46 protein-coding genes and 3 pseudogenes (1 of these 49 cut by a window edge) are annotated in these 53,093 nt (G+C 58.4%); 31 read left to right on the forward strand and 18 right to left on the reverse strand.

What is annotated here, in order from left to right:
- Both D8779_RS14105 and D8779_RS14110 read right to left on the reverse strand, forming a co-directional pair.
- A protein-coding gene (locus D8779_RS14105; RefSeq protein WP_136665098.1) for a DUF6901 family protein crosses the window boundary here: on the reverse strand, nucleotides 1-169 show its beginning. Its footprint begins 518 nt before the window's first position; 169 of the gene's 687 nt are visible here — the first part of the coding sequence; the start codon lies at nucleotides 167-169; its stop codon lies beyond the left edge, outside the window.
- A 103-nt stretch (nucleotides 170-272) separates the two neighbouring features.
- Nucleotides 273-2,183, reverse strand: coding sequence for an ATP-binding cassette domain-containing protein (locus D8779_RS14110; RefSeq protein ID WP_136665099.1), 1,911 nt, complete (start codon nucleotides 2,181-2,183; stop codon nucleotides 273-275).
- A gap of 378 nt (nucleotides 2,184-2,561) precedes the next feature.
- On the opposite strand from D8779_RS14110, the gene D8779_RS14115 reads away from it, so the two are divergent.
- A complete protein-coding gene (locus D8779_RS14115; RefSeq protein ID WP_136665100.1) occupies nucleotides 2,562-4,487 on the forward strand; it encodes a transglycosylase SLT domain-containing protein in 1,926 nt (641 codons plus the stop codon).
- Between the two features lie 50 nt (nucleotides 4,488-4,537).
- On the opposite strand, the gene D8779_RS14120 is transcribed toward D8779_RS14115, so the two are convergent.
- The gene (locus D8779_RS14120) at nucleotides 4,538-5,344 is read right to left on the reverse strand and encodes an MOSC domain-containing protein (RefSeq protein WP_136665101.1); all 807 of its coding nucleotides are present in this window, start codon (nucleotides 5,342-5,344) and stop codon (nucleotides 4,538-4,540) included.
- Here D8779_RS14120 and D8779_RS14125 point away from each other — a divergent pair.
- A complete protein-coding gene (locus tag D8779_RS14125; protein ID WP_136665102.1) occupies nucleotides 5,343-5,822 on the forward strand; it encodes a DUF1499 domain-containing protein in 480 nt (159 codons plus the stop codon). The genes D8779_RS14120 and D8779_RS14125 overlap by 2 nt on opposite strands.
- Nucleotides 5,823-5,858: 36 nt before the next feature.
- Here the strand turns inward: D8779_RS14125 and D8779_RS14130 are convergent, their stop codons facing one another.
- On the reverse strand, nucleotides 5,859-6,794 hold the full coding sequence (locus tag D8779_RS14130) for a chemotaxis protein CheV (protein WP_136665103.1): 936 nt from the start codon (nucleotides 6,792-6,794) through the stop codon (nucleotides 5,859-5,861).
- A gap of 126 nt (nucleotides 6,795-6,920) precedes the next feature.
- On the reverse strand, nucleotides 6,921-7,844 hold the full coding sequence (gene yegS / locus D8779_RS14135) for a lipid kinase YegS (protein WP_136665174.1): 924 nt from the start codon (nucleotides 7,842-7,844) through the stop codon (nucleotides 6,921-6,923).
- A 230-nt stretch (nucleotides 7,845-8,074) separates the two neighbouring features.
- Between yegS and D8779_RS14140 the strand changes: the two genes are divergently transcribed.
- From D8779_RS14140 to D8779_RS14190, 12 genes and pseudogenes are all read left to right on the forward strand, one after another.
- Nucleotides 8,075-8,773, forward strand: a complete 699-nt coding sequence (locus D8779_RS14140) for a pirin family protein (RefSeq protein WP_136665104.1) — start codon at nucleotides 8,075-8,077, stop codon at nucleotides 8,771-8,773.
- 740 nt (nucleotides 8,774-9,513) lie between these two features.
- On the forward strand, nucleotides 9,514-10,236 hold the full coding sequence (locus D8779_RS14145) for a methyl-accepting chemotaxis protein (RefSeq protein ID WP_420875609.1): 723 nt from the start codon (nucleotides 9,514-9,516) through the stop codon (nucleotides 10,234-10,236).
- A gap of 21 nt (nucleotides 10,237-10,257) precedes the next feature.
- Entirely contained in the window at nucleotides 10,258-10,626 is a 369-nt protein-coding gene (locus D8779_RS14150) for a response regulator (RefSeq protein ID WP_136665106.1), read from the forward strand.
- A gap of 1 nt (nucleotide 10,627) precedes the next feature.
- On the forward strand, nucleotides 10,628-10,951 hold the full coding sequence (locus D8779_RS14155) for an STAS domain-containing protein (RefSeq protein ID WP_136665107.1): 324 nt from the start codon (nucleotides 10,628-10,630) through the stop codon (nucleotides 10,949-10,951).
- A gap of 11 nt (nucleotides 10,952-10,962) precedes the next feature.
- Nucleotides 10,963-13,197 (forward strand): chemotaxis protein CheA, encoded by a 2,235-nt coding sequence (locus D8779_RS14160; RefSeq protein WP_136665108.1) that lies wholly within the window; start codon nucleotides 10,963-10,965, stop codon nucleotides 13,195-13,197.
- A gap of 14 nt (nucleotides 13,198-13,211) precedes the next feature.
- Nucleotides 13,212-13,682 (forward strand): annotated as a pseudogene (locus tag D8779_RS21130) (MCP four helix bundle domain-containing protein); the annotation flags it as partial.
- 132 nt (nucleotides 13,683-13,814) lie between these two features.
- Nucleotides 13,815-14,840, forward strand: a pseudogene (locus D8779_RS21135) (methyl-accepting chemotaxis protein); the annotation flags it as partial.
- Nucleotides 14,841-14,851: 11 nt separating this feature from the next.
- Complete coding sequence (locus D8779_RS14170) at nucleotides 14,852-15,364, forward strand: chemotaxis protein CheW (RefSeq protein ID WP_136665110.1); 513 nt, start codon at nucleotides 14,852-14,854, stop codon at nucleotides 15,362-15,364.
- Nucleotide 15,365: 1 nt separating this feature from the next.
- Nucleotides 15,366-16,175, forward strand: a complete 810-nt coding sequence (locus tag D8779_RS14175) for a CheR family methyltransferase (RefSeq protein ID WP_240789736.1) — start codon at nucleotides 15,366-15,368, stop codon at nucleotides 16,173-16,175.
- Nucleotides 16,172-16,651, forward strand: coding sequence for a chemotaxis protein CheD (locus D8779_RS14180; RefSeq protein WP_136665112.1), 480 nt, complete (start codon nucleotides 16,172-16,174; stop codon nucleotides 16,649-16,651). Before D8779_RS14175 ends, D8779_RS14180 begins: the two co-directional genes overlap by 4 nt.
- Complete coding sequence (locus D8779_RS14185; protein ID WP_136665113.1) at nucleotides 16,648-17,715, forward strand: protein-glutamate methylesterase/protein-glutamine glutaminase; 1,068 nt, start codon at nucleotides 16,648-16,650, stop codon at nucleotides 17,713-17,715. The genes D8779_RS14180 and D8779_RS14185 overlap by 4 nt, the downstream gene beginning before the upstream one ends.
- A 260-nt stretch (nucleotides 17,716-17,975) precedes the next feature.
- Entirely contained in the window at nucleotides 17,976-18,614 is a 639-nt protein-coding gene (locus tag D8779_RS14190) for a response regulator (protein ID WP_136665114.1), read from the forward strand.
- Between the two features lie 12 nt (nucleotides 18,615-18,626).
- On the opposite strand, the gene D8779_RS14195 is transcribed toward D8779_RS14190, so the two are convergent.
- From D8779_RS14195 to D8779_RS14205, 3 genes are read right to left on the reverse strand one after another with little or no spacing between them, the layout of a single operon-like run.
- A complete protein-coding gene (locus D8779_RS14195) occupies nucleotides 18,627-20,186 on the reverse strand; it encodes an FGGY-family carbohydrate kinase (protein WP_136665175.1) in 1,560 nt (519 codons plus the stop codon).
- Nucleotides 20,187-20,206: 20 nt separating this feature from the next.
- A complete protein-coding gene (locus D8779_RS14200; protein ID WP_136665115.1) occupies nucleotides 20,207-21,790 on the reverse strand; it encodes a glycerol-3-phosphate dehydrogenase/oxidase in 1,584 nt (527 codons plus the stop codon).
- Between the two features lie 2 nt (nucleotides 21,791-21,792).
- Nucleotides 21,793-23,388 (reverse strand): FAD-binding oxidoreductase, encoded by a 1,596-nt coding sequence (locus tag D8779_RS14205; protein ID WP_136665116.1) that lies wholly within the window; start codon nucleotides 23,386-23,388, stop codon nucleotides 21,793-21,795.
- Nucleotides 23,389-23,508: 120 nt separating this feature from the next.
- Between D8779_RS14205 and gliR the strand changes: the two genes are divergently transcribed.
- Nucleotides 23,509-24,534, forward strand: coding sequence for an AraC family transcriptional regulator GliR (gene gliR / locus D8779_RS14210; RefSeq protein WP_136665117.1), 1,026 nt, complete (start codon nucleotides 23,509-23,511; stop codon nucleotides 24,532-24,534).
- Nucleotides 24,535-24,941: 407 nt separating this feature from the next.
- Here gliR and D8779_RS14215 read toward each other — a convergent pair whose 3' ends face one another.
- Both D8779_RS14215 and moaB read right to left on the reverse strand, forming a co-directional pair.
- Nucleotides 24,942-26,156 carry a molybdopterin molybdotransferase MoeA gene (locus D8779_RS14215; RefSeq protein WP_136665118.1) on the reverse strand — a complete coding sequence of 405 codons (1,215 nt, stop codon included), beginning with the start codon at nucleotides 26,154-26,156 and terminating at the stop codon, nucleotides 24,942-24,944.
- Complete coding sequence (moaB, locus tag D8779_RS14220; RefSeq protein ID WP_136665119.1) at nucleotides 26,153-26,692, reverse strand: molybdenum cofactor biosynthesis protein B; 540 nt, start codon at nucleotides 26,690-26,692, stop codon at nucleotides 26,153-26,155. Before moaB ends, D8779_RS14215 begins: the two co-directional genes overlap by 4 nt.
- Nucleotides 26,693-26,759: 67 nt before the next feature.
- On the opposite strand from moaB, the gene mobA reads away from it, so the two are divergent.
- Both mobA and D8779_RS14230 read left to right on the forward strand, forming a co-directional pair.
- Nucleotides 26,760-27,338 carry a molybdenum cofactor guanylyltransferase MobA gene (gene mobA / locus D8779_RS14225; protein ID WP_136665120.1) on the forward strand — a complete coding sequence of 193 codons (579 nt, stop codon included), beginning with the start codon at nucleotides 26,760-26,762 and terminating at the stop codon, nucleotides 27,336-27,338.
- A gap of 77 nt (nucleotides 27,339-27,415) precedes the next feature.
- A complete protein-coding gene (locus tag D8779_RS14230) occupies nucleotides 27,416-27,637 on the forward strand; it encodes a YgdI/YgdR family lipoprotein (RefSeq protein ID WP_136665121.1) in 222 nt (73 codons plus the stop codon).
- A 259-nt stretch (nucleotides 27,638-27,896) separates the two neighbouring features.
- Here the strand turns inward: D8779_RS14230 and D8779_RS14235 are convergent, their stop codons facing one another.
- From D8779_RS14235 to D8779_RS14245, 3 genes are read right to left on the reverse strand one after another with little or no spacing between them, the layout of a single operon-like run.
- Entirely contained in the window at nucleotides 27,897-28,781 is an 885-nt protein-coding gene (locus tag D8779_RS14235; protein WP_136665122.1) for a chemotaxis protein CheV, read from the reverse strand.
- A 49-nt stretch (nucleotides 28,782-28,830) separates the two neighbouring features.
- Entirely contained in the window at nucleotides 28,831-29,073 is a 243-nt protein-coding gene (locus D8779_RS14240) for a glutaredoxin family protein (RefSeq protein ID WP_136665123.1), read from the reverse strand.
- A gap of 50 nt (nucleotides 29,074-29,123) precedes the next feature.
- Nucleotides 29,124-30,278: a DUF5610 domain-containing protein gene (locus D8779_RS14245; protein WP_136665124.1), complete on the reverse strand. Its 1,155-nt coding sequence runs from the start codon at nucleotides 30,276-30,278 to the stop codon at nucleotides 29,124-29,126.
- A 259-nt stretch (nucleotides 30,279-30,537) separates the two neighbouring features.
- On the opposite strand from D8779_RS14245, the gene D8779_RS14250 reads away from it, so the two are divergent.
- Nucleotides 30,538-31,785, forward strand: a complete 1,248-nt coding sequence (locus tag D8779_RS14250) for an OprD family porin (protein WP_136665125.1) — start codon at nucleotides 30,538-30,540, stop codon at nucleotides 31,783-31,785.
- Between the two features lie 72 nt (nucleotides 31,786-31,857).
- Here D8779_RS14250 and D8779_RS14255 read toward each other — a convergent pair whose 3' ends face one another.
- Nucleotides 31,858-33,066 carry an ammonium transporter gene (locus D8779_RS14255; RefSeq protein ID WP_136665126.1) on the reverse strand — a complete coding sequence of 403 codons (1,209 nt, stop codon included), beginning with the start codon at nucleotides 33,064-33,066 and terminating at the stop codon, nucleotides 31,858-31,860.
- Between the two features lie 377 nt (nucleotides 33,067-33,443).
- Between D8779_RS14255 and D8779_RS14260 the strand changes: the two genes are divergently transcribed.
- The 7 genes from D8779_RS14260 to D8779_RS14290 all read left to right on the forward strand — a co-directional run bounded on the left by D8779_RS14260 (nucleotide 33,444) and on the right by D8779_RS14290 (nucleotide 41,466).
- Nucleotides 33,444-33,761 (forward strand): ElaB/YgaM/YqjD family protein, encoded by a 318-nt coding sequence (locus tag D8779_RS14260; protein WP_136665127.1) that lies wholly within the window; start codon nucleotides 33,444-33,446, stop codon nucleotides 33,759-33,761.
- A gap of 152 nt (nucleotides 33,762-33,913) precedes the next feature.
- Entirely contained in the window at nucleotides 33,914-34,297 is a 384-nt protein-coding gene (locus tag D8779_RS14265) for a phage holin family protein (protein WP_136665128.1), read from the forward strand.
- Nucleotides 34,294-34,650 (forward strand): hypothetical protein, encoded by a 357-nt coding sequence (locus tag D8779_RS14270; protein WP_136665129.1) that lies wholly within the window; start codon nucleotides 34,294-34,296, stop codon nucleotides 34,648-34,650. Before D8779_RS14265 ends, D8779_RS14270 begins: the two co-directional genes overlap by 4 nt.
- 74 nt (nucleotides 34,651-34,724) lie before the next feature.
- Nucleotides 34,725-35,888, forward strand: coding sequence for an EAL domain-containing protein (locus tag D8779_RS14275; RefSeq protein ID WP_136665130.1), 1,164 nt, complete (start codon nucleotides 34,725-34,727; stop codon nucleotides 35,886-35,888).
- A 94-nt stretch (nucleotides 35,889-35,982) separates the two neighbouring features.
- A complete protein-coding gene (locus D8779_RS14280) occupies nucleotides 35,983-37,314 on the forward strand; it encodes a deoxyguanosinetriphosphate triphosphohydrolase (RefSeq protein ID WP_136665131.1) in 1,332 nt (443 codons plus the stop codon).
- 3 nt (nucleotides 37,315-37,317) lie between these two features.
- The gene (locus tag D8779_RS14285; RefSeq protein ID WP_136665132.1) at nucleotides 37,318-38,394 is read left to right on the forward strand and encodes an FUSC family protein; all 1,077 of its coding nucleotides are present in this window, start codon (nucleotides 37,318-37,320) and stop codon (nucleotides 38,392-38,394) included.
- A 114-nt stretch (nucleotides 38,395-38,508) separates the two neighbouring features.
- Complete coding sequence (locus D8779_RS14290) at nucleotides 38,509-41,466, forward strand: HD domain-containing phosphohydrolase (RefSeq protein ID WP_136665133.1); 2,958 nt, start codon at nucleotides 38,509-38,511, stop codon at nucleotides 41,464-41,466.
- 202 nt (nucleotides 41,467-41,668) lie between these two features.
- Here the strand turns inward: D8779_RS14290 and D8779_RS14295 are convergent, their stop codons facing one another.
- Nucleotides 41,669-42,010 carry a YggL family protein gene (locus D8779_RS14295; protein WP_136665134.1) on the reverse strand — a complete coding sequence of 114 codons (342 nt, stop codon included), beginning with the start codon at nucleotides 42,008-42,010 and terminating at the stop codon, nucleotides 41,669-41,671.
- Between the two features lie 233 nt (nucleotides 42,011-42,243).
- Here D8779_RS14295 and dacB point away from each other — a divergent pair, with 233 nt between their 5' ends.
- Complete coding sequence (dacB, locus tag D8779_RS14300) at nucleotides 42,244-43,692, forward strand: D-alanyl-D-alanine carboxypeptidase/D-alanyl-D-alanine endopeptidase (RefSeq protein WP_136665135.1); 1,449 nt, start codon at nucleotides 42,244-42,246, stop codon at nucleotides 43,690-43,692.
- A gap of 41 nt (nucleotides 43,693-43,733) precedes the next feature.
- Here the strand turns inward: dacB and D8779_RS14305 are convergent, their stop codons facing one another.
- Nucleotides 43,734-44,207, reverse strand: a complete 474-nt coding sequence (locus tag D8779_RS14305) for a MarR family winged helix-turn-helix transcriptional regulator (protein WP_136665176.1) — start codon at nucleotides 44,205-44,207, stop codon at nucleotides 43,734-43,736.
- A gap of 112 nt (nucleotides 44,208-44,319) precedes the next feature.
- Here D8779_RS14305 and D8779_RS14310 point away from each other — a divergent pair, with 112 nt between their 5' ends.
- From D8779_RS14310 to D8779_RS14330, 5 genes and pseudogenes are all read left to right on the forward strand, one after another.
- Nucleotides 44,320-46,089 (forward strand): N-acetylglutaminylglutamine amidotransferase, encoded by a 1,770-nt coding sequence (locus D8779_RS14310; protein ID WP_136665136.1) that lies wholly within the window; start codon nucleotides 44,320-44,322, stop codon nucleotides 46,087-46,089.
- Nucleotides 46,090-46,209: 120 nt separating this feature from the next.
- Nucleotides 46,210-47,968, forward strand: a pseudogene (gene ngg, locus D8779_RS14315) (N-acetylglutaminylglutamine synthetase).
- Between the two features lie 207 nt (nucleotides 47,969-48,175).
- Nucleotides 48,176-49,366 carry an osmoprotectant NAGGN system M42 family peptidase gene (locus D8779_RS14320; RefSeq protein WP_136665138.1) on the forward strand — a complete coding sequence of 397 codons (1,191 nt, stop codon included), beginning with the start codon at nucleotides 48,176-48,178 and terminating at the stop codon, nucleotides 49,364-49,366.
- Nucleotides 49,367-49,448: 82 nt separating this feature from the next.
- Nucleotides 49,449-52,202, forward strand: coding sequence for a hybrid sensor histidine kinase/response regulator (locus D8779_RS14325; protein WP_136665139.1), 2,754 nt, complete (start codon nucleotides 49,449-49,451; stop codon nucleotides 52,200-52,202).
- 69 nt (nucleotides 52,203-52,271) lie between these two features.
- Nucleotides 52,272-52,520 (forward strand): YheU family protein, encoded by a 249-nt coding sequence (locus D8779_RS14330; RefSeq protein ID WP_136665140.1) that lies wholly within the window; start codon nucleotides 52,272-52,274, stop codon nucleotides 52,518-52,520.
- A gap of 8 nt (nucleotides 52,521-52,528) precedes the next feature.
- On the opposite strand, the gene D8779_RS14335 is transcribed toward D8779_RS14330, so the two are convergent.
- Complete coding sequence (locus D8779_RS14335; protein ID WP_136665177.1) at nucleotides 52,529-52,957, reverse strand: hypothetical protein; 429 nt, start codon at nucleotides 52,955-52,957, stop codon at nucleotides 52,529-52,531.
- Between the two features lie 28 nt (nucleotides 52,958-52,985).
- The coding region (locus D8779_RS14340) for an IS3 family transposase (RefSeq protein WP_136665141.1) at nucleotides 52,986-53,093 on the reverse strand (108 nt) is incomplete at its 5' end.

Consider the following 53,093-nt stretch of genomic DNA (forward strand, 5'->3'; position numbering starts at 1 on the left):
AATGACTGAAATTGTCCTTGCTTAGTGGGCAGTTACTGCACTGCTGGTATTCAAGCCGGGTCCAGGCCGGCGCGCGTTGCGCCGCCTCGGCCTCATACACTCGGTCCAGCTCGATCCTGTAGCTGAACTGATGATTGTCGTCGAGAGTAATGCGGTACTCGATGGCCATGAATGTCTCCGCCTGAAGTCTCAAAAATCCTGTTTGAGCGTATTACCTGCTTAGCACGCCTGGCTAAACACCGATTTACGAGTTGCTGCGTTTAAACACGCTGTTACTCTTCCAGCTCAGCCCAACGTTCAACCAGCTGTTCCAACTCATGCTGCACCACCTGCAATTTAGCCAGCACTTCAGCCGTCTTTTCCGCAGACTGCTGATAAAAACTCGGCGCACCAATCTGCTCTTGCAAACTGGCAACCTGCGTCTCCAGCACATCGATCTGCCCAGGAATCGCTTCCAGCTCGCGCTGCAGCTTGTAACTGAGCTTTTTCTTGCTTGCAGCCGCTACCGGCTCTGCTGCAATCGGCGTAGGAACCACTGCTGAGGCTAGTTCAGGCTTTCCAGCTTTGCTTTCGCCCACACCAAGCAAACGTGGCGAACCACCCTGGCGCAACCAATCCTGATAGCCGCCAACATACTCACGCACCTTACCCTCGCCCTCAAAGACCAGCGTGCTCGTCACGACGTTGTCGAGGAAGGCTCGGTCGTGGCTAACCATCAGCACGGTGCCAGGGAAGGTCAGCAGCACTTCTTCCAGAAGCTCCAGGGTTTCTACATCGAGATCGTTGGTCGGTTCGTCCAGCACCAGCAAGTTAGCTGGCTTACTGAACAACTTAGCGAGCAAGAGACGTGCCCGCTCACCGCCGGACAGCGCTTTGACTGGTGTACGTGCACGTTGCGGACTGAACAAGAAGTCGCCCAGGTAGCTAAGTACGTGGCGGTTCTGCCCGTCGATCTCGATAAAGTCGCGGCCTTCGGCAACGTTGTCGATAACGGTTTTTTCCAAATCCAGCTGGTGACGTAATTGGTCAAAATACGCCACATCAATGCGTGTGCCTTCAGCCACTTCACCGCTGGTGGGCTGCAAACCACCTAGCATCAACTTGAGCAAGGTGGTCTTGCCGGTGCCGTTTGCACCGAGCAGGCCGATGCGATCGCCGCGCTGCAGCACCATGGAAAAATCTTTAATCAGGAACGGCCCGCCTGGATGGGCGAAGCTGACGTTATCCAAAACCATTACCTGCTTGCCGGATTTCTCCGCAGTATCCAGCAGGATGTTGGCTTTACCCGTACGTTCACGGCGTTCGCTGCGCTCGACGCGCAGAGCTTTAAGAGCGCGTACACGGCCTTCGTTACGGGTGCGGCGCGCCTTAATACCCTGACGAATCCACACTTCTTCCTGGGCCAGTTTTTTGTCAAATAAAGCGTTGGCGGTTTCTTCAGCCGCCAACGTGGCCTCTTTGTGCACCAAGAAGCTTGCGTAGTCGCCATTCCAGTCGATCAAGCCGCCACGATCCAACTCGAGGATGCGCGTGGCCAGATTCTGCAGAAAGGAACGGTCGTGGGTGATAAACAACACCGCGCCCTGAAAATCGGTCAACGCTTCTTCCAGCCAGGCAATCGCACCGATATCCAAGTGGTTGGTCGGCTCATCGAGCAGCAGCAGGTCCGGCTCAGAGACCAGCGCTTGCGCCAGCAGCACACGGCGACGCCAGCCACCAGAGAGTTCGGCCAGGGTTTTGTCGGCCGGCAACTGCAAACGGCTCAGGGTGCTGTCGACCAGCTGCTGTAAGCGCCAGCCGTCACGGGCCTCAAGGTCCTGCTGCACGTGCATCAGTTTATTAAGGTCATCTTCAGTGACGCAGTTTTGCGCCAAATGGTGATATTGCGCGAGCAGCTCACCGACACCGTCCAGCCCTTGGGCAACCACATCGAACACTGTGCGGTCGTCTGCCAGTGGCAACTCCTGCGGTAACTCACCGATCTTTAATCCCGGCGCGCGCCAGACGGCACCGTCATCGGCTTTCTGGTCGCCCTTAACCAGCTTCATCATGCTCGACTTGCCGGTGCCGTTACGGCCGATGATGCACACCCGCTCGCCACGGGCGATTTGCCAAGACACCTTGTCCAACAGCGGCATTGCGCCGTAGGCCAGGGAAATATCGGTGAACTTGAGCAGTGTCATGGCGCGCCTCAACAAAAAACGACGGGTATGTTTGGGTTAACCGGGGTTTGCCAACGCACCTCGTTGCCTCAAACGCACAGCGGTAACCCCACACACCCAAAAAATCATCTGCAGCTGCCCAGAGGCACCCGCAAAACAGGGCGCGCATTCTAACCGAGAAGCGCGCTGGCATCGCGGCCAATTTTTTCCGCAGGCGCAGTAAATCCTGACGTATCCAACACCTATTGAGATAGCAAGCGCTCTAGCGCGGCGGCCAACGCACAACCAAGCGCGCTAATGATGAATACCGTCAATTACCCTCTGAAACGCATTGAGCCTTCACCCTACATAGGCAAACGACTAAGCTAGGGCCATACGCACTATTTGCCTGGAAGTGTCATGCGCGGTCCCCTGTTCAGCCTGTTGTCCTGCCTATTGGTTTCCACCCTGGGTTTCTCTGCGGCACAAGCCGCCACCCTGACGCAACAACGTCATTATTATGATCAAGCCAAAGCAGCATTGGCCAAAGGGGACAAAGGTCCTTACCAGCTTCATGCCAATGCACTGCGCGATTACCCACTGGAACCGTACCTGGCCTATGACGAGCTGACCGCGCGGCTGAAGTGGGCGAGCAACGACGAAATCGAGAAATTCCTCGCCGAACATGGCGACCTGCCGCAAATCAGCTGGATGAAGCTGCGCTGGCTACGCTGGCTGGCAGAACGCGGTGAATGGCAGACCTTTATCAACTATTACGACCCGGCACTGAACTTCACCGAGCTCGACTGCCTGTATGGTCAATATCAGCTGAGCCACGGCATGCGTGCCGAAGGGTATGCCACCGCCGAAAAGCTCTGGCTTGTGGGTAAATCGCAACCTAATGCGTGCGATCCGCTGTTTGAGCGCTGGGCTGCAGAAGGCCAACTCACTGAACAAAAACGCTGGCAGCGTGCCAAGTTAGCGGCCGAAGCCCGCAACTATGGTCTGCTCACCCACTTGATTAAAAACCTGCCAACTCTAAGCAGCCAAGGTCAGGCCTTGCTTCAGATCGCGCAGAAGCCAGAACTGCTCAAACAAACCTCACGCTTCAGTCAAACCGACCCCGCCATGGCGGATGCCGTAGGCCTTGGTCTGCGCCGCCTGGCCCGCCAGGACCCCGAAGTGGCCCTGAAACTGCTCGACAGTTATGCACCGCGCATGAAGTTCTCCAGCGATGAAAAAGTCGCCATCGCCCGTGAAATCGGTTTGACCTTGGCCAAGCGCTTCGACCCTCGCGCCTTGCCAGTCATGGCCAAGTACGACCCGCAGCTGCGTGACAATACCGTCAGCGAATGGCGCGCCCGCCTACTGCTGCGCTTGGGCCGCTGGGAAGAGGTCAACCAGTTGACCCGCAAGATGCCCGCCGATCTGGGCAACACCAACCGCTGGCGTTACTGGCAAGCGCGCAGCATGCAACTGGCACAACCCAACAGCCAGGAACCAAAAGCGCTTTACCAGAGCTTGGCCAAAGAACGCGACTTCTACGGTTTTATGGCCGCCGATCAGGTGCAAGCGCCTTATCAGCTAAACAACAAACCACTGGCCCTGAGCCCACAAACCATCAAAAAAGTACGGGACTCGGCAGCTATTCGTCGTGCATTAGAGTTCCATGCCCGTGGCCAGATCGCCGACGGGCGGCGCGAGTGGTACAACGTCACCCGCCTGTTCAGCCGCGATGAAATGGTCGCCCAAGCCCGCCTGGCTTATGACATGGGTTGGTACTTCCCGGCCATTCGCACCATCAGCCAGGCTCAGTACTGGGATGACCTGGATGTACGCTTCCCCATGGCTCACCGCGATCAGCTGGTGCGCGAGGCGCGTAACCGCGACATCCATTCGAGCTGGGTGTTTGCCATCACCCGCCAGGAGAGCGGGTTTATGACCGATGCCAAGTCCGGGGTTGGGGCTATGGGCCTGATGCAGCTGATGCCGGCCACCGCCAAGGAAACAGCCAAGCGCTTCGGCATTCCGCTGTCATCGCCGCAACTGGCGTATAAGCCGGACATCAACATCCAGCTGGGGACGGCTTACCTGAGTCAAATTTACGGTCAATTCAACGGCAACCGCGTCCTGGCGTCTGCCGCCTACAATGCCGGACCAGGTCGTGTCCGCCAGTGGCTGCGTGGCGCGGATCACCTGTCGTACGACGTGTGGATCGAGAATATTCCGTTTGATGAAACCCGCCAGTACGTGCAAAACGTGCTGTCCTACTCGGTGATCTACGGCGATAAACTCAACGCTCCGCAACCTCTTGTAGCCTGGCATGAACGCTACTTCGATCAATAAAGGCTAACTCTGCACGCTCAACAGCCACTGTTGAGCGTGAATTACCCGCCCTACTCCAGCACCTGCACCGGCATGTCCAGACGCAAGTACCCCTCGCCGCAGGCAATCAGGTTCTGCCCGAAATACACCTCGCCCTCACGCTCACGATAGGTTTTCAAGGTCGTCAGCGGCTCACGATCCGGGCTGCGCTCGCCGGTTTGCGGGTCAAGAGTGGTCATGATGCAACGCGAGCAGCCCTTGACCACGCGAAACTCCAGCTCACCAATGCGAATACGTTTCCAACTGTCTTCAGCATAGGGTTCGGCCCCCCTGACCACCAGATTCGGACGGAAGCGTAACATCGGCAACGGCCGGCCGACCCGAGCCGAGAGGTCATCCAGCGACGCCTGACCAATCAGCAACAAAGGAAAACCATCGGCAAACGCCACCTTGTCACCGATCTCGGCATACGCCGTATCGACCTGCCGCGCGTAAGGTGACGACACCTGTACCAGGCGGCACGCACGGCCAAGCCACTGGCTCAGCCACTGCGCCGCCTCATCGCCGGCATCCGGCACCTGCAGGCTGTCGCGCCAGATCGTTACAGCACGCAACGGCGCGTGTTCATCGGGCACCGCCACCTGTAAATCGGCCATGCCCGGTGCACTCAACTGCAGGTGCGTACTACCCAACCAACGCGCCTGCAACTGGGTCAACTGCGCCAACAAACGCTGAGTCAGGAAGCGTCCTGTTTGCGCATCGACTACCATCCAGCGACGATCGCCTTGCACACCCAAGGCGTCCAGCGCTGTTTCGCGCAAGGCTTCACCCGCCGCTGACTTCAGTGGATAACGATACAACTCAGAGAGATGCAACATGAGCCCAGCTTTCCTTTGGCAAAACGCACTTATACGAGCAACCCGCCTCACTCACAAGCCCGCCTTAACCCTACCCATATTGCTACTGCTCAGCGCCTGCAGCGGCAGCCCGCCAGACAACCTGGGCATTCAAGACGGGCATTTGACTGCCTGCCCGGACTCACCGAACTGCGTGAACAGCCAGGCCAGCGATACCAGACACGCCATCGAGGCTCTGCCGCTCAAGGGTTCTGCCGAACAAACCCAGGCGCGCCTCAAGGCGCTGCTCAGCGAAGAACCACGGGTAATTGTGGTTGAGGACACGCCAGGTTATTTACGTGCAGAGTTCAGCAGCTCGCTGATGCGCTTTGTCGATGATGTGGAATTTATGATCGGCACAACTGCCGTGGATGTGCGGTCCGCATCACGCTTGGGTTATGCCGACTTCGACGTCAACCGCGAGCGCATTGAGCAAATACGCAAGCGTCTGAACGAATAACCCAACGGTGCCAGCCAGCCTGACTTTCCGTCAGGCCTATTCGCTCGAATGCAGCATCGCCAGACGCTCACGCACTACATCCACCAGCTTGTCCGGCTGAAATTTGGAGAGGAAGTTGTCACACCCCACCTTCTTCACCATGGCTTCGTTGAAGCTGCCGGACAGCGAAGTATGCAGCACCACGTACAGGTCTTTGAGACGCGGGTCATTGCGAATTTCGGTGGTCAAACGATAGCCGTCCATCTCCGGCATTTCCGCATCGGTAATCACCATCAGCAGCTTCTCATGCACATCGGTGCCGGCATCGGCCCAGCTTTTCAGCAGGTTGAGTGCGCGCAGGCCATCGCTGGCGCAGTGACAACGGATATCCAGCTGCGCCATGGTGCCCTTGAGTTGGCTCATGGCCACATTAGAGTCGTCCACCAGCAACACCTCACGTCCCTTGGCGAACTCCAACATCGGGTCGGCCAGTTTTTCAGGCGAGACCTTAGTGCTCATCGGGGTAATTTCCGCCAGCACCTTTTCCACGTCGATCACTTCGACAATATGGTCTTCGACCTTGGTGATCGCGGTCAGGTAATGCTGACGCCCCGCGCCCCCTGGCGGCGGCAGGATGGATTCCCAATTGAGGTTGAGGATGCGTTCGACACCGCCGACCAGGAATGCCTGCACCGAGCGGTTGTATTCGGTCACGATAATGGTGCTGCGCTCATCCGGCACAATCGGCCGCATGCCGATGGCTTGGGACAAGTCGATCACGGGCAAGGTCTGCCCGCGCAGATTGACCACGCCGCAGACAAATCGATGGCGCTGCGGCATCAGGGTCAATTTGGGCATCTGCAGGACTTCCTGCACTTTGAACACGTTGATCGCAAACAACTGCCGACCCGCCAGACGGAACATCAAAATTTCCAGGCGGTTCTCACCCACCAGCTGGGTGCGTTGGTTCACTGAGTCGAGAATGCCGGCCATCATGCGCTCCTGTTCACTTATCGATCTAGCCTAGCTCAAATAGCCATGACCTGGTGTATCGGCCATGTGCCACGCATCTGAAGGCAGATGGCGCGGCGCCATCATGCGACAAGCGCACCGCCGAGGCTAGCCGGATGGCAGCAGCCGTACCAGTTCTTCGGCCAGAAGCGGCGAATATTCCGGCAAATGCACGCGCAAAGCTGCCGGCATTGCAGCAAAACGCAAATGACGACTTTCCATGGGTTCTCCGTCCAGATTGAGATCCAAGCCTTGCGGTGCCTCGACCTCCAACCAGGGCAAGCGCGCACTCAGCGCCACGCTCTGCAAGCCATTGATGCCGCCAGACAATAGCGTGCCCAGCGTGCCGACCACGTCGGGCGCGGCAGGCACAATGCAAATATCCAACAAACCATCGTTGACGCGCGCCTCGGGGCACAGCACATGCCCTCCGCCTGCCTGACGGCCATTGCCGATACCCAGGGCCAGAAACTCGCCCTCCCACTGAAAATCCGGCCCAGTGAAACGGCCAAACGATGACTGCACCTCGGCAAACCGAGACAACCCCGTTAGAAAGTAAGCCGCCCCGCCGAGCACACGCTTGAGCTCTTCCGACGTATTAGCCGTAACGCTGCAACCAAAACCGCCGGTGGCCATGTTAAGAAACACCTGACCGTCGGCTTCACCCAGATCAATCGGCTGCGCCGGCGTATCCAACAAAGCCAATGCAGCCAAAGGTTCGAGCGGCACACCGGCGGCACGGGCAAAATCATTGGCGGTACCTAGGGGTAACAGCGCGAGGCTGGCCTGGGTTTTAGCCAATGCCATGGCCTCGCTGACATCACGCAAAGTGCCATCGCCCCCGCCAGCAATCAGCGTCGGGTAGCCCGCCTGTAACGCCTCACTCACCAGCCGTTGCGCATCGCCGGCCTCCCAGGTCAGACGCACGTCGATCTGCCAGCCCTCTTGACGACGCGTCTCTACAGCAGCGCGCACCTCGGCGTTAAGCGCTTGTTTGCCGTGCAGAATCAACAGTGCTTTGCGCTCGTGGATTTCTAACATCCTTTTCCCCAACACCAGATGGACCAAACACATGAGAACTAGAGACCACAGCAGCAGTATTTTGGTTGCTCGGCGAACAGGCGCCTAACAAACATCTAATTATTAGATTACTTAGCTCAATAAATGCGCATTTTTAATCGCAATGCATTGTTAGATCATCCTCACATCGATAACCAAGCGCTCCAGCTAACCGGCAGGCGTTGCTTAATGAGGACAAGCAGATGATCGAAGTACGCCCTTTCGTCGAACTCGGCGGCGCTAATCATGGCTGGCTGAACGCCCGCCATCACTTTTCCTTTGCCGAATACTATGATCCGGCGCGGATGAACTGGGGCCCGTTGCGGGTGTGGAACGACGATGAAATCGCACCGCACACCGGCTTTCCAACCCACCCACACCGCGACATGGAAATCATCACCTATGTACGCCAGGGCGCTATTACCCACAAGGACAACTTGGGTAATCAGGGCCGTACCGAAGCCGGTGATGTGCAGGTCATGAGCGCCGGCACGGGTATCGCCCACAGTGAATACAACCTGGAAGACAGCACGACCAAGATTTTCCAGATATGGATTCAACCTAACCAAGTGGGTTTACCACCATCCTGGGGAGCCAAGCCGTTTCCCAAAGGCGAACGCGTCGGTACATTCGTCACCTTGGCCAGCGGCTTTGCCGAAGACCAAGATGCCTTGTCGATCCGCGCCCCTGCACGGATGGCTGCTGCCACCCTACAAGCCGGACAAAGCACTGAGTACCCGATCGGCGCGACGCGCAAGGCCTATCTGGTCGCTGCCAGCGGCAGCATCGAGGTCAACGGCGTTCGCGCACAGACCCGCGATGGCGTGGCGGTCAGCAATATTGAGGTGATCACGGTTACGGCTATCGAGGACAGTGAAGTCATTCTGGTGGATGTAGCCTGAATCCTGATGAGGTGGGTAACAGTCAGCCCCTTATTTGCTGATGACATCGGCTAAGAGCGAGCTGGCGACAACCCACCTCTGCCCCATCTAGGGGCCTCTCGCTGCCAATTGCGCGTTATCCAAGGCCCTTAAACCGAGCCAACCACACACTGTCTTGGCATCCACGGCAGCTCATACCGGGCAGTGGGTGCTATGCACTGGCCCCGCCTAAGCGCCCAGCCCCTCGGTTACGCCACCCCACAGGGGCCAGCCCTGCATTAACCCCGCGCTAGCAAGGCACTAAGGTGCACCTTAGCTGTGCCTAGGGGAAACCCTGAGTTCGCAGTTGGCAATTGCGCCCTACCATTTACAGATGACCTTCACTGCCCGTGACCGGAGCCAACATGGTTTTCGCCTACTGCGCCCTCTGGATAGCCATCACCACCACCTTTGCCGGCCTTGCCTTGGGACAAACCTGGCTTGCCGTTTGCGGCACGGCTCTGGGCGCAATAACGGCTTTTTTTCTGCGTCCCCAATCAGCAGCGCCCATCCCGACTGAGCAACCCATCGAAGAGGACACACCTGCACCAGCAGTAGAACCGCTATTGCTTGAGGTTCTGCCGATGTGGAAGCAGAACATCGGTCAAGTCCGTGACGTGGTTCAGGACAACATCCGTCAGCTGTTCAATAGCTTTGACAGCCTCAGCCAACGTTTAGGCCAGACGCTGGCCAAATCCGAACACGTGATTGGCGGCGACGGCATGGGCACTAGCCTGCGTCAGGCTCAGGAGCGCCTGAATGAAGTGGTTCAGGCCTTCCACGAAGCCAGCGGCCACAAAACCCAATTGCTCGCCACTATCGAACATCTCAATGACTATGCCAGTGAGCTGCAGGCCATGGCCAAGCGCGTGCAAGATATTGCCAGCCAAACCAATCTACTGGCCCTAAACGCTGCGATTGAGGCCGCCCGCGCAGGTGAACATGGCCGCGGCTTCTCGGTAGTCGCTGACGAAGTGCGCAAGCTCTCTACCCTGTCTGCCGAAACCGGCCAGCGCATGGGCGACAAGGTCGGGGAAATAAACCAAGCGATTCACTCGACCGTCAGCGCCGCCCAGCAAATGGCGGGCAACGAGCAGAGCAACCTTGAGTACCTCGACCAGATTGCCGGCAAGGTCATGCAAAGCCTCAACCTGAACCTCACCGAGCTGTCCGATACCTCTGCATTGCTGCAACAAGACGCCCGGACCACACAAACCGACATTGAGCAAATCGTGGTCGGCCTGCAGTTTCAGGATCGCACCGACCAGATGCTTGACCATTTGCAAAATGACCTGCAGCGCCTGTGTCAGGCAGTCCAAAACCAGGACCCCTGCATTGCCGATCCGCAGCGCTGGCTCACTGAGCTGCGTCAACATTTCACCACCGACGAAGAACGTCATGGCCAACGCATCAAGGCTGTTGTCAGTGACGTCACCTTTTTCTAAGCGTTCGCCAGGAGTCCCTTAATGAGCGGCAAAACCATACTTATCGTCGATGACTCGCAGTCCATGCGCCAGCTGATAAAGATGACCCTTACCGGCGCCGGCCACCAAGTAATTGAGGCCGTAGATGGTCGCGATGCCTTAAGCAAACTCAACGGCCAGAAGATCAACTTGATCATCAGCGACGTGAACATGCCCAATTTGGATGGCATCGGTCTGGTTAAAGAGGTCAAGACCCGCAGCGAATACCGCTTCACCCCCATTGTCATGCTCACCACCGAAAGCGAGCAGGGCAAGAAAGCTGAAGGCCAAGCGGCCGGCGCTAAAGCCTGGATCGTCAAGCCATTCCAGCCGCGGCAGCTGCTTGCAGCCGTTGACAAGTTGGTCGGCTGATATGTTCCAGCTGAGCCACGACCCCAGCTGCCAGCCTGCTCAAATGCGCCTTGGTGGCAGCCTGACCATCTACGAAGTCGCAGCGGCCCATGCCGAGCTGCTGCAACTGCTGGGTGAGCATCCTGACCACTCCTGGCAACTTGACCTAGCTGAGTTGGAAGAGCTGGACACCGCAGGTGCTCAGCTGCTGCTTGCCGTGCTGCATCACCTAGAGCAGGCCGCGGCCACGCTGCAAGTGTGCAACGCGAGTGGTGCGGTCCTCGAGCTGCTGGAACTATTGCGCCTGCAGGCGCTGTATCCGGCGGTGATGCCGGCTAACCGCTGAGGACCCTCGCAATGCTCAATGGCGATCAATGGACACAGCTACTGCAAAGCTTCATAGATGAAGCCCGAGACCTTACTCAGCAGGCTGAACAATACCTGCTGCTGCTCGACCAAACGCCGGACGATGAGGATGCGATCAACGCTCTGTTCCGGGTCATGCACACCATCAAGGGCTCGGCCGGCCTGTTCTCGCTAACGCCACTGGTGAATTTCACCCACCACCTAGAAAACCTGCTAATGGCCGTGCGTGATGGTGAAGCCAAGCTGTCCTCAGCGCTGATCTCACTGATGCTGCGCTGCCTTGATGAAATCGGTTCGATGGTTGAACTGATCGATGTCGACAGTGGCGCTCTGCAGGTTGATGTCGCCCATCAGAATGAACTGGTGAGCGCACTGGCCAAGCATGGGGTTCATGCCGCGCCCATAGAAAGCCAGGGCCTTCAGGCCTCAGAAAGTTTGCCACGTGGCCAGTTAGAAAAAGTTAGTCGCAGCAGTGGCGACGGTACGTGGCATATCTCCCTGCGCTTCCATGCTGAACTGCTGCGCAACGGTTTTGACCCAGCCGCGTTCCTGCGCTACCTGGCACGCCTAGGTGATATCAACCAGTTGCAGGTGGTCGACGAGGCGCTGCCTAGCCTGGTGGAAATGGACCCGGAACGCTGCTACCTGGGCTTAGAGATTGATCTGTACAGCGCCGCCAGCAAAACCGAAATCGAAGACGTATTTGAGTTTATTCACGACTTTTGCACCCTGCGTATTCTGCCGCCGGACAGCGTTGTAAACGACTACATCCAGCTGATCCATGAGCTCCCAGAAAACGAAGAGCGCATCGGCCAAATCCTGGTTGCCAGTGGCCTGCTAACGGAACTGGAACTGGCCACCGGCCTGGCGTTACAGCAGACGCAAACAACCGAGCCCAAGCCGCCCATCGGCACCTTGCTGATAGATGAAGGCATAGTACCGCCGCAGGCGGTCAATGCTGCGCTGAACAAACAGCAGGCTGCGCGCGACAAGCGCAGCCATGAAAGCAGCCAGATTCGGGTAGCGGCACACAAGCTTGATGAACTGATCAACCTTGTCGGCGAACTGGTGATCAGCGCTGCCGGTGCTCAGTTGCGTGCTCGCTCCCACGGCGATGAGGGTTGCATTGAGTCGACTCAGACCGTCAACCAGCATGTCGAGCAAATTCGTGAGGCCGCCCTCAAGCTGCGCATGATCGAAATTGGTGACACTTTCAGTCGCTTCCACCGCGTGGTGCGCGATGTCAGCCAGCAGCTCGGCAAAGAGATCCGCCTGGAAATCCGTGGCGCAGAGACTGAACTGGACAAGTCGGTGATCGACAAGTTAGCCGATCCCCTCACCCACCTGGTGCGCAATGCCATCGACCATGGCATTGAATCCGGCGAAGAGCGCCAGTTGGCCGGTAAAAGCCGCGAAGGCCTGTTACGCCTCAATGCTTATCACGAGTCGGGGATGATCGTCATCGAAGTCGGCGATGACGGTGCAGGCCTGAATACCGCCAAAATCCGTGAGAAAGCCATAGCCCGTGGCCTTATCGATGCCCAGGCCAATCTCGACGAAGCTGATATTCACGCGCTGATTTTCGCCGCCGGCTTCTCCACCGCCGACAGCGTGTCCGACCTGTCCGGCCGCGGTGTCGGCATGGATGTGGTACGCAGCACCATCGATGCGCTGCGCGGCAATATCGAAATCGAGTCACGCCTAGGACATGGCAGTACCTTTCGTGTTCGCCTGCCGCTAACACTGGCCATCATCGACGGCTTTCTGGTCAGCCTGGGCGATGAGAACTTCGTCATTCCGCTTGATATGGTCACCGAGTGCATTGAGCAGGACGATGCCCAGCTCGATGGAACCTACGGCTACTTAAACCTGCGCGGCAAGCCATTGCCGTGCCTGTCTCTGGCCGCGCATTTTTGCCTGCCGCCCAGCTCCAGCAAGCGCCGCAACATAGTGGTCGTTAACCATGGTCGCCAGCAGATTGGCTTAATCGTCGACCACCTCCACGGCGAACTGCAAACCGTTATCAAGCCCCTCGCTCCCCTGTTCCAGCACCTACAAGGAATCGGTGGCTCCACCATTCTGGGCACCGGGCAAGTTGCCCTGATCCTGGATATCCCAAGCCTGTTCCGTGATCTGCAAAACCACGTCGAAGCGAGTGCAGCCGAATCCCGTATGGGCCAGCAACGCCAGGACACCAGCGGTAAACATGGAGAAATCTCAGTATGAACTTCTTTAGCAATATGAAAATTGGTGTGCGTCTTGGCATTGGTTTTGGCCTGCTTACGGTCCTGCTGGGCCTGATAGGCGTGCTTGGCATCCGCGAGACCTCAGCCATCAACAACTCGATTAACGAGGTGGTCGGTACCCGTTGGCCACGCGCCGAAATCGGCTTCAAAATGATCGGTGACTTGCACAGCATTGCCCGTCGCGCCTACACCACAGTAGCAATTACTGACCCAGTTAGTGCCGCCGAAGACACCAAAATCGCCTACGAGCACGCGGCAGACCTCGACGAAAAACTGCAGCAGATCCTTGCCATGCAGCTCAATGAGCAAGGCAAGGCGATCATGTCAGAATTCACCGTGAACCGAGATGCCATGCTCGTGGCGCTGAAAAAGACCATTGATCTGAACAGTAGCGACCGCGAAGAAGCCGTGCAGTTTATGGTTTCTGACCTGCGTCCCTCGATTAATCGCGCCCAGCTCTCTTTGCAGAAATACATCGACCTGCAGAGCGGCATGATGAATGCCGCTGGCAAAGAAACCGATGATATTTATCAGAACGCCTTCAACTCGATCATGGCCATCAGCCTGGCTGCTTTGGTGATGTCGGCTCTGATCGCCTTTTTTGTCACCCGCAGCATCACCCGTCCACTCAACCGCGCGGTCAGCGTGGCCGACAGCTTGGCCGCAGGTGACCTTGGCATCGAGGTACTGGTCGATCGTAAAGACGAAACCGGTAAGTTGCTCGCATCCATGAAGCATATGACCGAACGCCTACGCTCGATCATGGGTGATGTGCGTAGCGCCGCCGATTCGCTGTCCTCGGCGTCTGAAGAAGTCAGCGCTACTTCGCAATCGCTGAGCCAGGCGGCCAGCGAGCAAGCCGCCAGCGTCGAGGAAACCAGCGCTTCGGTTGAGCAGATGTCCGCCTCGATTACCCAGAATACCGAGAGCGCTAAAGTCACCGACGGTATCGCCGGTAAGGCCGCAGGGGACGCGGTCGAAGGGGGGCGCGCCGTACAAGAAATGGTCTTGGCCATGAAGCAGATCGCTGACAAGATCGGCATCATCGACGACATTGCCTACCAAACCAACCTGCTGGCCCTGAACGCCGCCATCGAAGCCGCCCGCGCTGGCGATCACGGCAAAGGATTTGCCGTGGTGGCTGCAGAGGTGCGCAAACTGGCCGAACGCAGCCAAGTAGCCGCTCAAGAAATCGGCGGCGTAGCCGGCAACAGCGTGCACTTGGCCGAACAGGCCGGCAAGTTGCTCGATGCCATCGTGCCAAATATTCAGAAAACCTCTGACCTGGTACAGGAAATCACGGCAGCCTCGCAAGAGCAGAGCACAGGCGCCACGCAGATCAACATTGCCATGGGTCAGATGAATCAGATCACCCAGCAGAACGCCTCTGCCTCTGAAGAGCTGGCCGCCACCTCTGAGGAAATGAACGCCCAGGCTTCGCAGCTGCTGGAGTTGATCAGCTACTTCCGCCTCGATGAAAAAGCCAAGGCCAAGGCCAATCACGCGAGCAAAAGTTCGCACGAAACTACGCACAATATGCCACAGCGCCAAAACCGCATAATTCGTGGGGACTCGTCCGGCAGTGGCATGGTCGATGACAGCCAGTTCGTTAATTTCCACTGAGGAGTTCGTCCATGAACCTGCCTCAAGTTATAAATAGCGAGAGCACGCCTACCAACGTGCAGCATCTCTCCTTTCGGGTGCGTAAAGCTCGCTATGCGCTGCCGATCGAACTGGTCAGAGAGATTATTGAATACGGCCAGATCACCACAGTGCCGATGATGCCCGCCTGCATCCATGGGGTTATCAACCTGCGCGGCAATGTTGTGCCGGTGTTGGACCTGGCTGCGCGCCTGGGTGCAGAACTGACACAACCCAGCAAACGGACCTGCATCATCATCATTGAACTGGAACTCAATGAGCAGCAGCAACGCATCGGCCTGGTGGTCGATGCGGTGGATGCGGTGCTGGACATAGAAGCAGCGGACGTCGAAACCGCGCCGACCTTCGGCGCGGGCATTCGCACCGACTTTATTGCCGGCATGGCCCGCGACGAGCGCGGTTTCACCATCATGCTCGATGTACGACGGGTGCTCTCACTGGAAGACATCCTCGAACTCAACCGTGCTGTGGCGCGGGCAAACTGAAGTGACCGTAGCCAGCCTACCTATTCTCGGCGACCGCGAGTTTCAGCAATTGCAGCAACTCATGGTCGAGGCCTCCGGCATTCACATGACCGAGCACAAGCGACCATTAATGGCCGGGCGCTTGTTGCGCCGCCTGCGCGTACTGGGCCTGTCCAGTTACAGCGAGTACATGGCGCTGCTCAACAACAAGCAGCACGTTGAAGAACGTCGACTGGTCATCGACCTACTCACTACTAACGAGACATTCTTTTTCCGCGAACCGCAACATTTCGCCTTCTTATTGCGCTGGCTGGCCACACGTCAGGGCCAAGTGCGCCTATGGAGTGCAGCCTGCTCATCTGGAGAAGAAGCCTACAGCCTGGCCATGGTGATGGCCGAACATGCACGCACTAAAGACTGGTCGATTCTGGCCAGCGACCTCAGCCAGCGCATGCTGGAAAAGGCGCGCGAGGCGATTTATCCCATGGATGAAGCCAAGACATTTACCCCCGGCTGGCTTAAGCGCTATTGCCGCCGTGGTGTCGGTGACTATGAAGGGCAATTTCGCGTTGAGCCTGAATTGCGCAACCGGGTAACAACCCGGGAGGTCAATCTGATGCGTCCATTACCGGCGGATATCGGCCAGTATGATGTGATTTTCCTGCGCAACGTCCTCATCTATTTTTCGCCTGAGGATAAACGCAGCATTGTCGCCCGCATACTTGAGCAGCTGCGTCCGGAGGGCATGCTGTTCATCGGTCATGCCGAAAGTCTGCATGGCCTTGATTTACCCATTCGTACCTTGGCCCCTTCGGTGTATCAAACCCGATGAGTAATCAGCAATTTCTTATGCCGGGCGATTACTTTTTTGGTCAATACGATGGCAATTTGCTGACCCTGCTGGGCTCCTGCGTGGCCGTCACACTCTGGCACCCGCGCTTGCAGTTGGCGGCGTTGACCCACTTTTTACTGCCACGCGGGCAACGCTTCGATCCTCAGGACACCCACTACGGCGAGGCTGTCTTTAACCAGTTACAAGCCGACATGGCACGTTTGGGCACCCAACCCAGCGAGTACCTCAAGGGGTTATTCGGGGGGGGGACACAAATGGAATCCAAGCGTGGAAGCGACCTTAATGTTGCCGCCAAGAATGTAAGTTTTTCCTGCGAGCAGTTTGAGTTGCTGGGCTGGCGCATTGACCAGCAAGCGCTGGGGGGGAGCTACAGGCGTCTGTCCCTTGATGCACGCACTGGCAAAGTCACTTGTAAGGACCTGCAAGACTGTAACCAGCTGAGGATACGCGAATGATCAAGGTGTTCATCGTTGACGACTCAGCCCTGGTGCGCCAGGTGCTTAGCGCCTGCCTGCAAAGCCATCCGGGCATCCAAGTAATTGGTCAGGCTGCTGATCCGCTCTTTGCCCTGGAAAAGATGCAGCGCGATTGGCCGGATGTATTGGTATTGGATGTGGAAATGCCCCGCATGGACGGACTGACCTTCCTGCGCAAAATCATGAGCGAGCGGCCAACGCCCACGCTAATTTGCTCAACACTCACTGAAGCGGGTGCGCCGATTACCCTGGAAGCCTTAGCGGCTGGCGCCGTGGGTGTTTTCACCAAAGCCCAAGTGGGGTTAAAGGACAGCTTACACGCGCTATCAGCAGAGCTTATCCGGCAGATCGAGATCGCCGCACGCAGTCACCCCCGTGCGTTACCAGACCCAACGGCAAAGCTGCAGCGCCCGGAACCAAGCCCGCCACCCGCGACGCCGCTATTTACCACCACCGAACGAATTGTCGCGCTGGGTACCTCCACCGGCGGTACCCAGGCCTTAGAGCAGGTTTTGCGCCAGCTCCCAACCGACTCACCGGGCATTGTCATTGTTCAGCACATGCCTGAAAAATTTACCGCAGCCTTTGCCCAACGCCTAAACAGCCTCTGCCAGATTGAAGTGCGCGAAGCACGTCATCTTGACCGGGTTCATCCTGGGCTGGCTTTAGTTGCTCCGGGCGGCCGGCATATGCAGCTCAAGCGAAACGGCGCGCAGTACTGTGTTGAAATCCTGGATGGCCCGCCGATCAACCGGCATAAGCCCTCAGTCGACGTACTGTTCCGCTCCGTGGCGCAACAGGCTGGAGCCAATGCCTTGGGCGTTATCATGACCGGTATGGGTGATGATGGTGCCCGTGGCTTGCTAACCATGCGTGAGGCAGGAGGCAAAACTGTGGCGCAAGACGAAGCCAGTTGCGTGGTCTTTGGCATGCCCAAAGAAGCGTTAAACCTTGGCGCGGCCCAACGCAGTGTATCGCTCGGTAACATAGCGGCACTGATCACCCAGTATGCCCGCAGCGATTTGTCTACAAAAGCCCGTTAGGGCGCAGAACAATTCATCAATAAGCCGTTAGCCACTCCCAGTCGCTGACCCGAACCTATGCGCCCAAGTGAGAAAAACTGCTGGGCTTAGAATGGATGCGTCTTTGCGGCGCTGACAAATAGCACCTAACCTAAAAATCAACCAATAACTCAAGAGGCATCCCTTCTGCGGCCTTGCTGTCTTCCGTCAATGAATGACGGTTGCGCCGCCAACCGAGGTGCATTAACGACCTTGGAAACCTTACGATAAAGGACATCGCTATGGGCCACAGCTTACTGCTTGCCGATGATCATGCGCTGATACGAGCGGGGGTGCGCATGATGGTCGAGCATATCGACGGCTTCTCGGTAGTGGGGGAAGCCGAAGACGGCGGCCAAGCCATTGCTATGGCGGCTAAGCTGAACCCGGATATCGTACTGCTGGATATCACGATGAAGAACGTCAGCGGTATCGATGCCCTGCAGGTGTTCAAACGCGACTCACCGCACATTAAGGTCTTGATGCTTTCTATGCACGGCGAGGCCGATGTGGTGCTTGATGCCCTGCAAAAAGGGGCTGACGGCTACCTGTTGAAAGATACCACCCTCGATGAACTGCCTCTGGCACTTACAGCCATTAGCCGGGGTGACCACTACCTCAGTTCGGCGGTGATGTGGCCGGTTATCCAGCAAGCAGTGACCCGCAGCAAGCCAGACCATGAACTCACCCAACGCCAGCTGGAAATTCTGCGTTTAATCGCTCGATGTGAATCAACCCGTTCCATCGCCTTGGGGCTTGGCCTCAGCGTGAAAACAGTTGAAGCGCACCGAGCGCAAATCATGAAACGCCTGGACATTCATGACGTGGCTGGCTTGGTGCTGTATGCAGTGCGCCACGGAATCGTTGATATAGACGACTGACCTGTTAGCGGTTTAGGCCGGGTATCCAGTGATTTTGCGAATGCTCTGATACAAAGGCTTAAGCTGTTTGTACATACGCTGATAGACCTGCGTGTACAGCTGCTGATAGGTGTGTTGCGCCTCTGGATTAGGCACAAACACTTGGCCGACGCGGGTCATGGCGGCAATGGCTGTGGGGTAATCCGGGTATAGACCCAGCCCTACCGCACAATTAATCGCTGCGCCCAAACCGCTGGTCTCATACAGGTGCGGGCGCTCGGCTGGCAGGCCAAAAATATCGGCCGTGAGTTGCATTGCCGCATCACTCTGCGAACCACCACCAGAAACGCGCAAACGGGTGATTTTTGTGCCCGAGCGTTTCTCGATTTTCTCTTTGCCTTGGCGCAAGGCGTAGGCCAACCCTTCCAGAATCGCCCGATAGATATGCGCCCGTGTGTGCACATCGCCAAAACCGATGATCGAGCCCTTGGCCTCCAGGCCCGGCTCGCGGATACCCGGCGACCAATACGGCTGCAGCATCAGCCCCATGGACCCGGCTGGCACGCTGTTAACCAGCTCATCAAACAGCGCCTCGGGCTCAACGCCCAGCGCATCGGCCCGCTGCGTCTCACGCAGGCCGAACTCTTGCTTGAACCAGCTAACCATCCAGAAGCCGCGATAAATCATCACCTCAGTATTGAAATGATCGGGAATGGCCGAGGGGTAAGGCGGAATCAGCGGCACGGTTTCCAGATAGCGGCTGCGCGTGGTGTTGATCGTTGCCGTGGTGCCATATGACAAACAGGCAGTGGACGGCTCAACGCCGCCCGCGCCGAGCACTTCGCAGGCTTTGTCCGCACCCGCCGCAATCAGCGGCAGCCCTTCGGGAATACCGGTGTGGCGACTGGCTTCGGCGCTGATATGGCCGAGCAATTCTCCGGGTTTGCACAGCTCCGGCAACTGTTCACGGCGCACGGGGATGGCCTGCCATTTCCAGTCACTTGGCTTAGCCCATTGCAGGCGTTTGTAATCGAACGGCAGATAGGCCACACAACTGGTCAAGGAATCAACAAACTTCCCACACAGGCGATGGGTGAGAAAGCCCGAAAGCAATAATACCTTATGCGTCTTGGCCCAAATTTGCGGCTGGTTCTGCGCGATCCAATTGACCTCGGCCTGGGCGCGAAAGTGATCCACCGTGCCTTGCAGCCCGGCCAGCTTGAACAGCCAGCCCCACGGCCCCTTGATCGGTTCACGCACTTCGGCCTGGCGCTGATCCAGCCAGAGCATTGCCGGGCGTAGCGGCTGGCCTTGCTCATCGACATTGATCACGCTGCCGCGCTGGGTGGTCAACGCCACACCCTTGATCAAACGCCGGTCGATATCCACTTGTTGCCAGAGCTGCGCGCAGGCCTGACCCAGACTGGCCCAGTAATACTCCGGGTCCTGCTCAGCCCAGCCTGGCTGAGTGGCGTAATACGCTTCAAGCTCGACTTTGCCCTTGGCGAGCAGATTGCCCTGCAGATCGAACAGCAACGCGCGAATGCTTTGGGTGCCGTTGTCGATGGCCAGTAGGTAGCTTTGCTCATTCAAGGCACTGTCCTTTCTATTCATCACTTCTCTACCGGCAAGCTGTAGCACTGCTGCCATAACGCCAGATAGCGCTGTTCTTCCTGCTGCCAGCGTGCGTCATCCCAGCCCAACCGGGCTTGGCACAGCGCACGTATACGTGGCAGTTCGGCGGCAGCGCCGCTTGCCAACAACAGGCCTAGGCGAGTGCGCCGTAGCAACAGGTCATCCAGGTGCAGCACCAGCTCATGCTCGGCCGCAAAAGCCAGTTCGGCCCACAGCGTGTTAGTGCCCACCACAGTCTCGCTGCCAAGCTGTTCAACCAGCGCCAACAACTGCGGCAGCGCGCGGCCATGACGACCGGCCAAACGCTTTTGCTGCGCGGGACTTAATTGCGGCATGGGCGGATTAGTGACCGCCGCAAAAGTGGCGGCGCCATGGTCTGCCACGCTACGCCCAATCATAGGCGCGCAAGCGTGCAGCACCTCCAACGCCAGCAAGCGGAAGGTCGTCAGCTTGCCGCCAGCCAAGGTCACGCAGCCGGGCTCAATCCACAGTGCATGTTCACGTTTTTCATCCGAAGGTTTGCGCCCTGCCACGCCATCACTGACCACTGGGCGTACACCGGCCCAGGTCGACAGCACATCCGCCGCTTTGATTGCTGCGGTTGGGAACTGCTGAGCGCAGGCAGCCAATAGGTAATCGACTTCTTCAGGGCTGATCCGCGCCTCCTCACTCAGTGGCGCTGAATGATCGAGATCAGTGGTGCCGATCACCGTCGCACCTTCCCAGGGGAAAACAAATACCGGTCGTTTGTCCGCGCCGTGCATAAAGCTGAAGGCATGCGCCACCGGCAAACGCCAAGCGGGTAACAGCAAGTGGCTGCCGCGCAGCGGGCGAATATGTTCCAGGCCCGTTTTGCGGCGCAATTGATCGGCCCATACGCCAGTGGCCTGCACCACCACACGGGCCTTGAAACCGTAGCGCAGCCCGGTTTCAACATCCTTGGCGAGCAGCCCGGTCACTCGGCCGTCCTCTCGCAGTAACTCGGCCACGCGCATACCGTTGAGTGCTTCGCCGCCCTCACCACGCGCCTCACCGAGGACCCGCTGGACCAAACGGGCGTCATCGGTCACTGCGTCGAAAAACCGCGTGCCGCCTAACAACCCGTCTTCTTTCAGACCAGGCGCCAGGTAGCGCAATTGCTGCAAGGAATAGAACAAATGATTGCGCTTGCCGGCCAGGGCGTCATACACCGCCAGCAGGCTGCCAAATACTTTGGGGCCAGGAAAACCGCCGCGGTAATGCCCCATGATAAAGCTCAGCGGATCGACCAAGCCCGGCGCTTCTTGGAGCAGACGCTGACGCTCGCGCACTGAGTCGCGGGTCAGGCCAAACTGGCCCTTGGCGATATAGCGTAGGCCGCCGTGCACCATCTTCGACGAACGACTAGAGGTGCCCCAGGCAAAATCACGCTGCTCCAACAACAGGCATTTCCAGCCACGCCGCGCCGCTTCACGCAAAATGCCGGCGCCACTGATGCCACCGCCGACCACGATCAAATCCCAGTCGCGTTCTGCCAGTTCAGGCAAAGCCTGTTCGCGCCAGGCGGCGTTCCAGTTAGTCATCATCAATCCTGCAACAACACGCCGGGCGCCAGACGCTGTTCAGGGTCGAAGTGCCCCGCCAAGCTTTTGAGTGCGGCCATGCCCAGCTCGCCCTTTTCCACCGCCAGGTACGGCGCGTGATCGCGACCGACGCCATGCTGGTGGCTGATGGTGCCGCGGTTCTCGGCGATGGTCAGGCAGGCGGCATGCTTGAGCTTCTGCCAGCGCGCCATGGCCTCGCTGTAGTCGCTGCCAGGACGAAACACGTAGGTGGTGTAGATGCTCGAGCCTTCGTTATAAACATGCGACAGGTGAGTAAACACGTGTACCTGCTCGCCCTCTTCACTCAGGCCATTGCGCAGGCTGGTTTCGAGCTTATTCAACAGGTTGTCGACATTGCTCCAGTCAGTGGCGGTTTCCAGAGTGTCCACCGCGTAACCGGCTGCCCACAGACCATGGCGCAAGTACGGGAAGCGAAAGCGGTTCTCTGCCCACTTTTTACCAAGCAACGTACCGGTAAAAATGCCGCCAAAGCCTTTGAGCAATTTCTTTGCCTGCCTCAGCGAAGCAGCGTTCTGCGTACGGCTGCCGGTGACGCCGAAGGTCAACATGCATTTGCCCTCGCGGGCGCCGCGCAGAGCCAGGTACTTTTCGAGCCAGGCAATTTGCTGTGGATGGCCAGCCAGGGCCAACTGGGTTTTGGTTTCAATGGCATTGGACAAGCGCAGCATCGATAGCGGCACCCGCGCCTGCGCCAGGTTGCGAATGGCCTCCAAGGCCTGCTGCCAATTAGGCAGGAACACCGCGTAGAAGCTTTCTTGCTCGGCCAAACGGGTGATGCGTACCTTGACCTCGGAGATAATGCCGAAACGCCCTTCCGAGCCCATCAGCACTTCTCGCAAATCTGGCCCAGCAGCGGATGCCGGGAAGGTCGGAATCTCTAAGGTGCCGGCGAAGGTTTCAACCTTGCCGCCAGCGAACAACTGCTCAATACGGCCGTAACGTAATGACTGCTGACCGCTGGAACGGCTGGCCACCCAACCGCCGAGGGTCGACAACTCCCAGGACTGCGGAAAGTGGCCAAGGGTATAACCCTGGGCGCGCAGCTGGCTTTCCACTTGCGGGCCGTTGGCGCCGGGCTCGAAGGTGGCGATCAGGCTGGCGTGATCAATCTCGACCAGCTTGGTCATGCGTTCCAGCGACAGGGTCAGCACCGGTTTGCCGCCCGCTTGCGGGTTGATGTGCCCAGCCACCGAGGTGCCGCCGCCGTAGGGAATCACGATCAAATCCTGCGTGCTGGCCCAGGCCAGTAACGCGGCGATCTGCGCGGCGCTTTCCGGGTAGGCCACGCCGTCCGGGAACACACCAAAATCACCCGAGCGCATGGCCAACCAGTCCGGCAAGCTCTGACCACGGGCATGACGCACACGGTCTTCGGCGTCCAGACTGATAAGCGGATGAGCCTGTAAACGCGAGGCTGGCACTTGGGCTACCACTTGCTCCAGACTGGCATCGGCAAGCAGCTGGCCCGGCCCGACCAACTCAGCAAGAAAAGCCTCGCCATGGGCCGGCAGTTCCACCACTGTTGCTTCATCACCCCAGCCATTCCAACGTCGCATGTGTTTCTCCCGGATATTTCAGTCACCCTCAATGGCTGCCTATACTAGCTGGCCGCTTCGATGCGTCACTGTCGAATCAAGCCAGGCGCTATCGCCAATCAAGACATTCAGAATAAGAAGATGACCGACAATCTCGGCTACACCTCAGTCCCTGCCTTGCTCAAGTATTTGCGCCACGCCGAACAACTGGGTCTGGATATTGACCAGGCCTTGAGCGCTGCCGGGCTCAAGGCTGAAGACCTGACTGACAATGGCAAGCGCATCCCCAGCGAAACCCACGAGCGCTTACTTGCACACCTGCTAAAGGCGTCTGATGACCCATTGTTCGGCCTGCATTGCGCGCGTTTTGTGCAGCCGGGTTCCTGGAGTGTGCTGGGTTACATCACCATGAATTGCGCCACCCTAGGCGAGGCCATGAGCCGCATCGTGCCCTATGAAAAACTGGTGGGCGACATGGGCGTTAGCCGAGTCGAGGCCGCCAACGAGCAGGTCAAACTGATCTGGAGCTGTCGCCACCAGGCCGAACCGATCCGCCGGCATATGGTGGAAAACGTGCTGGCGTCCTGGCTGCTGTATGCACGCTGGATTGCCGATATGGACCGCTCACCCAAGGAAGTCTGGTTCGAGCATGCCCAGCCTGAAGGCGCAGCAATTGAGGAGTACCAGGCGATTTTCGATTGCCCGATTCGCTTCGAGCAGAGCTGCAATGCCTTGATCGTGCCGCTGGAGTACCTCGCGGTGCCGCTGCGCCAGGCCGACGCCAACCTGCTGCGCACCTTGGAAGAACATGCACTGACCCTGATGGCCGGACTGGACGGCAACGAGCCGCTGCCGCAACGGGTGAAAAACGCGCTCAGGTTGCTGCTCAAGGATGGCTTGCCGCGCAAAGAACGCGTGGCCGAGAAATTCAACATGACGGTGCGCACGCTGCAACGGCACCTGCAATTGGCCGGCACCAGCTACCAGCAGATTCTCGATGAACTGCGCCAAGAGCTGGCTGAGCATTACCTACTGCGCAGCGACCTGGCGATTCAAGACATCGCCAGCTACCTGGGCTTTACCGAGTCGCGCTCGTTCCACCGCAGCTTCAAAAGCTGGACAGGGCAGACTCCGGGGGAATTTCGCGAAAGCCGGCGCAAAACGTAGGATGGATGGATTAAAGTTCGAGATGAAATATTGAACTATGTTCACGACAATCCATATAGCCCTTAGATAAATATTCATATGGCTCCGATACAAAGAAAACATAAAAATTATCTGTTTTTATTTATTATTGTTTTATTCGCAATATTATATCACTACCCATTTGAGACAGATAAGAAATGCGGAGAATCTTATTTATGCTGGATTAAGCTAGGTGTTTATACTTATGACTACAACTCTGAATCAGGTGAAACATATTTTGGCAAAGACATTCAATTTGGAGAAAAAGTTGGTGGCATAGCTGAATACCTAGGCTTAAAGAAAGTTAACTGTAGGTAGTAATAATGTAAATTACTTAAACAAAAATTTTTGCAAACAAAGTAACTCAATGGCCTAAAAGCAGCACTGCCCTACCCAAGAATCTCGCTCAACGGGATAAAGCGCAGGCTGTCACCCTCGGTCAGGGTTGTATCCTCCAACACTTCGGCAAACCCTTCGGCCCAAGCGGCGCTGCGCAGCACCCCGGAGCTCTGGTTCGGATAAGGCACCACACGGCCATTCTCCAAGCGCGCACGCAGGTACTCGCGGCGCTTGCCGGCTTTATTCCATACGAAGCCAGCCGGCATCGGAAAGCCCAACGGCTCAACCCGTTGCACGCCTAAACGGCGCAGCAAATAAGGCCTTGCGAGCAGGCCGAAAGTCACCAAGGTCGAGGCCGGATTGCCCGGTAGACCAATCACCGGCACGCCACGAAATTGGCCGCAAGTCAGCGGCTTGCCAGGCTTGATCGCCAGTTTCCACAGCGCCAGCTCGCCTTCTTCGCGCAAGGCCATGCCGAGAAAATCCGCCTCTCCCACCGACACACCGCCGGTGGACAAAATCAGATCAACGTCGCTCAGTGCAGCCAATGCCGCGCGGGTCAACTCAAGATCATCGAGCAGAATGCCGCCATCTATCACTTCGCAGCCCAGACGCTGCAGCCAAGCAATCAACAAACGACGATTACTGTTGTAAATCTGCCCCGGCCCAAGCGGCTGACCCGGCTCGACCAACTCATCACCGGTAGACAAAACCGCGACCCGAGGTCGACGGCGCACCAGCAACTCAGCCGCGCCGAGGGAGGCAGCCAAACCCAATTCAATCGGACCTAACCGTGTGCCGGCAGGCAGTACGCTGTCGCCAATACGGGTTTCCTGACCTTGCGCACGCACGTTCTGGCGCAGCTTCAACGGCTCGCGGAAAGTAACGTGGCCGTCGTCAGCGAGCGCGGCGTTTTCCTGCATTTCCACGGTATCGGCGCCAGCTGGCAGCGGCGCTCCAGTGAAGATGCGCGCGCAGGTGCCAGGCTGCAAAGATTCGGGCGCGCTGCCGGCCTGAATCCGTTGGCTGACGACTAGGGGCTCACCCGTCCAGTCGGCCAGACGCAGGGCATAACCGTCCATGGCGCTGTTGTCCCAAGGCGGCAGATCCAGCTCGGCCAGCAGTGGCTCAGCCAATACTCGGCCAGCGGCGTCAGCCAAGCTGACGCGCTCAGTTTCAACAATTGCTGAGGCTTCAGCTAACGTCAGCAGGCGCGCCAGCGCAGCCTCTACGGGCATCAAACCAGGCTGATCGCAGCCACTCATCCCCGGCTCTCGCAGGCAACCACAGGCTTCAAATGCGCGACGAAATTGCACGGGCGGTGACGGTTATCCAACTGCTCGGCAAGGATGCCATCCCAAGCGGTACGACAAGCGTTGGTCGAGCCCGGCAAGCAACAGACCAACGTGCCGTTAGCCAAACCGGCCAAGGCCCGCGACTGGATGGTGGAGGTGCCAATGTCGGGGACGGAAATCTGCCGGAACAGCTCGCCAAAACCATCCACATGCTTATCCAGCAAACAGCTCACCGCTTCCGGCGTACTGTCACGGCCGGTGAAACCGGTGCCGCCGGTGATCAACACCACCTGCACCTGCTCTTCAGCAATCCAGGTGGCAACCTGAGCGCGGATTTTGTACAGATCATCCTTCAACAAAACCCGTGCTGCGAGCTGGTGGCCGACGGCCTGCAAGCGGTCAACAAACAGCTGACCGGAGGTATCGGTGTCCAGGCTGCGGGTGTCACTGACGGTCAACACCGCGATATTCAAGGGCACGAAATGTGCCTCGGCCTTGTGATTCATGGCAGGCTTCCAGTAATGGGCGATAATGCCCGCCGTTATATCACAGGCCACCTTTGGAGGCTCCGCGATGCCCGCTCTCACTCCCCTACCTGCTTGCTCTGTGCTGCTACTTTCAGGCGGTCGCGGACAACGCATGGGCGGCGCAGACAAAGGCCTGCTCGACTGGCACGGCCGCCCGCTGATTGCCTGGCTGCACGAGTTGGTGCGGCCACTGACTGACGACCTGATCATCTCATGCAACCGCAATACCGAACGCTATGCAGCCTTTGCTGACTGCCTGGTTAGTGACGACGATGCCGACTTTCAGGGTCCTTTGGCAGGCATTCGCGCCGGTTTGCGCGCAGCGCGCCAGCCCTTCCTATTGGTACTGCCGTGCGACGCCCCGCAACTCGATAGAGCCCTGCTGCATGAGCTGCTGAGCCAGGCCGGTGAACGCCCCGTGGTGGTGCGCCAGGGTGAATTTCTCGAACCGCTCTTCAGCGTTATCCCGTGTGCGCTACAACCGGCTCTCGAGCTGGCCTGGCAGACGGGCGAACGCAGCCCACAGCGCTGGCTAAGAGGCCTCACACCAGTGACTGTCGAATGTCCACCCGGTGACCCGCGCCTAGCCAACTTCAATACGCCGCAGCTGCTGGCTAATCATTGATTGAAGGCATCAGGGAACTTGGCCGGCAAAAACCCGTCACACAGTGGGTAAAACCTCTATTAATCAAGGAGAAACCCATGACTCAGCGGACTATTCCAGCATTGCTGCTTACCTTGGGCCTAGTTGCGTTGGCCGGTTGCGCATCCCCAACGGTGATCACCCTCAATGATGGCCGTGAGATCCAGGCTGTGGACGAGCCAAGCTTTGACGAAGACTCGGGCTTTTACGAGTTCGAACAACTCGATGGTAAGCGCGCCAAGATCAACAAGGATCAAGTGCGCACCGTCAAAGAGCTGTAAGCCCATAACCCAGGTGTCGCCACGCTTATCAGGCACGACACCTGGGTTCTGCTATACGTCGCAGAAAAACGTATCCTCAATAAAGCGCTCCCTGATTCGATCAACACCTCTCAGCACAACCTCGGCCGACTCGGCATACAGCGCTGCTTGGTAGTGTGTTTACTCGAGACGAGACAGTCACAGATTCCAACTCTGCCTCTCGACCAAATTCCATAAAAAAGCCCGCATAAACGCGGGCTTTTTTATAACCGTAGAACAGCTACTGAAGGCTCTCGAACGCCCGCACTAACGACTTGCTCAGGTCCACGATGGAGAACTTGGTCAACACATCATTAGCCCCGACTGCCTTGGCTTTTTCGGTATTCATGGTGCTGTCTAATGAGGTGTGCAGCAGCACATAGAGCTGTCCAATATCGGGTTTCTTGCGCAGTGTGCGCACCAAGTCGTAGCCATCCATTTCCGGCATTTCAATATCCGATACCAGCACCTCGATCGGTTGTCCCGCCTCGTACTGCGCTTGCAGCAATTCAAGCGCCTCGGCCGCACTGCGCACCATCTGGCAGTCCAGTTGCAGTTTGCGCAGGGTAATCATGGTTTGGTGCAGCGCGACGTGTGAGTCATCCACGACCAACACCCGGCGGCCCTTGAGCAGCGCACGCTCGCGCTCTGACAACATCTGCTCATCCAATTCTTCGATAACCATGGGGGCCAGCTCATGCAGCACTTTCTCGATATCGAGAATTTGCACGATCTTGCCGTCGATCTGCGTAACCCCGGTGATAAAGGCTTTGCTACCCGAGCCTGCCGGTGGCGGGCGAACATCGCGGGTATAGCACTGCACAATGCGCTCCACACTTTGCACATGCAGGCCCTGCCGCGAGCGACTGAGCTCGGTAACGATCAGGCAACCATCATTGTTACTAGGCACTCCTTGCTCGCCAATGGCCTTGGCCAAATCGATTACCGTCAACGCCGATCCGCGCAGAGTGGCCACGCCACGCACATGGGGATGGCGGCTGGGTAGCTTGGTCAGCGTCGGGCAGGGAATGATTTCCTGGACTTTGAGCAGGTTGATACCCAGCAGGCGACCACTGTGCAAACGGAACAGCAGAAGCGACAGGGCGTCTCCAAGCACAAGGCTCATCTGTTTTCTTCCTTCAATCGATCATTGATCGCCTCACGCTCATCGAGCATCAGGCGTTACCCAGGAACGCGACAATGTGCTCAGCGTCAAATGGCCAATTTAGCTCGGCCCCAGTGTCACGACGACGCAGCACGGGGATGCGCAAGCCGTAGTCCTCGACCCAGTCTTCATACTCGGCAATATCGACCAACTCGACCAACAAACCGTGTTCGACAAAAGGCATCAGCAACGCTTCTGCCACCTCACACAGGTGGCAGCCGAGCGTACCGAACAGTTGGCATTCCGGGAGCATCTGCGCACCTCCACTGGCTACTGGAGATGCAGTTTAGCACTGCCTCGAACTCAGGCGTCCGTAGACTTGCTGCTGTCTAACGCGGGGTTCAGTAGGTTTTGCAGGCCATCCAGCAGACGGCTATTGAGCTGCTCAGCTTTGTCCAAGCGGCCGCTGTCGAAGCGCTCATCCAGCGAGAAGCCACCTTTAAGCAGATCCAGCAGACTACCCTTGGCGCTGCCCTGCTCGGCGACCTGATTAGCGCTACGCAGCGCATCGAGTAGACCTTGAGCGTAATCGATCAACGAGCTATTAACCGCACTGGCAGCCTGGCCACCGTCTTGCGCCACGGCACTGTAGGCATCGGTGGCCTGACGCACTGTGGTTTGGGTCAGACGCAAGGACATCGACGCCAACTGCTCGCCATCCATTTCTAGAGCCATGGCGCGATCGAATGCGCCAGACAGATCACCGGCATAGAACTTGTTGGACAGCTCCTGCACCTGGCCGAAGAGTTTCTCCAGCGCAGCGCGCTCTTCGTCATCCAGCTCGCCTTCGACACTGACCTGCCAGGTACCAATCTGCAGACTGCCGGACTGGCTACTGGCAACCACCGAGCTGCCGTTGCCATTGCTGCTGGCGACAACGCCACTCTGCGACCAGTTAGCCGACGCCTGGGCAATGGAAATACGCAGGCGATCACCATCACGGGTGGTCACTTCCATATCAAAGGTTTCGGCCTGGGCGGCAAAGCGCTCGCTGTAGGCGGCGATATTGGTTGAACCCTCAACCAGCGCCGCATCGGGATTAAAGCGCTTGTTCAGGTCGCTGAAACCATCCTGAATTTTCTGGTAGGTGTCGTCGATATCACTCGCCACCTTGCCTTGCAACACGCCCATACCGTCGAGAATCTTGCGCGCTTCGGCAAAGCCTTTCTCCACGCCGCTGCGGGCTTGGTCGAGAAGCTTTTGCAGCTTACCGGTATCGGCACCGCCGGCTTGTTCGCTTTGCAGGCGCTGCTCGATAAAGCTGAGAATGCGCCCGGCGACTTTCTCCGGGGTGTAGTCATTGGCCTTGCCGGCCAGTGCGCCCGGCTCGAGGCCCAAGCGTTCAGCCAGACGATTGGCAAGAGTCGCCTGCGCGTCAGCAGCATTGCGCACAACAGGCTGAGCGGCGGCGGCAGTAGGACGTGATGCGGATGATAAATTTGAGGCCAGGGGGTTCATAGCAAAATACCTAGGCGGTGTATCTGACTGGTTGACGGCCATGCGCGATGAAACTTTAGTCTAGCAACCGATAACCCGATCAACGGCACGCTGCACCTGCTAGAGCGATCGCGGCTGCAACAGCCGTTTTCCTGCGCCAATCGGGCCGCCCGCGAGCAGACCAAAGTCTAAAGGCTAAGCGCGCGTGCGCATGCTTTATTGCGCCTCGCTGTAACAGATCGGCCACAAGCCGACCCGCACACACGAGGAGCTAACAATAATGACTCAATCTCCCCTCGCTCGCGCTGTGGCACTCGCCACACTGGGCACCTGCCTCATCCTGCCATCACTGGCGCAGGCAGAATTTATCAAAGACAGCAAAGCCACCCTTGAGCTGCGCAACTTCTATATGAACCGCGACCTGCGCGAGACTACTTCGGCGCAGCAATCCAAGCGAGAAGAGTGGGCCCAGGGCATTCTCTTTAAAGCCGAATCGGGCTTTACCGAGGGCACCGTGGGCTTTGGTCTGGATACCTATGCCGGACTGGGTTTGAAACTCAGTTCATCTGATGAACGCGCCGGCACCAACCTGCTACCCAATTCGTTTGGCGATGAGGGGCCAGGCGAGTATTCCGAAGCCACCGCAGCGGCCAAAGTGCGGCTGTCCAAGACCATCGGTAAAGTCGGCGGCCTGATGCCCAAGCTGCCTATCGTGGCCTCCGGCGATTCACGCCTGCTGCCTCAAGTGTTTACCGGCGCCATGCTCACTTCCCAGGAAATTGAAGGCCTAACCTTCAATGGCGGGCAGCTGCGCGAAGTGAACTTCCGCAACTCCACCGACAGCCAGGACATCACCGCCAGCAACGTCGGCGGTGAGAGTGACCGCTACAACTTCGCCGGTGGTGATTATAAATTCAACGCAGGTAACACCACTGTCGGCCTGTGGTACGGCGAGCTGGAAGACATCTACGACCAGAAGCTCTACAACCTGATCCACGTGCAACCCATCGGTGACTGGAAACTGGGCGGTAACCTGGCCTATTTTGACTCCCAGGATAACGGCAGCCGACTCGGCGGCAAGCTGGACAACGACCTGACCTCGGTCAATCTCTGGGCAGCGACCGGCGCACACACCTTCCGCCTGGGTTACCAAAAGGTTGATGGCGACAATGCCTTCCCATTCCTGACGGAAACCGACCCCTATATCGTCAACTACCTGCAAATTCTCGACTTTACCCGTAAAGACGAAAAATCCTGGCAGGCACGTTATGACATCAACTTCGCCAGCTACGGCGTGCCGGGTCTTGGTGCCTTCGTCCGCTACGTAAAAGGTGATGGTTTCGACGGCACTCGCGGCCGTGACGGCAAAGAATGGGAACGCGACTTCGATGTCAGCTACACCATTCAGGAAGGCACCTTCAAGAACCTGGCACTGCGCTGGCGTAACGCGATGGTGCGCTCCAATGCCAGCATCGGCGACCTCGACGAGAACCGCCTGATCGTCAGCTACACCCTGCCACTGCTCTAAATCTCACCACCTAAACGACTGCAATAAAAAGGCCCGGACACTGTCCGGGCCTTTTGCATTCAGTGCGTGCAATCAGTCCTGACTGACGGCACCGATTTTGTGGATCGACAGGTCAGCACCGTAATACTCCTCTTCCTGGCTGAGGCGGATGCCCACAGTAACTTTCAGCACGCCGTACACCAGCACGCCGCCAATCAGGGCCACCAGCACACCCAACCCAGTACCGATAAACTGACTGGCCAAGCTCACGCCACCCAGACCACCCAGCGCTTGCTGACCAAAAATACCGCAGGCAATCCCGCCCCATACGCCACACAGACCATGCAACGGCCAGACGCCGAGCACGTCGTCGATTTTCCATTTCACCTGGGTTGCGGTGAATGCCCAAACAAACAACGCACCGGCAATCGCGCCAGTGGCCAGGGCGCCAACCGGGTGCATCAGATCCGACCCGGCGCACACAGCCACAAGACCTGCGAGCGGGCCGTTGTGCAGGAAGCCCGGGTCATTGCGCCCGACAAACAAGGCCGCCACCGTACCGCCGACCATCGCCATCAAGGTATTGACGGCTACCAGGCCACTGACGCTGCCGAGGGTCTGCGCGCTCATCACGTTAAAGCCGAACCAGCCGATTATCAGAATCCACGAGCCCAGAGCGAGAAATGGAATATTCGACGGTGCAAAGGCCACTAAGCGGCCTTCACGGTAACGACCGTCACGACGACCCAGCAGGATCACCGCACCAAAGGCCAGCCACCCCCCCATCGCATGCACCACCACCGAACCAGCAAAGTCATGGAAGTTTGCGCCAAACTGCGCTTGCAACCAGGCCTGTACGCCGTAATTACCGTTCCAGATGATGCCTTCGAAGAACGGGTAGATGAAGGCGACAATCAACACCGTGGCACACAACTGGGGGCCGAACTTGGCACGTTCGGCAATACCGCCAGAAATGATCGCCGGGATGGCTGCAGCGAAGGTCAGCAAGAAGAAGAATTTCACCAAGCCATAACCGTGACCTTCAGTCAGCACACTGGCGGGCTCAAGAAAGGTCACGCCATAGGCGATCCAGTAACCGACAAAGAAGTAAGCCAGAGCCGACACAGCAAAGTCGGAGATGATCTTCGACAAGGCGTTGACCTGATTCTTCTGCCTGACTGTACCCACCTCAAGAAAGGCAAAACCGGCGTGCATGGCCAGCACCATTACGGCACCGAGCAGGATAAACAGAGTATTGGAGCCGTGAATCAGGGTTTCCACAGCACTGTTGATGTTTTCCATCTGCGAAGAAAACTCCGTCGCGGGGAAAAAGCACCAAAGCGGATCACAAACCGGCAAATGCGCACCATATAGCAGCATTCATCCTCACCCACTTTGCCTATACCGGGCTTATGCAGCACCAAACCAGTGCTGCCTGAACCTTGCATTGAGGTACTTATTCCATAGTTATTAAGAAGTTATTGGTGCACCACGGCGTCCAGGCCAGAACCCTTGCAGCCCTATAAAAGAGCATATTTGCAAGAGTGCGCACCAGCTTAATGCAAGCGCTGTACCAGCCGTCACTGCCCTTTCAGCTGCCGGTCTACCGAAGAAAAAAGGAACCACGGCCCCGTAGTGGACTCGAACCCCCTACACTGCCTCGTTATAGGAGAGACACCATGGCTCGTAAAACCCCCGTATCGTCCAACTCTGATCAATTACTAAACGAATTCCAGGCACTGGTTCGCGACACTGAAAGCTTGCTGCAGCATTCCGCCAGCCTCGCCGGCGAGCAGGCTGAAGAACTGCGCGAGCAAATCCGTAGCAGCCTAGGCCGTGCGCGCAGCACCCTGCACAATGCCGAAGATGCCCTGCATGCACGTGGCAAAGCAGCTATTGAAGCCACCGAGGGCTATGTACAGACTCATCCCTGGCAGACACTTGGCATTGCTGCCGCCATTGGCTTACTGCTGGGTATGCTGATCACCCGCCGTTAGTCGGTTATTGAAAAACTATCTGCGGCGCCGATACTGCGATCAAGCAGGCACAAAATGCCCACTTACAACACGTAAACTGCGCTTCTGGCCTGCTTTGCCCTGTATCGGCTGCCTCGCTTAAATTTTTCAACGGCTTGCAAAAGAGAACATCAATGGACGCAACACCGCCCACCCCGCCAAGTCGCGGCAGTTCGCCCCGGCGATTTGCTGGCGCCTTGCTGGGTTTACTGCAGGGCCACATCGCGCTGTTTGGTGAGGAACTCAAAGAGCAGCAAAGCCATACGCTGAACTTGCTGGTGCTGACCAGCCTGAGCCTGTTGTTTGGCCTGCTGTTGATCATCGGTTTGTCCGCCGCGCTGCTCATTGCCTTTTGGGAAACTCACCGCCTGCTGGTCATCAGCGGCCTGTGCGGTTTTTATGCGCTGGGTTTGCTAAGCGCTCTGATTACGCTGTTGCAGCGCGTACACAATGCCCCTGCACCTTTCAGTGCCAGCCTTGAAGAGCTAGCGCGCGACCGGGAGCAACTGCTGCCATGACCATGCCCGAATTACCCGCTAAAGCATCGCGCCGCGAGCTGCGCAAAACCTTGCTGCGCATGCGCCTGCAAATGCACCGTCAAGAGCTGCGCCACGAAACCTTGGTGATGCTGCAGCCACTGCGTCAGGCTCAGTACTGGCGTAACCACTGGCGTGAAGAAATGGGCAATAGCAACGCACCACTTTGGGTCGCAGGCGGTTCGCTGCTGCTGGCCACTATTGGTATTCGCCGCGGCCATTGGCGTCGCTGGCTGCGCATCGCTCTTGTCGCCTTCCCCCTGCTTAGACGTAATCCGCCGCGGCGCTCGGACACGCCAGCAGGAACGAGTAACGATTCACGCACAGAGGATTGAGCTGGCTACAATCTTGCTTAGTCACCTAGCTTCGCCGCCCACGAGGGCGTCTTGCTTGGCTAAGGAACTGCGCAGTGTTCGACGGTCAACCGCTTGCGGTATTCCAACCTTTTATTGATACCGCCACGGGCCGCATCGCCGGTGTCGAAGCGCTCGCGCGACTGCGCCGCGATGATGGCCGGCTGCACTCTGCAGGCCCGCTGTTCAACGATCCGAAAACCCCGCTCACGCCTCTGCGCCGCCTCGACCGAGAGGTACGTGAACAAGCCTTGGCACGCTTTCATGAAGCCCCGCCGGATTGGTTTCTGAGCCTGAATATCTCACCGCGCTGGATCAGCCGGCTACGCCCAGAGCAAGCCTTACCCAGCTTGAAACAGCTGGAACGCAGCGGTATCGACCCGACGCGCATTGTTTTTGAAATCACCGAACTGGGAGGCGCCAGTAGTCGCTTACCCGGCGTCGTCGAACGCTATCGACAAGCCGGTGCTCGCATCGCGATTGACGATTTTGGCGCGGGCTACTCGCAGCTTGATCGTGTGCTGGCTTTACAACCCGACATCCTCAAACTGGACATGCGTTTGTTTCAGCAAGCGGCGCGTGGCGGCCCCAGCAGCGAAGTGGTCAAAGCCCTCGCGCAAATGGCCGAAAAGACCGGCTGCTGGATCATTGCCGAGGGTGTGGAAACTGAGGCCGAGCTGGACTTCGCCCTGGAGTGCGGCGCGCGCTATGTACAGGGTTATCTGTTTGCCAAACCTGAAGAGCGCTTTTTCAACAGCAATGCATTCGTCAACCGTTTTGCCCAGCTGCGCGATCATTACGTGCAACAAAAACTCGCCGAACGTGCGCGTTTGATGACCTTGCGCCAGCAGCTGGGCGAACTGATGAACAGCTTCAAGGATTGGATCGAAAACGGTGCGCACGCTGACCAGCAGCCGCAGCCACACACCTCGCCTTGGTTGCTGCGCATCTTCCAATGCGACCGATACGGCACCCAGCTGACCGCCAACCTAGAGTGGCGCGAGCCACATTGGCACAGCGATGCACGCTATGTCGGGCATAACTGGTCATGGCGGCCGTACTTCTATCAGCTGTTAGCCGAAGGCTGGGAAGAACGTCGGTTGATTCTCTCCAGCACCTACCGCGATGCCACCACCAACCAGTACTGCATGACCGCAGGACAATTTATCGACAATGGTAAAAAGCTGTTGTTGATCGATATCGACGCCGCCGGGTTTTAGCTGCACAGCGTATAAGCCGCCCTCTACGCCTTGCATCATCGGCATATAACCCCGAAGCTAGTTGGCTATAGCCAGGTAACGGCGAGGATATACCTTGGATTGGCAAACCCTGCTCAACCGTGAACGGCTCGGCAAGCCGACGCACAGCGTCGCCGAACTGGGCCGCACACCGTTTCATAAAGACCATGACCGCATCATCTTCTCGGGTGCCTTCCGCCGCCTGGGGCGCAAGACCCAGGTGCATCCGGTTTCCAGCAACGACCATATCCACACCCGCCTGACCCATTCGTTGGAGGTCAGTTGTGTGGGCCGGTCCCTGGGCATGCGTGTGGGGGAAATGATCCGTGATGCGCTGCCCGATTGGTGCGAGCCAAGTGACATGGGCATGGTTGTACAGTCTGCCTGCCTGGCTCACGACATCGGTAACCCGCCCTTCGGTCACTCCGGCGAAGATGCCATCCGCCATTGGTTTCAGCAGGCTGCCGGGCGTGGCTGGCTGGACTCGATGAGCGCGGCCGAGCGCGGCGACTTCCTTAGCTTCGAGGGTAACGCTCAGGGTTTTCGCGTACTCACCCAACTGGAATACCACCAGTTCGACGGCGGCACACGGCTGACCTACGCCACACTCGGCACTTACCTGAAATACCCCTGGACGGCGCGCCATGCCGAAGCCCTGGGTTACAAAAAACACAAGTTCGGCTGCTACCAGAACGAGTTGCCGCTGCTGGAGCAGATCGCCGGCAAACTGGGATTGCCGCAACTGGAAGAACAGCGCTGGGCGCGTCACCCGCTGGTGTATCTGATGGAAGCCGCAGATGACATCTGCTACGGCCTGATCGACCTGGAAGACGGCCTGGAAATGGAGCTGCTTGAATACAGCGAAGTCGAAGCACTGCTGCTCAATCTGGTCGGCGATGACCTACCGGAAACATACCGTCAATTGGGCCCGGACGATTCCAAGCGGCGCAAATTGGCGATTCTGCGCGGTAAAGCCATCGAACACCTGACCAATGCCGCCGCCGAGGCTTTTGTCGAACAGCAGGACGCCCTGCTCGCCGGCACGCTGCAAGGCGATCTGGTTGAGCATATGCATGGCCCAGCCAAACAGTGCGTGCAGAGCGCAAAAGACATGGCACGCCAGAAAATTTTCCAGGACAAACGCAAAACCCTGCACGAGATTGGCGCTTACACCACCTTGGAAATCCTCCTCAATGCCTTCTGCGGCGCTGCGCTGGAACAGCATGGTGGCCGTACACCGTCCTTCAAGAACCGCCGTATCCTCGATCTACTCGGCAACAATGCGCCCGACCCGAGTTGGCCGCTGTACACCTCATTTCTGCGCATGATCGATTTTATCGCCGGCATGACCGACAGCTACGCTACAGAAATGGCCCGCGAGATGACGGGCCGTTCGAGCCCGGTATAAGCCATGAGTAACGTACTGCGACAAACCTTTAGCTGGCATGCCGGGCCACCCGCCTGGGGCCCCGCCGTGGTCGCCGGTTTGGGCTGTGCACTGCCCTTGTTGCTGGGGTTATTCAGCGCTCACCCGGGGTTTCTGTGGGCCTCGGCAGGTGCTTTTCAGGCAGCCCAGGCCAACCCGTTGCACCGCCTCGGCATGTTGCGCATGCTCATGCTGTGCGGTCTGGGAGCCTGTAGCGCCGGCCTGGGTTTCTGGTCGGCCAGCCACCCTTACACCAGCTTTATGATCTTTGCCGCGTTCGGCTTTCTCCTCGCCTGGTTGCAGCGTTTTGGCAGCGAAGCCGGCAAGCTGGGCATTGGCCTGGCCATCTGCCTGTGCCTGGGTCAAGGCCAGCAAGGCCTCGGTACGCTGAACAACCCATACGCCATTGCCATGTTGTTTATCCTTGGCGGGCTCTGGGTAATGCTGCTGGCCTTCGGCTTACGCGGCATGCATGGCCTACGTATGTGGCCGTACATGCCGCGGTTTATCAGCATTTTCAAAGTGCTTAAACGCCACGCCAAGCGCCTGCCACAACAAAAATGGCGGCTGCATGCGCTGGGCTGCACCCTGGCTTTTGCCCTCTCCGGCCTGATCGTCAACCTGGCAGAACTGCATCGCGGCTACTGGCTGACGCTGACGGTGGTGACCACCCTGCAGCTGGACTTCCAGGGCAGCCTGGTGCGTGCCGTGCAATCGATTCTGGCCAGTTTTGGCGCAGCAGCACTGCTACTTCTGCTCGGGCACAGCCTGCAGAACCCGGCGCTGATGGTGGCCACATTGCTTCCGCTGATCGCCCTTAGCCGCGCCCTACAGGCCAACCACTACGGTTTGTTTGTACTGCAGACCACGGTGTGTTTCGTACTGTTGGCAGAAAGCCTGGCGAATGACTGGCAACTGCCGCAAGTACGTCTGCTCAATAGCCTGATTGGCGTTGCGCTAGCACTGCTGGTGGCCTTGCTGATCTATGGTTTGGAGCACTGGTTGCAGCATCGACAGTTACTGCGCAAGCCCCGCACCACCAGCCCTACTGCACCGGACTAAGGCGCAACAAGCACCGCCGCCGCCCCCCCTTTAAAACCACACCCGTTAGCCAGGCACAACGCTTCAGCCTTCACTATGCTTGGGCCTTGGCTATAGCATTTAGGGGCATGCGGGATGCAGCAGAAACCACGGTCAAGGGAACGGCGTGTTCCGCTCCACATTCATATCAGCGTGCTATTTACCCTGCTGCTGCTGGGCTCAGGGGTGGTGCTGGGCTTCTTCAACTACCAGCAGACCAGCAACATCATCCTCACCAGCAGCGACCAGCTGTTCGGCCAGATGCGCAAAGAAGTGCAAACAGACCTGCACAACACTTACCAACCGATACGTAACATGATCAACCTGCTCGCGCGCAACGAGCAGATCAATGGCCGTGACCGCCATGAACGCATGGTCATGCTGCCGATTTTCAGCCAGGCCCTGCATGACAACCCCAAGCTGGCCTCAATCTATGTCGGCTACGGGGATGGTGGCTTTTTTATGGTGCGGCCGCTGCGCAGTGAGAAACTGCGGCAGATCTTCTTTGCACCCGCCAATGCGGCCTATCAGGTGTGGAGCATTGACCGTATTAGCGAACAGCGGCTGGATTCCGAATACCTGTTCTTCGACGCTCAGCTGCAGCTCATTAGCCGCCGGCAGAACCTCAAGGAAACCTACGACCCGCGCAGCCGTCCCTGGTACAACAGCGCACTGCAAAGCCAGAAGCACTTCACCACCGCGCCTTATGCCTTCTTTTCCACCCAAGAAATCGGCACCACCATTGCGCGTAAAAGCAGCGATACCGCCGTTGTCGCAGCCGACCTGACCCTTGACGACCTGTCCGCCACCCTGGCTGAACACCGCCTAACGCCCTCCACCGAAGTGGTGCTGTACAGCCCCGATGGCAGTGCCGTTGCCTATCCAGACAGCTCGCGCTTGATTATTCCCGGGGAAAAACTGCAACTGGCGCAGGTCAAGGACCTCAGCCCGGTGTTGGCCGAATTTCTCAACCTCGGCCTGGATCAGGATCGCCAGGGCGCTGTGCAGTTGGGCAAGCAACGCTGGCAAATCGCCTATAGCCAATTCAGTGAAGGCGGACCGCAAGGGTTGCGCTTGGCTTTGCTGGCCCCGGAACGCGAGCTGCTGGCCGATGCATATCGCATCCGCTGGCAGGGTGCGGTATTGACGCTGGGCATCTTGCTGTTGTGCATCCCGATTGGCTGGCTACTGTCCAATATCCTGGTCAAGCCCTTGCGTCTGCTGGTGGCCGAAGCCGAAGCCATCCGCAGTTTCAACTTCGACTACCCGGCCAGTGGTCGCTCCTTCGTCAAGGAGGTCGATCAACTGGCAGTGTCCATGGGTCGCATGAAAGAGACCATTTCCAGTTTTCTCGATATTGCCGCCACATTGTCCGCAGAAACCCGCTTCGATGCTCTACTACGCCGGGTATTGCGCGAAACCGTCGACCTCAGTGAAGCCAGCGGCGGCTTGCTCTACCTGCGCGACAGCAGCAGCGGCCGCCTGGAACCGTACGGCCTGTTTATCGACGAGCAGCAGCAAAACCTGCAAGAGCACCGCATCCCCAGCTTCGACCCCGACGACGCTGAGCTGCCCAGTTGGCTGGCGCAAACAGCAACGGGTGGCGCCAGCCTCACCGTGGCGCTGGGCTTCGAACATGCGCAGGGTTTCCAGAGCCTGCTGCACACCCTCGACAGCCCACGCGCGCACCTGGTGTGTACCGGCCTGCATAACCGCCAGGGCCAGACCCTGGGGGTGCTTGTACTGCTGCACCGCGACACCGGCGATGAGGACGACTTAGCCATGCTGCGCCCGGAGCGGATTGCCTATGTCGAAGCCGTCTCCGCAGTCGCCGCCCTGTGTATCGAGAGCCAGCGCCTGCTTGATCAGCAGAAAAAATTGCTGGATGCCTTTATTCAGCTAATCGCCGGGGCTATCGACGCCAAGAGCCCCTACACCGGGGGTCATTGCCAACGCGTACCGGAAATCACCCTGATGCTCGCCCGCGCCGCAGCCACAAGCGACGAAGCTGCGTTCAGTGATTACCAGCCCAGCGACGAAGAATGGGAAGCCCTGCATATCGCCGCCTGGCTGCATGACTGCGGCAAGGTCACCGTACCCGAGTATGTGGTGGACAAAGCCACCAAACTGGAAACCATCAGCGACCGCATTCATGACGTACGTATGCGTTTCGAGGTACTCAAGCGTGATGCGTGGATCAGCTACTGGCAACACCTCAGTCAAGGCGGCGATGCCGCAACCCTGGGCCAGGTGCGCGATGAACTGCTCGTTACCCTAGATAATGAGTTTGCCTTTATCGCCCGTTGCAACCTGGGTGGCGAAGCGATGGCCGAGGCCGACCTGGCGCGCTTGCGCAGCATCGCCGCACGCACGTGGACGCGCACGCTGGATGATCGCCTTGGGGTTTCTTGGGAAGAGAACCTGCGCCAGTCACGTACGCCCGCGCCGCCATTACCGGTGCAAGAGGCGCTACTGAGCGACAAACCTGAGCACCTGATTGAGCGGCCGGACAGTGAGCTGATTGCCGAAGATAATCCGTGGGGCTTCAAGCTGGACGTACCCGCCTACAAACATAACCGCGGCGAGCTGTATAACCTGAGTATTGGCCGCGGCACCCTGACCAACGAAGAACGCTTCATCATCAATGGGCACATGGTGCAAACCATCCGCATGCTCAGCCACCTGCCCTTCCCACCGCACCTGAGCAACGTGGCCGAGATCGCTGGCGGCCATCATGAAAAGATGGACGGCACCGGTTACCCGAAACGGCTGAAACGCGAGGACATGAGCCTGCCGGCACGGATAATGGCCATTGCCGATATTTTCGAAGCGCTGACTGCCGTGGATCGCCCCTACAAGAAAGGCAAGCTGTTGTCTGAGTCACTCAACATCATGGCGAGCATGTGCAAAAGCGCGCACATCGATCCGCAGCTGTTCAGTTTGTTCGTACGGGAAAAAATCTACCTGCGCTACGCCGAACGTTTTTTACGTCCTGAGCAGATTGATCTAGTCGATCACGATGCGCTGCTGGCCAAGGCTGGCCTGAGCGAATAGAAGAGGTGTGGCGAGGAAAACAACAACGGGGCATGCGCGATGCATACCCCGTTTACAGCAGCAGAATCGATTCACGATCTCGCGAGCTAGAGCCTGACAAGGTGAAAATGGCCGAGGGAGCAGAGTTTACGTGGTGTAAATAAGCATCTCGAGGCCATTTGCAACGCTGCCAGGCCAACGCGCAGCAGATCGTGGACGATTCTTAGGCCTGCTTGATCTGATTGTCTGGGTACCAGACATCAATCAGCGGGCTGGCGGTGAAGTCCACCAGCTCGTCACGGCCTTTGAGCCAGGCTTCTACGGCTGCGCGCTGCTCTTCGTTGACCGAGCCACGCTTGGCCAGACACACCAGACCGAAGTCATCGCCGCCAACATAACCCAGACCGTTGGCAGTCATGGCATCCAGCAGGAACTGCTCAAGGAAGGTATCGATAGCTGCATCAGCCAGGTCTTCCTTGAAGTTCAGGTTCAGCTCAAAACCCAACTCCTGGAATTCATCCACGCAGAGTTTTTTGCGCAGACGGCGGGAACGATTAGTAGCCATGGAACAATCCTCAAGAGTGATAACGCGCGGCACTCTAGCAGTTTCGCGGCCTGCGCGCCCGTTTCGAAGACGACAGGTCGGCCAACGAACCACAGAAAAGCCTTATCTATGGCAATTACAGGCACTCCGACGGCCCTGTCTTGGGGCATAATTGCCACCCTTATCCAACCCGCGATGGCACCTCTTTATCTGCTTCGCGCCATTTCTCCCCTCAGCTGGAGGGTCATCACCCCATGATCAAAATCCTGCGTAACCTGGCCATTGCCGGCCTGCTACTGCCTGTTTGCCTACCGCTGGCCGCCGCCACTAGCGGTATATCCAACAAAGTCCAACAGTCGCTCAAAGCCAACAAGATCAACAGCCAATCGTTGTCGGTGGTCACCGTGCCACTCAACGGTCCCGGCAGCAGCACCTTTTTTAATGCCGACATCTCCGTTAACCCAGCCTCCACCATGAAGCTGGTCACCACCTATGCGGCGCTCGAATTGCTCGGGCCGACTCACCAGTGGAAAACCGAATTTTTTACCGACGGCCAACTGAAGAATGGTGTGCTTAACGGCAACCTGTACCTCAAGGGCGGCGGCGACCCCAAACTGAACATGGAGAAACTCTGGCTACTGCTGCGTGACCTGCGCGCTAATGGCGTGCAGCAGATCAACGGCGATCTGGTGCTTGACCGCAGCCACTTCGTGCAACCGCAGTTGCCTAGCTTCAACGACGACAGCGGCGACGGTAACAAGCCCTTTCTGGTGACCCCTGACTCGCTGCTGGTCAACCTCAAAGCGCTGCGCTTTATCGCCCGTACCGACGGCGGCAAGGTGCATATTGTTGCCGAGCCGCCGATCGCCAGTATTCGCATCGATAACCGCGTTAAAGCCCTACCCGCGGCCAAGTGCCCAGGTTGGCCGGATGTGCGCTACAACCCGGTGACCGAGTTCGATGGCACCACAGTCATTGTCAGCGGCAAGTTGGCTGAAGGCTGCAGCTCGCAGACCTACCTGTCGCTACTCGATCACCCGAGCTACGCCGCAGGTGCCATCCGCGCCATCTGGCAGGAACTGGGTGGCAGCATCATGGGCAAGGACCGCCTCGCTCCGGCGCCGGAGAAAGCGCGCTTGCTGGCCCGCGCCTATTCCCCAGACTTGACGGAAATCATCCGCGACATCAACAAATACAGTAACAACACCATGGCCCGGCAGTTGTTCCTTAGCATCGGCGCGCAGTTTCGCAACTCTGCTGACCAAGACGACAGCAAGGCGGCGCAACGGGTTATTCGCAGCTGGTTAGCCCGCAAAGGCATCACCGCACCGCACCTGGTGATGGAGAACGGTTCAGGGCTATCACGCGCCGAGCGCGTCAGCGCCCGGGAAATGGCCGCCCTGTTGCAAGCCGCTTGGAAGAGCCCTTATGCCGCCGAATTTATGGCCTCGCTGCCGTTGGTGGCCATGGACGGCACCATGCGCAAACGCCTGCACCGCACTCCGCTGGTAGGTGAGGCGCGGATCAAGACCGGAACCCTCAACAACGTGCGCGCTATCGCCGGCTTCAGCCGCGACAGCAACGGTAATAGCTGGGCCGTGGTGGCGATCCTCAACGATCCGCGCCCGTGGGGTGCCTCGTCGATTCTCGATCAGGTGTTATTGGATTTGTATAAGCAGCCCAAAATCAGCGCCAAACGCTAGCGGGCCAAGCCGAGCGGCGCGCAGCAGTGGCCGCCCAGCTTTTATTCCATCTCGCCGCACAGCTGCGCTGCGCGTAATAGCGCAGCTGTCAGGCTGTAGCGCTCCCACTCTTCGAGTCCTGCAAAGCGTGCAACAAACTCCGGCGGCAGTAGGCTGGGCGCTTGTTGCAACAATGCGCGGCCCTGCTCGCTGAGTAGCAACCACTGTTTACGGCGATCCTGATCATCACGTTGGCGCTGTAACAGCCCCCGCTCTTCCAACCGATCCAGCATGCCCGACAAGGTCGCCGCCGTCAGGCTGACGCGGCTACTTAGGTCACTGGCCGTCAAGCGCGCTTCCCCCGCCAACACCTGCAAAATCATCAGTTGCATCGGTGTTAATCCGCCAAATCGACTGAGGCGCTTGGCATGCACTTCACCCGCTTGCTGCAGGCGCCGTAATGCCTGAAACAATGGCAATTCGAACGCACAAACAGATGAAAATTCAATTTCAGTAGAAACCTTTTTATCTAACATATAGGCCTTATAAGCAGCATTAAACTTTGACATCAAAGCATTTTTTTGTTCTCCTGTAAAACGCTTGGCAATCTCGAGCCTCTCCCCAACGGCCACACCGGTAAGGAAAATTATGTGCGGAATAGCTGGAGAACTACGCTTTGACCAACGACCGGCCGACCTGGCTGCAGTCGAGCGGATCACCCATCACCTAGCCCCGCGCGGTCCCAATGCGCATGGCTTTCACAGTCAAGGGCCGATTGCCCTTGGCCATCGCCGGCTGAAGATCATGGATCTCGCCGAAGCCTCAGGCCAACCGATGATCGACAGCGATCTGGGCCTATCCATGGTGTTCAACGGCGCCATCTATAACTACCCGGAACTGCGCGACGAGCTGAAAGCGCTGGGTTATCGCTTCTTTTCCGGCGGCGACACCGAGGTTCTGCTCAAGGGCTATCACGCCTGGGGCAAAGACCTGCTGCCCAAGCTCAACGGCATGTTTGCCTTTGCGATCTGGGAGCGTGACAGCCAAGAGTTGTTCATTGCCCGCGACCGCCTTGGCGTTAAGCCGCTGTACCTGTCACGTACTGGCCAGCGTCTGCGCTTTGCTTCCAGCCTGCCGGCGCTGATGGCCGGTGGCGATATTGGCAAAACCCTCGACCCCATCGCGCTCAACCATTACCTGAACTTCCATGCGGTGGTGCCTGCGCCGCGCACCCTGCTGGCGGGCGTGGAGAAACTGCCACCAGCAACCTGGATGCGCATCGACGCAAAAGGTAACTGCGAGCAGCAAACCTGGTGGAACCTGGAGTTCGGCCCGCAGCGTGATGAAATCAGCTTTGGTCTGGACGAATGGAAAGAGCGCGTGCTGGACGGCATGCGTGAAGCGGTGTCGATCCGTCAGCGTGCGGCTGTAGATGTTGGTGTGCTGCTGTCTGGCGGAGTCGACTCGAGCATGCTGGTTGGCCTGCTGCGTGAAGCCGGGGTGGAAAACCTCTCGACCTTCTCCATCGGTTTTCAGGATGCCGGCGGCGAGCGCGGCGACGAGTTCCAGTATTCCGACCTGATCGCTGAACGCTTCGCCACTCAGCATCATCAGCTGCGCATCGGCGAGCATGAGATTCTCGAACAGCTGCCGGCGGCCTTCCGCGCCATGAGCGAGCCGATGGTCAGCCACGACTGCATCGCCTTCTACCTGCTGTCACGGGAAGTGGCCAAGCACTGCAAAGTGGTGCAAAGCGGCCAGGGCGCCGACGAGCTGTTCGCCGGCTACCATTGGTACCCGCAGGTGGATGCCGCCGACGATGCCTTTGCTGCCTACCGCGCCGCCTTCTTCGATCGTGACTACGACGAATACGCCGCCTGCGTACAACCTGCCTGGCTGACTGGCGATGCCGCGGGTGACTTCGTCCGTGAGCACTTCGCCCAGCCCGGCGCAGTCGCTGCAGTGGACAAGGCGCTACGCTTGGACAGCACGGTGATGCTGGTCGATGACCCGGTTAAGCGGGTCGACAACATGACCATGGCCTGGGGCTTGGAAGCGCGTACGCCGTTCCTCGATTACCGTCTGGCCGAGCTTTCCGCACGCATTCCTGGGCGTTTCAAGCTGCCCGACGGCGGCAAGCACGTGCTCAAGGAAGCTGCGCGCCAGGTCATCCCCAGCGAGGTGATTGATCGGCCCAAAGGCTACTTCCCGGTACCGGGCCTCAAGCATCTGGAAGGCGCTACGCTGGGTTGGGTACGTGACCTCTTGCTGGACCCCAGCCAGGATCGCGGCCTGTTTAACCCAGCGATGCTTGACCGCTTACTGAGTGACCCACATGGCCAGCTGACCCCGCTGCGTGGCTCCAAGTTGTGGCAGATGGCGGCGCTCAATCTGTGGTTGAACGAACACGGCCTGTAGGACTCGTAGTGCATAGGGTGATAGCACATCCACCCTACGCGTATCTGCGCACAGCCTAACCCGGATCTAATCCGTGGTGTCACGGCACAACCCACGCCCCTGCAGACCGGGGGCGTAGCGATAGAGGACGAGGGACATTCCCATGCGCGCCAACGCCATCAACCAACGCCTGCTGCGCGGCCAGACGCCCTCCTACGAGCGTCTACAGGCGCGCTTTGCCGAAGCACCCGGCAGCCAGTTGGGCCAGCCGAAAGCCGTGCACTGCGGCTGGGGTCGTCTGTTGCTCGGTCACACTTACCCAGACCCCGCCACCCTGGCCAGTGATCTGCTGAATGAGCAAGCCGGCGAGCGCGACATTGCCTTATATGTGGCCGCCCCACACCAAGTACTGGCCCAGGCGCCGCAGCAGTTATTTCTTGACCCCTCCGACACCTTGCGCCTGTGGTTCACCGACTACCGCCAGGCGCGCCGTGGCTTTCGTGGCTATCGGGTGCGCCGGGCGCAGAACGAAGCGGATTGGCAGGCAATCAACACCCTCTACCAGCTACGCGGCATGCTGCCCATCGAGCCTGAAAAACTCACCCCGCGCCATCTGGGAGGCCCGGTGTATTGGCTGGCCGAAGATGAAGACAGCGGAGCAGTGATCGGCAGCGTCATGGGCCTTAATCATCACAAGGCCTATCAGGACCCGGATCACGGCAGCAGCCTCTGGTGCCTGGCGGTAGACCCGCACTGCAGCCGACCGGGTGTTGGCGAGGTGTTGGTGCGCCACCTGATTGAGCACTTTATGAGCCGAGGCCTCAGCCACTTGGACCTGTCCGTATTGCACGACAATGACCAAGCCAAAGGGCTCTACGCCAAGCTGGGCTTTCGTGAACTGCAGACCTTCAGCATCAAGCGCAAAAACGGTATCAATGAAGCACTGTTTATCGGCCCGGGCCCGCATACACCGATGAACCCCTACGCTCGGATCATCGTCGATGAAGCCCTGCGCCGTGGCATCGATGTGCAGGTGGACGATGCCGAAGCCGGTCTCTTCACCCTCAATCATGGCGGTCGACGCATCCGCTGCCGCGAGTCGCTGAGCGACCTGACCAGTGCGGTGAGCATGACCCTCTGCCAGGACAAGCGCCTGACCCACCGCGCCCTGGCCCAGGCAGGTCTGCTTCTGCCCGCCCAGCGTTTAGCGGGCAGCGCCGAAGAAAATGCGGCGTTTCTTGCCGAACACGGCAGTGTGGTGGTCAAACCGGTGGACGGCGAACAAGGCCAAGGCGTAGCCGTGGACCTGCGTACATCGCTGGATATGCAGGACGCCATCGAGCGCGCCAGCACCTTCGACAGCCGTGTGCTACTGGAAAGCTTTCATCAGGGCGATGACTTGCGCATTCTGGTGATCGGCTTTGCCGTGGTGGCCGCCGCCATTCGCCGCCCCGCTGAAGTGATGGGCGACGGCCAACACAGTATCGGCGAGTTAATCGATGCACAGAGCCGCCGCCGGCAAGCCGCTACCGAAGGTGAAAGCCGCATCCCCAAGGACGCCGAAACCCTGCGCACCCTGCATGCCGCCGGGGTCGACTACAGCAGCGTGCTCCCAGCCGGGCAACGTCTGGCTGTGCGCAAAACCGCCAACCTGCACACCGGCGGCAGCCTGGAGGATGTCACCGACATCCTCCACCCAGTACTGGCGGATGCCGCAGTTAAAGCAGCCCGCGCCCTGGACATTCCCGTGGTTGGCCTCGACCTGCTGGTACCCGCTGCCGACCAGCCCGAGTACGTATTTATCGAGGCCAACGAGCGCGCCGGCTTGGCCAATCATCAGCCGCAACCGACGGCCGAACGCTTTATCGACCTGCTGTTTCCACTCAGCCGTGTGGATTGAACCTCACAGAACCGCGATATACGGCGCAATCCGGGTCACTACCGACCCGGTGCACCAGGCCTTATCGGGACCAGAACTGTGTAGGGTGGATCGGGGCGCATAACTGACGCCTTTCTCATCCACCATCGCGATTGGGTGGATGGATAAAGCCTCATCCACCCTACGAGATCGCAGACCGCCCAGACAATTTTCGCCAGGAGAACTTATATGCAGCAACTCCCTGAACCTGATCTCGATTATCTGCAAAAGGTATTGCTGGAAATGCTCGCCATTCCCAGCCCTACCGGCTTTACCGACACCATCGTGCGTTATGTAGCCGAACGCTTAGAAGAGATTGGCATCCCCTTCGAGATGACCCGCCGCGGCACCATTCGCGGCACCCTCACAGGTAAACAGAGCAGCCCCGACCGCGCCGTATCGGCGCACTTGGATACGATTGGCGCCATCGTCCGCGAGCTGCAAGACAACGGTCGCCTGGGTCTGGCGGCAGTGGGTTGCTGGTCAAGCCGTTTCGCCGAAGGCAGCCGCGTCAGCGTATTTACCGATCACGGCGTGATTCGCGGCAGCGTGCTGCCATTGATGGCCTCAGGGCACGCCTTCAACACCGCCGTGGACCAGTTGCCAATCAGTTGGGACCATATCGAGCTGCGCCTGGATGCGTATTGCAGCACCCGCGCCGACTGCGAGTCGCTGGGCATTTCGGTGGGTGATTTCGTCGCGTTTGACCCGCTGCCGGAGTTCACCGAAAGCGGCCATATCAGCTCTCGCCATCTGGACGACAAGGCTGGCGTTGCGGCCCTGCTCACCGCGCTCAAAGCCATCAAGGATAACGACCTTGAGCTGGAGATCGACTGTCACCCGCTGTTCACCATCACCGAGGAAGTCGGTTCCGGAGCCGCTGCCGCCCTGCCTTGGGATGTCAGCGAGTTTGTCGGCATCGACATCGCCCCGGTTGCACCGGGCCAGCAATCCAGCGAACACACCGTCAGTGTGGCCATGCAGGACTCTGGCGGCCCGTACGACTATCACCTGTCGCGCCAGCTGCTGCGTTTGGCCAGCGAGCATGAAGTGCCGGTGCGCCGCGACCTGTTCCGCTACTACCACAGCGACGCACAATCAGCCGTGACTGCCGGCCATGACATCCGCACGGCCTTGCTGGCCTTTGGTTGTGATGCCACCCACGGCTATGAGCGCACACATATCGACAGCCTCAAGGCTCTCAGCCGCCTGCTCACCGCCTACATGCTCAGCCCGCCGGTATTTGCCAGCGATGCTCAACCGGCACAGGGCTCGCTAGAGCGCTTCAGCCATCAACTGGAACACGATGCACAGATGGAAAGTGACACCCGCGTACCCACTGTCGACAGCTTGTTGCGCCCACGCGATCAGGACGCTTGAAGGGCTGCGCGCATCCGGGCAAAGTGATGGCATGACGCGGAGCCAACTATCAGGCCCCAGATAATAATAATGAGGTTGGTGAATGCCTCGGATATGGCTGGCATTGGTATTGTTCTGGCTCTGCGGCCCGGCGTGGGCGCTATCGCCTGCAACGCTGGACAGCAGTGACCTACGCCTGTCGCTGGGGCCGTCCATGGCCTACTTGGAAGACCCACAGGGCAGCATGAGCATCGAACAGGTCGGTGCACTGGCTGACCAGCGCTTTACCCCGGTGCAAGGCCCGCACGCGAACCTCGGCAAGAATGAATCGGTCTGGTGGTTCAAGCTCAAACTCAATAACAGCCTGACGCATAGCCTGGCCGGGTATCTGGAAGTCAACTATCCGCTGCTTGATCACCTGCAGGTGTATATCCGCACGGCCGATGGCCCGTGGCACATGCAGGAAAGCGGTGACCGCTACGCCTTTTCCCAACGCCCCGTGCAGGTGCGTAATTTCTGGTTCCCACTCGACGTAGCCAGCGGAGAAAGCACGCTGCTGATACGGGTCAGCACCAGCAGTACGATCTTTATGCCGGTGTTCTTCAGCACCTACCAAGCCAGCGCCGCCGCCCAGGAAAACCTCATGGGTTTTAACGGTGCGTTCTACGGCGTGCTGTTCGCGATGTTCTGCTACAACCTGTTCCTGTTTATCTCACTGCGTGAATCCGCCTACCTTTGGTACCTGGCCTACAACCTCAACGTCGGCCTGCTGGCCGCCTGTTTCGACGGCATGCTGTTCAAGCTGTTGCCCGAACATGTGGCGTTCCAATCGGTGAGCATCTACATCCTGATGTACTTGCACTGCCTGACCGCTATCCAGTTCAGCCGTCACTTCCTGCATGCCCCACAATACTTCCCGCGCCTGGATACCGGCCTGCGCCTATTAATGCTGGTCTGCGCTGGCTGCCTACTCTCGGTGCCGCTGATCGGCTTCAGCGCGTGGAACATCCTGGCCAGTGTGACGGTGTCGCTGGTTTCACTGACCCTGCTGCTCACCGGTCTGTATATCTGGCGTCGCGGCGTACGCTACGGCTCTTACTACACCCTGGCCTGGGCCATTTTGCTGTTCGCCTTTATCCAGGCCACCACCGGCTCGTTAGGTGTGGAAGTGTTTGGCGTGTTTGGCGCCACGGCGGTGAAGATCGGCGTCACTATCGAGCTAATCACCCTGTCCATCGGTCTGGCCGACCGCATCAACCTGCTCAAAGAAGAAGGCTTCCAGTCACGCCGCGCCGCCGAGCAGGCGGAAATCGAGAACCTGGCCAAGAGCCGTTTCTTGGCCAAGATGAGCCACGAAATCCGCACGCCACTCAATGGCGTGCTGGGCATGCTGCAACTGCTCAAAGAAACGCCACTGGACCGTAGCCAGCGTTTTTACGTCGACACCATTTCCAGCTCCGGCAGCTCGCTGATGGCGGTGATCAACGACATCCTCGATTACGCACGGATCGAATCCGGCAAGCTCAGCCTTGAGCACATTGAGTTCGACCTGGAAGAGCTGATTTCCGAAACCCTCAGCTTGTTCACCGGGCAGGCCTTGGATAAACGCCTGCGCCTCTATGTCAGCCTGGAAAGCGGCGTCCCCTGTCGGGCCCAGGGCGACCCAACCCGGCTCAAGCAGGTGTTGATGAACCTGCTCAGTAATGCCCTGAAATTCACCGCCGAAGGTCACGTAGCGCTCAACGTTTGCCGGCGCAACGATTCCCAAGGTAAGCCGCACCTGGTGTTCGCCATCAGCGACAGCGGTATCGGCATCAGCGATCAAGCCCTGACTCAGTTATTCGAATCCTTTGCGCAGGGCGACTCCAGCACCACCCGCCGTTATGGCGGCAGCGGCCTGGGCCTGTCGATCAGTAAGGAGCTGGTGGAGATGATGGGCGGACGCATCGAAGTACAGAGCACACCGGGCCAGGGCACGCGCTTCGCCTTCGACATCCCGCAAGCCGACGAGCCTCTGCCCGGCGACCCACTGTACGAGTTATTAAAAGGCCGTACTGCTCTGCTCACGTCCCTGGACGGCCTCGGTCTGGACGCACTGAGCCGACTGCTAGGACGTTGGGGCATGCGCACTGAGCGCTGTCAGAACCCGGAATCCCTGCTTGGTTATTTAGAAGATTTCGTCACGCCACCGCTGCTCGTGCTGATGGCGCCTTGGCCGGGTAGCATCCAGCACTGGCTGGATTCACTGCGCCCGCTGTTGCTGCCCGGTCAGCGCGTGCTGTTACTCTGCGCACCCGAGCAATGCCAGCAATTGCCCAACCCGACAGGCTTACGTTTGCTGGGTCTGCCACAACCGCTGGCGATTAATGCACTGCGCAGTGCACTGCTAGAGCTCTATGAAGAGCCACGCGTTGCCGAGATAAAACCACCTGTGAAAACCTACAACGACACTGGCAACGCACCGTGCATCTTGGTGGCCGAAGACAACCCGGTAAACCAGTTGGTGGTTCAGGGCTTTCTGAAGAAGCGCGGCTACAATGTGCGCCTGGTAACCAACGGTTTGGCCGCGCTCAATGAATACCAACGTGACCCGAGTGCCACGCACTTGATCCTGATGGACTGCGAAATGCCGGAGATGGATGGCTTCGAAGCCACCCGGCAGATCCGCCGCCTGGAACGTGCGCACAACCTGCCAGCCGTGCCAATCATCGCTCTGACCGCGCACATTCTTGATGAGCATCGCCAGCACGGGGCCGAATCAGGGATGAATGATTTTCTCGGCAAACCGCTGGACAGCAGCAAACTCTACAGCACGCTAGAAGCCTACCTGCAGCCAGCCACACCCCCCACCCAATAAGTGCTCAGCAAGCATGGCCAGCCAGGGCTACGCGCGTTAGCATCGCCGCTGCGCTCTGGAGGCTACCCCGTGCTGATCCCTTACCACCTGCTCGAAGCTGACACCCTGACCCGCTTGATCGAAGACTTCGTCACCCGTGACGGCACCGATAATGGTGATGAAACCCCGCTCGACACACGTATCGAACGAGTACGCCACGCGCTGAGCAAAGGCCAGGCAGTAATTGTCTTCGATGCGGACAGCCAGCAATGCCAGCTGGCGATGAAACGCGATGTGCCTAAAGAATGGCTGGATGCGCTGGAAGGGCTTGAGGATTAACTGGCCTGCTAACCGCGCAGGCCGCCCTCGCGCTCCCAGGCACAGCGCACGCGCAATTCACCTTCTTGCGGGCTGTGAAAGCCATTGTCTGACTCCCAGCGGAAGGTGTGCGTACCGTTCAACTCTGTTTCCAGGTGCACCACTGCACTGGCCCAGTACAGGCGCTTGAGCAGCGCTTCGAACTGCTTGATCCACAGGCTCCACTCATACTCCACGGTGCGGTAACTGGCGCCAAAGTGGATCACTTGAGTCTGGTACAAGCCATCGCCCGGCTGTTCACAGCAGGCAAACATCTCCCGCCCAAGAAAACTCCAGGCATCACCTGCCGGGAGCTGATCAAGCACCTGACGGTTTATTTCACGGCGCAAACGGCTCTCCGCCGGACTCTCTGAGGGCCAGTCACGGATGCAACCATAAACGATGGATTCGGACTCCACGCAGGCACTCTGAATCGCCCCTGGTTTTCTAGACACTCTCCAACCTCTGGAAATAGCGCTTTTCAAACTCTACAGGCGACAGCTGATTGTTGAAACCGTGTCGGCGTTTTGGGTTGTAGAACATCTCGATGTAATC

The organism is Pseudomonas leptonychotis, from assembly GCF_004920405.1.
Lineage (GTDB): Bacteria > Pseudomonadota > Gammaproteobacteria > Pseudomonadales > Pseudomonadaceae > Aquipseudomonas > Aquipseudomonas leptonychotis.

Excerpts from the sequence above, each read along its gene's own strand:
- D8779_RS14325 (WP_136665139.1), top strand. The coding sequence starts at position 49,449 with ATGCCTCGGATATGGCTGGCATTGGTATTGTTCTGGCTCTGCGGCCCG.
- D8779_RS14310 (WP_136665136.1), top strand. The coding sequence starts at position 44,320 with ATGTGCGGAATAGCTGGAGAACTACGCTTTGACCAACGACCGGCCGAC.
- D8779_RS14230 (WP_136665121.1), top strand. The coding sequence starts at position 27,416 with ATGACTCAGCGGACTATTCCAGCATTGCTGCTTACCTTGGGCCTAGTT.
- D8779_RS14160 (WP_136665108.1), top strand. The coding sequence starts at position 10,963 with ATGCTCAATGGCGATCAATGGACACAGCTACTGCAAAGCTTCATAGAT.
- D8779_RS14305 (WP_136665176.1), bottom strand. The coding sequence starts at position 44,207 with ATGTTAGATAAAAAGGTTTCTACTGAAATTGAATTTTCATCTGTTTGT.
- D8779_RS14285 (WP_136665132.1), top strand. The coding sequence starts at position 37,318 with ATGAGTAACGTACTGCGACAAACCTTTAGCTGGCATGCCGGGCCACCC.
- gliR (WP_136665117.1), top strand. The coding sequence starts at position 23,509 with ATGACCGACAATCTCGGCTACACCTCAGTCCCTGCCTTGCTCAAGTAT.
- moaB (WP_136665119.1), bottom strand. The coding sequence starts at position 26,692 with ATGAATCACAAGGCCGAGGCACATTTCGTGCCCTTGAATATCGCGGTG.
- D8779_RS14290 (WP_136665133.1), top strand. The coding sequence starts at position 38,509 with ATGCAGCAGAAACCACGGTCAAGGGAACGGCGTGTTCCGCTCCACATT.
- D8779_RS14180 (WP_136665112.1), top strand. The coding sequence starts at position 16,172 with ATGAGTAATCAGCAATTTCTTATGCCGGGCGATTACTTTTTTGGTCAA.
- D8779_RS14155 (WP_136665107.1), top strand. The coding sequence starts at position 10,628 with ATGTTCCAGCTGAGCCACGACCCCAGCTGCCAGCCTGCTCAAATGCGC.
- D8779_RS14205 (WP_136665116.1), bottom strand. The coding sequence starts at position 23,388 with ATGCGACGTTGGAATGGCTGGGGTGATGAAGCAACAGTGGTGGAACTG.
- D8779_RS14295 (WP_136665134.1), bottom strand. The coding sequence starts at position 42,010 with ATGGCTACTAATCGTTCCCGCCGTCTGCGCAAAAAACTCTGCGTGGAT.
- D8779_RS14215 (WP_136665118.1), bottom strand. The coding sequence starts at position 26,156 with ATGAGTGGCTGCGATCAGCCTGGTTTGATGCCCGTAGAGGCTGCGCTG.
- D8779_RS14120 (WP_136665101.1), bottom strand. The coding sequence starts at position 5,344 with ATGTTGCATCTCTCTGAGTTGTATCGTTATCCACTGAAGTCAGCGGCG.
- D8779_RS14130 (WP_136665103.1), bottom strand. The coding sequence starts at position 6,794 with ATGGCCGGCATTCTCGACTCAGTGAACCAACGCACCCAGCTGGTGGGT.
- D8779_RS14240 (WP_136665123.1), bottom strand. The coding sequence starts at position 29,073 with ATGCTCCCGGAATGCCAACTGTTCGGTACGCTCGGCTGCCACCTGTGT.
- D8779_RS14270 (WP_136665129.1), top strand. The coding sequence starts at position 34,294 with ATGACCATGCCCGAATTACCCGCTAAAGCATCGCGCCGCGAGCTGCGC.
- D8779_RS14140 (WP_136665104.1), top strand. The coding sequence starts at position 8,075 with ATGATCGAAGTACGCCCTTTCGTCGAACTCGGCGGCGCTAATCATGGC.
- mobA (WP_136665120.1), top strand. The coding sequence starts at position 26,760 with ATGCCCGCTCTCACTCCCCTACCTGCTTGCTCTGTGCTGCTACTTTCA.
- D8779_RS14145 (WP_420875609.1), top strand. The coding sequence starts at position 9,514 with ATGGGCACTAGCCTGCGTCAGGCTCAGGAGCGCCTGAATGAAGTGGTT.
- D8779_RS14200 (WP_136665115.1), bottom strand. The coding sequence starts at position 21,790 with ATGACTAACTGGAACGCCGCCTGGCGCGAACAGGCTTTGCCTGAACTG.
- D8779_RS14185 (WP_136665113.1), top strand. The coding sequence starts at position 16,648 with ATGATCAAGGTGTTCATCGTTGACGACTCAGCCCTGGTGCGCCAGGTG.
- D8779_RS14320 (WP_136665138.1), top strand. The coding sequence starts at position 48,176 with ATGCAGCAACTCCCTGAACCTGATCTCGATTATCTGCAAAAGGTATTG.
- D8779_RS14125 (WP_136665102.1), top strand. The coding sequence starts at position 5,343 with ATGAGCCCAGCTTTCCTTTGGCAAAACGCACTTATACGAGCAACCCGC.
- dacB (WP_136665135.1), top strand. The coding sequence starts at position 42,244 with ATGATCAAAATCCTGCGTAACCTGGCCATTGCCGGCCTGCTACTGCCT.
- D8779_RS14250 (WP_136665125.1), top strand. The coding sequence starts at position 30,538 with ATGACTCAATCTCCCCTCGCTCGCGCTGTGGCACTCGCCACACTGGGC.
- D8779_RS14255 (WP_136665126.1), bottom strand. The coding sequence starts at position 33,066 with ATGGAAAACATCAACAGTGCTGTGGAAACCCTGATTCACGGCTCCAAT.
- D8779_RS14115 (WP_136665100.1), top strand. The coding sequence starts at position 2,562 with ATGCGCGGTCCCCTGTTCAGCCTGTTGTCCTGCCTATTGGTTTCCACC.
- D8779_RS14190 (WP_136665114.1), top strand. The coding sequence starts at position 17,976 with ATGGGCCACAGCTTACTGCTTGCCGATGATCATGCGCTGATACGAGCG.
- D8779_RS14265 (WP_136665128.1), top strand. The coding sequence starts at position 33,914 with ATGGACGCAACACCGCCCACCCCGCCAAGTCGCGGCAGTTCGCCCCGG.
- D8779_RS14235 (WP_136665122.1), bottom strand. The coding sequence starts at position 28,781 with ATGAGCCTTGTGCTTGGAGACGCCCTGTCGCTTCTGCTGTTCCGTTTG.
- D8779_RS14245 (WP_136665124.1), bottom strand. The coding sequence starts at position 30,278 with ATGAACCCCCTGGCCTCAAATTTATCATCCGCATCACGTCCTACTGCC.
- D8779_RS14260 (WP_136665127.1), top strand. The coding sequence starts at position 33,444 with ATGGCTCGTAAAACCCCCGTATCGTCCAACTCTGATCAATTACTAAAC.
- D8779_RS14150 (WP_136665106.1), top strand. The coding sequence starts at position 10,258 with ATGAGCGGCAAAACCATACTTATCGTCGATGACTCGCAGTCCATGCGC.
- D8779_RS14110 (WP_136665099.1), bottom strand. The coding sequence starts at position 2,183 with ATGACACTGCTCAAGTTCACCGATATTTCCCTGGCCTACGGCGCAATG.
- D8779_RS14170 (WP_136665110.1), top strand. The coding sequence starts at position 14,852 with ATGAACCTGCCTCAAGTTATAAATAGCGAGAGCACGCCTACCAACGTG.